Annotated in this window: 54 protein-coding genes, 2 tRNA genes, 1 rRNA gene and 1 pseudogene; 3 read left to right on the top strand and 55 right to left on the bottom strand. The window is 36.7% G+C overall.

The features are described 5' to 3' along the window. Nucleotides 1-246 precede the first annotated feature (246 nt). The 18 genes and pseudogenes from lysS to spoIIE all read right to left on the bottom strand — a co-directional run bounded on the left by lysS (nucleotide 247) and on the right by spoIIE (nucleotide 19045). Nucleotides 247-1731, bottom strand: coding sequence for a lysine--tRNA ligase (gene lysS / locus DIS06_RS18430; RefSeq protein ID WP_110114704.1), 1485 nt, complete (start codon nucleotides 1729-1731; stop codon nucleotides 247-249). Nucleotides 1732-1852: 121 nt separating this feature from the next. After that, nucleotides 1853-2854, bottom strand: a complete 1002-nt coding sequence (gene dusB, locus DIS06_RS18425) for a tRNA dihydrouridine synthase DusB (RefSeq protein ID WP_110114702.1) — start codon at nucleotides 2852-2854, stop codon at nucleotides 1853-1855. Nucleotides 2855-2880: 26 nt separating this feature from the next. After that, on the bottom strand, nucleotides 2881-3099 hold the full coding sequence (locus tag DIS06_RS18420; protein WP_110114701.1) for a helix-turn-helix domain-containing protein: 219 nt from the start codon (nucleotides 3097-3099) through the stop codon (nucleotides 2881-2883). Further along, a complete protein-coding gene (folK, locus tag DIS06_RS18415) occupies nucleotides 3051-3578 on the bottom strand; it encodes a 2-amino-4-hydroxy-6-hydroxymethyldihydropteridine diphosphokinase (protein ID WP_110114700.1) in 528 nt (175 codons plus the stop codon). Before folK ends, DIS06_RS18420 begins: the two co-directional genes overlap by 49 nt. Then, nucleotides 3579-3938, bottom strand: a complete 360-nt coding sequence (gene folB, locus DIS06_RS18410; protein WP_110114699.1) for a dihydroneopterin aldolase — start codon at nucleotides 3936-3938, stop codon at nucleotides 3579-3581. 1 nt (nucleotide 3939) lies between these two features. Continuing rightward, nucleotides 3940-4788 carry a dihydropteroate synthase gene (folP, locus tag DIS06_RS18405; RefSeq protein ID WP_110114698.1) on the bottom strand — a complete coding sequence of 283 codons (849 nt, stop codon included), beginning with the start codon at nucleotides 4786-4788 and terminating at the stop codon, nucleotides 3940-3942. 6 nt (nucleotides 4789-4794) lie between these two features. Then, nucleotides 4795-5663: pseudogene (pabC, locus tag DIS06_RS18400) on the bottom strand (aminodeoxychorismate lyase); the annotation flags it as partial. Between the two features lie 2 nt (nucleotides 5664-5665). Next, nucleotides 5666-6247, bottom strand: a complete 582-nt coding sequence (gene pabA, locus DIS06_RS18395) for an aminodeoxychorismate/anthranilate synthase component II (RefSeq protein ID WP_110114696.1) — start codon at nucleotides 6245-6247, stop codon at nucleotides 5666-5668. Further along, on the bottom strand, nucleotides 6244-7665 hold the full coding sequence (gene trpE / locus DIS06_RS18390; protein ID WP_110114695.1) for an anthranilate synthase component I: 1422 nt from the start codon (nucleotides 7663-7665) through the stop codon (nucleotides 6244-6246). The genes pabA and trpE overlap by 4 nt, the downstream gene beginning before the upstream one ends. A 142-nt stretch (nucleotides 7666-7807) precedes the next feature. Continuing rightward, nucleotides 7808-8749, bottom strand: a complete 942-nt coding sequence (cysK, locus tag DIS06_RS18385) for a cysteine synthase A (RefSeq protein WP_110114694.1) — start codon at nucleotides 8747-8749, stop codon at nucleotides 7808-7810. Between the two features lie 162 nt (nucleotides 8750-8911). Next, the gene (hslO, locus tag DIS06_RS18380; protein WP_110114693.1) at nucleotides 8912-9790 is read right to left on the bottom strand and encodes an Hsp33 family molecular chaperone HslO; all 879 of its coding nucleotides are present in this window, start codon (nucleotides 9788-9790) and stop codon (nucleotides 8912-8914) included. Between the two features lie 38 nt (nucleotides 9791-9828). Beyond that, nucleotides 9829-10602, bottom strand: coding sequence for a type III pantothenate kinase (locus DIS06_RS18375; protein ID WP_110114703.1), 774 nt, complete (start codon nucleotides 10600-10602; stop codon nucleotides 9829-9831). 136 nt (nucleotides 10603-10738) lie between these two features. Continuing rightward, nucleotides 10739-12673: an ATP-dependent zinc metalloprotease FtsH gene (ftsH, locus tag DIS06_RS18370; RefSeq protein WP_110114692.1), complete on the bottom strand. Its 1935-nt coding sequence runs from the start codon at nucleotides 12671-12673 to the stop codon at nucleotides 10739-10741. Nucleotides 12674-12763: 90 nt separating this feature from the next. After that, the gene (hpt, locus tag DIS06_RS18365; protein WP_110114691.1) at nucleotides 12764-13303 is read right to left on the bottom strand and encodes a hypoxanthine phosphoribosyltransferase; all 540 of its coding nucleotides are present in this window, start codon (nucleotides 13301-13303) and stop codon (nucleotides 12764-12766) included. A 28-nt stretch (nucleotides 13304-13331) separates the two neighbouring features. Further along, the gene (gene tilS / locus DIS06_RS18360; RefSeq protein WP_110114690.1) at nucleotides 13332-14711 is read right to left on the bottom strand and encodes a tRNA lysidine(34) synthetase TilS; all 1380 of its coding nucleotides are present in this window, start codon (nucleotides 14709-14711) and stop codon (nucleotides 13332-13334) included. 107 nt (nucleotides 14712-14818) lie between these two features. Continuing rightward, nucleotides 14819-15787 (bottom strand): protein kinase domain-containing protein, encoded by a 969-nt coding sequence (locus tag DIS06_RS18355; RefSeq protein WP_110114689.1) that lies wholly within the window; start codon nucleotides 15785-15787, stop codon nucleotides 14819-14821. Continuing rightward, a complete protein-coding gene (locus tag DIS06_RS18350; RefSeq protein WP_110114688.1) occupies nucleotides 15759-16493 on the bottom strand; it encodes a vWA domain-containing protein in 735 nt (244 codons plus the stop codon). The genes DIS06_RS18355 and DIS06_RS18350 overlap by 29 nt, the downstream gene beginning before the upstream one ends. A gap of 74 nt (nucleotides 16494-16567) precedes the next feature. Continuing rightward, nucleotides 16568-19045, bottom strand: a complete 2478-nt coding sequence (spoIIE, locus tag DIS06_RS18345) for a stage II sporulation protein E (RefSeq protein ID WP_110114687.1) — start codon at nucleotides 19043-19045, stop codon at nucleotides 16568-16570. 368 nt (nucleotides 19046-19413) lie between these two features. Between spoIIE and DIS06_RS18340 the strand changes: the two genes are divergently transcribed. Next, nucleotides 19414-19487, top strand: a tRNA-Met gene (locus DIS06_RS18340). A gap of 15 nt (nucleotides 19488-19502) precedes the next feature. Next, nucleotides 19503-19574 (top strand) — tRNA-Glu (locus tag DIS06_RS18335). 163 nt (nucleotides 19575-19737) lie between these two features. On the opposite strand, the gene DIS06_RS18330 is transcribed toward DIS06_RS18335, so the two are convergent. The 26 genes from DIS06_RS18330 to metG form a co-directional block, all read right to left on the bottom strand. Next, nucleotides 19738-20214 carry a S1 domain-containing RNA-binding protein gene (locus tag DIS06_RS18330; RefSeq protein ID WP_110114686.1) on the bottom strand — a complete coding sequence of 159 codons (477 nt, stop codon included), beginning with the start codon at nucleotides 20212-20214 and terminating at the stop codon, nucleotides 19738-19740. Nucleotides 20215-20303: 89 nt separating this feature from the next. Continuing rightward, the gene (locus DIS06_RS18325) at nucleotides 20304-20675 is read right to left on the bottom strand and encodes an FtsB family cell division protein (protein WP_110114685.1); all 372 of its coding nucleotides are present in this window, start codon (nucleotides 20673-20675) and stop codon (nucleotides 20304-20306) included. Between the two features lie 3 nt (nucleotides 20676-20678). Next, entirely contained in the window at nucleotides 20679-21302 is a 624-nt protein-coding gene (yabQ, locus tag DIS06_RS18320; protein WP_110114684.1) for a spore cortex biosynthesis protein YabQ, read from the bottom strand. Then, nucleotides 21299-21586, bottom strand: a complete 288-nt coding sequence (gene yabP, locus DIS06_RS18315) for a sporulation protein YabP (protein ID WP_481746887.1) — start codon at nucleotides 21584-21586, stop codon at nucleotides 21299-21301. Before yabP ends, yabQ begins: the two co-directional genes overlap by 4 nt. Before the next feature lie 133 nt (nucleotides 21587-21719). Continuing rightward, nucleotides 21720-21983, bottom strand: coding sequence for an RNA-binding S4 domain-containing protein (locus DIS06_RS18310; protein WP_110114682.1), 264 nt, complete (start codon nucleotides 21981-21983; stop codon nucleotides 21720-21722). A gap of 22 nt (nucleotides 21984-22005) precedes the next feature. After that, on the bottom strand, nucleotides 22006-23466 hold the full coding sequence (gene yabN / locus DIS06_RS18305; protein ID WP_110114681.1) for a bifunctional methyltransferase/pyrophosphohydrolase YabN: 1461 nt from the start codon (nucleotides 23464-23466) through the stop codon (nucleotides 22006-22008). Between the two features lie 12 nt (nucleotides 23467-23478). Further along, nucleotides 23479-25092 (bottom strand): putative polysaccharide biosynthesis protein, encoded by a 1614-nt coding sequence (locus tag DIS06_RS18300; protein ID WP_110114680.1) that lies wholly within the window; start codon nucleotides 25090-25092, stop codon nucleotides 23479-23481. Between the two features lie 193 nt (nucleotides 25093-25285). After that, on the bottom strand, nucleotides 25286-25822 hold the full coding sequence (spoVT, locus tag DIS06_RS18295; protein WP_110114679.1) for a stage V sporulation protein T: 537 nt from the start codon (nucleotides 25820-25822) through the stop codon (nucleotides 25286-25288). A gap of 352 nt (nucleotides 25823-26174) precedes the next feature. Continuing rightward, a complete protein-coding gene (gene mfd / locus DIS06_RS18290; protein WP_481746886.1) occupies nucleotides 26175-29723 on the bottom strand; it encodes a transcription-repair coupling factor in 3549 nt (1182 codons plus the stop codon). Between the two features lie 57 nt (nucleotides 29724-29780). Then, nucleotides 29781-30011 (bottom strand): anti-sigma-F factor Fin, encoded by a 231-nt coding sequence (gene fin, locus DIS06_RS18285; RefSeq protein ID WP_110114677.1) that lies wholly within the window; start codon nucleotides 30009-30011, stop codon nucleotides 29781-29783. 63 nt (nucleotides 30012-30074) lie between these two features. Further along, nucleotides 30075-30632, bottom strand: a complete 558-nt coding sequence (pth, locus tag DIS06_RS18280) for an aminoacyl-tRNA hydrolase (protein WP_110114676.1) — start codon at nucleotides 30630-30632, stop codon at nucleotides 30075-30077. Between the two features lie 98 nt (nucleotides 30633-30730). Beyond that, nucleotides 30731-31366: a 50S ribosomal protein L25/general stress protein Ctc gene (locus DIS06_RS18275; protein WP_110114675.1), complete on the bottom strand. Its 636-nt coding sequence runs from the start codon at nucleotides 31364-31366 to the stop codon at nucleotides 30731-30733. A gap of 316 nt (nucleotides 31367-31682) precedes the next feature. Continuing rightward, the gene (locus DIS06_RS18270) at nucleotides 31683-32636 is read right to left on the bottom strand and encodes a ribose-phosphate diphosphokinase (protein WP_110114674.1); all 954 of its coding nucleotides are present in this window, start codon (nucleotides 32634-32636) and stop codon (nucleotides 31683-31685) included. An 18-nt stretch (nucleotides 32637-32654) separates the two neighbouring features. Continuing rightward, a complete protein-coding gene (gene glmU / locus DIS06_RS18265; RefSeq protein ID WP_110114673.1) occupies nucleotides 32655-34034 on the bottom strand; it encodes a bifunctional UDP-N-acetylglucosamine diphosphorylase/glucosamine-1-phosphate N-acetyltransferase GlmU in 1380 nt (459 codons plus the stop codon). A gap of 212 nt (nucleotides 34035-34246) precedes the next feature. Beyond that, nucleotides 34247-34537 carry a septation regulator SpoVG gene (spoVG, locus tag DIS06_RS18260; protein WP_110114672.1) on the bottom strand — a complete coding sequence of 97 codons (291 nt, stop codon included), beginning with the start codon at nucleotides 34535-34537 and terminating at the stop codon, nucleotides 34247-34249. A gap of 163 nt (nucleotides 34538-34700) precedes the next feature. Next, nucleotides 34701-35081: a RidA family protein gene (locus DIS06_RS18255; protein WP_110114671.1), complete on the bottom strand. Its 381-nt coding sequence runs from the start codon at nucleotides 35079-35081 to the stop codon at nucleotides 34701-34703. 49 nt (nucleotides 35082-35130) lie between these two features. After that, nucleotides 35131-35952: a pur operon repressor gene (gene purR / locus DIS06_RS18250; protein WP_110114670.1), complete on the bottom strand. Its 822-nt coding sequence runs from the start codon at nucleotides 35950-35952 to the stop codon at nucleotides 35131-35133. A gap of 55 nt (nucleotides 35953-36007) precedes the next feature. Continuing rightward, the gene (ispE, locus tag DIS06_RS18245) at nucleotides 36008-36877 is read right to left on the bottom strand and encodes a 4-(cytidine 5'-diphospho)-2-C-methyl-D-erythritol kinase (RefSeq protein ID WP_110114669.1); all 870 of its coding nucleotides are present in this window, start codon (nucleotides 36875-36877) and stop codon (nucleotides 36008-36010) included. 337 nt (nucleotides 36878-37214) lie between these two features. Continuing rightward, complete coding sequence (locus DIS06_RS18240; protein ID WP_110114668.1) at nucleotides 37215-37385, bottom strand: small, acid-soluble spore protein, alpha/beta type; 171 nt, start codon at nucleotides 37383-37385, stop codon at nucleotides 37215-37217. A 131-nt stretch (nucleotides 37386-37516) separates the two neighbouring features. Then, complete coding sequence (veg, locus tag DIS06_RS18235; protein WP_110114667.1) at nucleotides 37517-37774, bottom strand: biofilm formation stimulator Veg; 258 nt, start codon at nucleotides 37772-37774, stop codon at nucleotides 37517-37519. 219 nt (nucleotides 37775-37993) lie between these two features. Next, on the bottom strand, nucleotides 37994-38881 hold the full coding sequence (gene yabG, locus DIS06_RS18230; protein ID WP_110114666.1) for a sporulation peptidase YabG: 888 nt from the start codon (nucleotides 38879-38881) through the stop codon (nucleotides 37994-37996). Between the two features lie 88 nt (nucleotides 38882-38969). Then, nucleotides 38970-39848 carry a 16S rRNA (adenine(1518)-N(6)/adenine(1519)-N(6))-dimethyltransferase RsmA gene (gene rsmA / locus DIS06_RS18225; protein ID WP_110114665.1) on the bottom strand — a complete coding sequence of 293 codons (879 nt, stop codon included), beginning with the start codon at nucleotides 39846-39848 and terminating at the stop codon, nucleotides 38970-38972. After that, nucleotides 39842-40405 (bottom strand): ribonuclease M5, encoded by a 564-nt coding sequence (rnmV, locus tag DIS06_RS18220; RefSeq protein ID WP_110114664.1) that lies wholly within the window; start codon nucleotides 40403-40405, stop codon nucleotides 39842-39844. The genes rsmA and rnmV overlap by 7 nt, the downstream gene beginning before the upstream one ends. Nucleotides 40406-40524: 119 nt before the next feature. Beyond that, nucleotides 40525-41751 carry a ubiquitin-like domain-containing protein gene (locus DIS06_RS18215; RefSeq protein ID WP_343287511.1) on the bottom strand — a complete coding sequence of 409 codons (1227 nt, stop codon included), beginning with the start codon at nucleotides 41749-41751 and terminating at the stop codon, nucleotides 40525-40527. 224 nt (nucleotides 41752-41975) lie between these two features. Next, nucleotides 41976-42746 (bottom strand): TatD family hydrolase, encoded by a 771-nt coding sequence (locus tag DIS06_RS18210; protein ID WP_110114662.1) that lies wholly within the window; start codon nucleotides 42744-42746, stop codon nucleotides 41976-41978. Nucleotides 42747-42896: 150 nt separating this feature from the next. Then, the gene (metG, locus tag DIS06_RS18205; protein WP_110114661.1) at nucleotides 42897-44876 is read right to left on the bottom strand and encodes a methionine--tRNA ligase; all 1980 of its coding nucleotides are present in this window, start codon (nucleotides 44874-44876) and stop codon (nucleotides 42897-42899) included. Nucleotides 44877-45523: 647 nt separating this feature from the next. Between metG and DIS06_RS18200 the strand changes: the two genes are divergently transcribed. After that, nucleotides 45524-45808 (top strand): transition state genes transcriptional regulator AbrB, encoded by a 285-nt coding sequence (locus DIS06_RS18200; protein ID WP_110114660.1) that lies wholly within the window; start codon nucleotides 45524-45526, stop codon nucleotides 45806-45808. A 31-nt stretch (nucleotides 45809-45839) separates the two neighbouring features. On the opposite strand, the gene rsmI is transcribed toward DIS06_RS18200, so the two are convergent. From rsmI to rrf, 11 genes are all read right to left on the bottom strand, one after another. Beyond that, nucleotides 45840-46712 (bottom strand): 16S rRNA (cytidine(1402)-2'-O)-methyltransferase, encoded by an 873-nt coding sequence (gene rsmI, locus DIS06_RS18195; RefSeq protein WP_110114659.1) that lies wholly within the window; start codon nucleotides 46710-46712, stop codon nucleotides 45840-45842. Further along, nucleotides 46690-46977 (bottom strand): GIY-YIG nuclease family protein, encoded by a 288-nt coding sequence (locus DIS06_RS18190; RefSeq protein ID WP_110114658.1) that lies wholly within the window; start codon nucleotides 46975-46977, stop codon nucleotides 46690-46692. Before DIS06_RS18190 ends, rsmI begins: the two co-directional genes overlap by 23 nt. Next, on the bottom strand, nucleotides 46964-47710 hold the full coding sequence (locus tag DIS06_RS18185) for a tRNA1(Val) (adenine(37)-N6)-methyltransferase (protein ID WP_110114657.1): 747 nt from the start codon (nucleotides 47708-47710) through the stop codon (nucleotides 46964-46966). The genes DIS06_RS18190 and DIS06_RS18185 overlap by 14 nt, the downstream gene beginning before the upstream one ends. 65 nt (nucleotides 47711-47775) lie before the next feature. Continuing rightward, nucleotides 47776-48144, bottom strand: coding sequence for a DNA replication initiation control protein YabA (gene yabA / locus DIS06_RS18180; RefSeq protein ID WP_110114656.1), 369 nt, complete (start codon nucleotides 48142-48144; stop codon nucleotides 47776-47778). A 14-nt stretch (nucleotides 48145-48158) separates the two neighbouring features. After that, the gene (locus DIS06_RS18175) at nucleotides 48159-48986 is read right to left on the bottom strand and encodes a PSP1 domain-containing protein (protein WP_110114655.1); all 828 of its coding nucleotides are present in this window, start codon (nucleotides 48984-48986) and stop codon (nucleotides 48159-48161) included. 4 nt (nucleotides 48987-48990) lie between these two features. After that, on the bottom strand, nucleotides 48991-49983 hold the full coding sequence (gene holB, locus DIS06_RS18170; protein ID WP_110114654.1) for a DNA polymerase III subunit delta': 993 nt from the start codon (nucleotides 49981-49983) through the stop codon (nucleotides 48991-48993). A gap of 37 nt (nucleotides 49984-50020) precedes the next feature. Next, nucleotides 50021-50350 carry a cyclic-di-AMP receptor gene (locus DIS06_RS18165; RefSeq protein ID WP_110114653.1) on the bottom strand — a complete coding sequence of 110 codons (330 nt, stop codon included), beginning with the start codon at nucleotides 50348-50350 and terminating at the stop codon, nucleotides 50021-50023. Between the two features lie 82 nt (nucleotides 50351-50432). Further along, nucleotides 50433-51062 (bottom strand): dTMP kinase, encoded by a 630-nt coding sequence (gene tmk / locus DIS06_RS18160; protein WP_110114652.1) that lies wholly within the window; start codon nucleotides 51060-51062, stop codon nucleotides 50433-50435. 13 nt (nucleotides 51063-51075) lie between these two features. Then, a complete protein-coding gene (locus DIS06_RS18155) occupies nucleotides 51076-52509 on the bottom strand; it encodes an aminotransferase class I/II-fold pyridoxal phosphate-dependent enzyme (protein ID WP_162596021.1) in 1434 nt (477 codons plus the stop codon). A gap of 172 nt (nucleotides 52510-52681) precedes the next feature. Further along, nucleotides 52682-52876, bottom strand: a complete 195-nt coding sequence (locus DIS06_RS18150) for a sigma factor G inhibitor Gin (RefSeq protein ID WP_110114650.1) — start codon at nucleotides 52874-52876, stop codon at nucleotides 52682-52684. Nucleotides 52877-53049: 173 nt separating this feature from the next. After that, nucleotides 53050-53165, bottom strand: a 5S ribosomal RNA gene (gene rrf, locus DIS06_RS18145). Nucleotides 53166-53266: the final 101 nt, after the last annotated feature.

Genomic DNA, 53266 nt, shown 5'->3' with positions numbered 1-53266 from the left:
GCTCAGAAGCGACTTTACTATCATACCAAGTTATCAACTTCATGTCAACAACTTTTTAAAACTTATTTTTCGTTGTCATTTTGTTTTCCTGACAACGAATATTAATATATCAAATGTTTTTATCAAAGGCAAGCAATTTAGAAAATGTTGTAATATTCTAATTTCCCCTCTTTATAATAACATTTATAGCTTCTTAATCTGTTGTCTATAAATATAAAAAGAAGAGCTGATAAACAGCTCTTCTTTTTAACGGTGACGCATTTGCGGGAATAATAACACGTCGCGAATTGACGGTGAATTTGTTAGTAACATCACTAGACGGTCAATACCAATACCTAAACCACCTGTTGGAGGCATACCGTATTCAAGTGCTTCAATAAAGTCATCGTCCATTTCATGCGCTTCATCGTTACCTTGTTCTTTCTCTTTTAATTGTGCTTCAAATCGTTCACGCTGATCAATGGGATCATTTAATTCTGTGAATGCATTAGCATGTTCACGAGCTACAATAAATAATTCAAAGCGATCTGTAAAACGAGGATCCTCTGCATTCTTTTTGGCTAAAGGTGAAATCTCAACTGGATGTCCATAGATGAATGTAGGTTGAATAAGTTTCTCTTCAACTTTTTGTTCAAAGAATTCATTTACAATATGACCATATTGCATGTGCTCATTAATTTCTACATTATGCTCCTTAGCTAACGCTCTAGCTTCTTCTACAGATGTTTCTTTCCAGAAATCTACACCTGTATATTCTTTAATTGCATCAACCATGTGAAGTCTTGTCCACTCTGGAGATAAATCAATTTCCTGATCACCATATTGAACTTTTGTTGTACCTAATACTTCTTGGGCAATATGAGCAATCAAGTTTTCAGTTAAACTCATAATATCTTTATAGTCTGCATACGCTTCGTAAAGTTCAATCATTGTAAATTCAGGATTATGGCGTGTTGAAACACCTTCGTTACGGAAGACACGACCAATTTCATATACTTTTTCTAAACCACCAACGATAAGACGTTTTAAGTGTAGTTCAATCGCAATACGCATGTATAACGTCATATCTAAGGCATTGTGATGAGTAATAAACGGACGAGCAGATGCCCCACCAGCAATTGAGTGCATCATTGGTGTTTCTACTTCTAAATACCCGTTGTTATCTAAGTAACGACGCATCGATTGAATGATTTTACTTCTTAAGATAAATGTTTGCTTGCTTTCTGGGTTTGTAATTAAGTCTAAGTAACGTTGGCGATAACGCTGTTCTACATCTTTTAAACCATGATACTTATCTGGTAACGGTCTAAGAGCTTTTGTAAGTAACGTAAATTCTTGTACCTTAATTGAAAGCTCTCCTACTTTTGTTTTAAAAAGAACACCTTGAACCCCTACAAGATCTCCAATATCAGCCGTATTGAAAATATCATAAGCGTCTTCACCGATAGCATCTTTTCTTACATATAACTGAATTTGTCCTGTTAAATCTTGAACATGTGCAAATCCAGCTTTCCCTTTACCACGCTTTGTCATAATACGACCTGCTAATGATACAGGAATTTCTTGTCCATCTAGTTCTTCTTTTTCAATTTCATTGTATTGATCAAATAATTCTTGTGATGTATGTGTGCGTTCAAATCTTGTACCAAAAGGGTCCATACCGCTTTCTCGAAGTTTGTTCATCTTTTCTCTACGCACGAGAAGTTGGTCATTTAATTCTTCGTGATTCATCATCTACTCATCTCCATGAATTTATAATAAAGTGGCTTTCCAAACAGAAAAAAATGCCAGTTTATCACTGGCAATGTATCCTCTTCTTTAGAGGTATTATAAAATTACTCGTTTCTTTATGTCAAATCGCTTGAACGTCATTTGCTTCTTTTGCTTCTACTTCTTCTACCAGATTATCAAGTAGAACGGCTAAATCTTGACGCGTATTGCATTCGTTAACGGCGTTGCGAGCTTTTGCGTTTCCACGCACACCTTTTAGATACCAGGCTGCGTGCTTTCTCATTTCACGCACCGCTACGTTTTCACCTTTTAATTCAATTAAGCGATCTAAGTGTAGCTTACATACATCCATCTTTTCGCGAACCGAAGGCTCACCTATTAACTCACCTGTTTCAAGGTATTTAACTGTTCGGTAAATCATCCAAGGGTTTCCTAATGCTGCACGACCAATCATAACACCATCAGCACCCGTTTCTTCGAGCATGCGTTTAGCATCTTGTGGCGTTTGCACGTCACCATTACCAATAACGGGAATAGATACAGATTGTTTTACTTGTTTAATAATATCCCAATCTGCGTGCCCTTCATACATTTGCACACGAGTTCGACCGTGAAGAGCTACAGCTTTTCCACCAGCACGTTCAACAGCTTGAGCATTCTCAATTGCAAAGATATGATCTTCGTCCCAACCAGTACGCATTTTAACGGTTACAGGCTTATCTACAACGTCAACAACCGCTGAAACCATTTCATAAATTTTATTTGGATCCAATAACCATTTAGCACCGGCATCACACTTTGTTATTTTCGGTACCGGACACCCCATATTAATATCAATAATATCAGCCGTGGTATTTTTATCTACAAACTTAGCCGCTTCGACGAGTGTTTCTTTTTTTCCACCGAAGATTTGTAAGCTAAGCGGCTTTTCTCGTTCATCAATATAGAGCATCCCCATTGTTTTAGCATTATTATATAAAATAGCTTTATCACTAACCATTTCAGCACACACTAAACCAGCACCAAATTCTTTTACCGTTAAACGAAAAGCAGAGTTACATACCCCTGCCATCGGCGCTAAAACAACGGGATTTTTCATTGTAATATCTCCAATTTTCAACAATGTAAAATTCTCCTTTGTTTAGTAACTTATCTATTTTGCACCTCTTTAGGTGTTAATTCTTGAACACTAATTTGTAATGAATCCGCAACTTGTTGCAGCAAATTTTCATCAGGAACTCGATTACCACGTTCAATCTCTCCCAAAAGCGATACAGAAACCCCTAAAGTTTTCGCGAAATTTTCTTGTGTATATCCTTTCAACTTTCGAAAAGCGCGAATACGTCTTCCCCATTTTTCCGCTTCCATACAGTTACCCCTTCTCGATCTTCTAATTTATCTATTAAAGTCCGTACTTTTTGAGGAGAGTTAGGAATAGAAAGCGCTGGATTTAATTCACAGAGCGGAACCATCACAAAAGCTCTCTCTAACATTCTAGGATGTGGAACTTTTAGTCTTTCTGTTTCAATATTTTCTTGGTTATACAACAAAATGTCAAGGTCTAAAGTTCGAGGTCCCCACTTTATTTCCCTTTTCCTTCCAGAATCTAACTCAATTTGTTGCAAAACTGAAAGTAAATCTAAAGGAGATAATGACGTTTTTACTTCAATAGCCATATTTAAGAAACTTTCTTGGTCAGTATAACCGATAGGCTCTGTTTCATAGATAGAGGATACGTTTGTTACGTTTATAGTGGGGTGTTTTGCTAACGATTCAACCCCAAACTTTAAATGTTGTAGGCGATTTTCAATGTTTGAACCCAACGCCACATATGAGATGTTTTTCATTTAACGACTCCTTGTTATCTCGACTGCAACCGAGTCATAATGTCCTCGAATGGGTGGATCGGGTTTATAAACCTTTACTGTACAAGACTGGATAAGCAAATAACCCGAAAGGACTTCTTTTGCGATACATTCTGCAATGGATTCCACTAACTTGAATGTTTTACCTTCTACAATCGTTTGACAGATGTTATATAAGTCTGCATAACTAACGGTTTGGGTAAGGTCGTCTGTTTCACCAGCTTTTTGTAGATCTAGCTTTACTGTTAGATCAACATTAAAACGCTGACCTAGCTTATTTTCTTCTGCAAATACACCATGATAACCATAGAACTTCATATTATGAACAAAAATTTTATCGATATTAAGCCTCTCCCTTCCCTACAAGCACATCCATCATTTTAGCAAATCGAGCAATTCCTAATACATCATGAACCCGCGTAATATGAATACCTTTTGAAATCCCCATACCCACAGTCGCAGCCGTTCCTTCCATACGTTCACTAGGAGGTAGGTCGAGTACTTTTCCAATCATTGACTTTCTAGATGTACCTAGTAAAAGGGGGTAACCTAGTGTTGAGAATTGCTCTAAGTTTCTCATCACTTCCAAGTTTTCACGCATCCCCTTGGCAAAGCCAATGCCTGGATCAAGAATAATTTGGCGATCTTCAACGCCTGCTCGCTTTACAATATCAATGCTTTCGTATAAATCACTAATCATATCAGGAATTAAATCATGATAATCACGTTGTTCTCTATTATGCATCAAAATAATGGGAACACCATAAGTAGCAGCAACTTCTGCCATCTCAGGGTCAGCTTTTGCCCCCCATACATCATTAATGATATGAGCCCCAGCTTCAATGGACTGCTTTGCAACTTCCGCTTTATACGTATCAACCGAAATAGGTACCTCTACATGCTGGGATAACGCACGAACGACAGGAATGACCCTTGCTAACTCTTCCTCTTTCGAAACTTTTTCAGCACCGGGTCTCGTGGACTCTCCTCCCACATCAATGATATGAGCTCCGTGTTCAACCATTTGATGTGCATGAGCAACTGCTTGATCCACTTGATTGTATTTCCCACCGTCTGAAAATGAATCTGGCGTCGTGTTTAAAATCCCCATAATTAACGTTTGATTTTTATAATCTAATGTGTACTTCCCACACTCAATAATTTGATGATTTACTAAAGACTTTACTGTCATAGATGCCAAGTCTCCTCTTCTAACTGTTCTCGACTCCATAAAGATTGCGTAGCTCGCTTATAGAGTTGTTGTAATGTATAGGTTAACGTTCCTGTCCCTGTTTTAAACGATACTTCTCCAATATTCTTGATAGCAAAAATTTCTTGAATAGAATTTGTCATAAACATTTCATCACTCGTTAACAAGTCTTTCACCGAAAACAACCCTTCTTCTACTTCCATGTGCTGTTTTTCTAACATACGTAAAATGAATTGACGTGTAATTCCATTTAAAATACCTGTCTCTGTAGAAGGCGTATAGACTTTATTTCCCTTTACAAAAAAGAGATTAGACACCACACCTTCTGCAACATATCCTTCTTTTGTGAGAAAGATTCCTTCTTTCCCCATATCACTGCCAACTTCTCGTTTGGCAATCACGTTGTTTAAATAATGGTGAGACTTTAATCGTTCATTTCCTTCAGGCGAATTTCTTCTTGTTTCAAGAAGAACCCCCTCTTTTATAAAAAGGGGGGGCGTAGAAGGCATAGGCTTTAGATAAAAAATAGTCGATGGCTGCTCATAATGTTCTACTTGTAAACCAATTTCACCGACACCTGCAGAAACGTTTAAGCGTACATATGCATTTTTTAACTCGTTTTTTTTCAACAGTTTTTTGATAATATCTAAAACCTCTTCTTTAGAGTAGGACCAGTGAATACACAAAGCTTCTAAACCTTTGCGTAATCGCTCTAAATGGTCATCTAATAGAAACGGGTGACCATTGTATATACGAAATGTTTCAAAAAGCCCTAGTCCATACATATATCCATGGTCAAAAGGTGAGATAACGGCTTCTGTCTGTAAGACGACCTCACCATTGATATATATATACATCCTTACACTTCTTTCTTTTGATAAGTTTCAATGAAATTCTGCAACATTTCTCTTCCAAATGAAGTCATAATAGACTCTGGATGAAATTGCACACCTTCAATTGGTAACGTTTTATGTCTAAGGGCCATAATTTCACCTTCTTCTGTCCAAGCTGAAACTTCTAAACAATCAGGTAATGACTCTTTTTCTACAATTAATGAATGATAACGTGTCGCGACAAGCGGATTCTCTAGTCCATTGAATACAGTCTTACCATCATGATGAATATCAGATGTTTTTCCATGCATAAGTCGCTCTGCACGAATGACTTTACCGCCGAACACTTGGCCAATCGATTGGTGCCCTAAACAAACACCAAAAATCGGAATCTTTCCAGCAAAGTGAGCAATAGCAGCTAAACTAATCCCCGCTTCATTTGGACTACAAGGACCTGGCGAAATCATTAATACGTCTGGATTTAACTCTTCAATTTCATCGAGCGTAATTTCATCATTTCGCTTTACAACTAACTCTTGCCCTAACTCACCTAAATATTGTACTAAATTAAATGTAAATGAATCATAATTATCAATCATTAAAATCATCTCTTCTCACCCTCACTCAGCTCTTTTTCACTCGACTCTTTTGCTTTCCATAAAGCAGCAGCTTTCTTTAGCGATTCTTTGTATTCATGCTTTGGATTCGAATCAATAACCACTCCCGCTCCAGCTTGAACATATGCGTGTCCATCTTTAACGAGCATTGTGCGAATGGCAATGTTCAACTCTAAATCTCCATTAAAGCCAATCCAACCAATTGAACCCGTATAAATTCCTCTCCTTACAGGCTCTAACTCTTCAATGATTTCCATTGTTCTAACTTTGGGTGCTCCTGTAATTGTACCACCTGGAAAGACAGCATCAACAATATCAACAAAATCTTTACCTTTTGCTAATGTACCTTTAACGTTAGATACGATATGCATAACGTGGGAGTATTTCTCAATGACCATAAACTCATCAACATGAACACTTCCATATTGAGCAACTCTCCCAAGATCATTGCGCTCTAAATCAACTAACATAACATGCTCAGCTCGTTCTTTTTCACTCTCAATTAACTCATTTGCTAATGCAAGATCTTCTTCTTCTGTTTTACCACGCGATCTCGTCCCAGCAATTGGACGTGTACTAATTTCTTCTCCTGATTTTTTAATTAGTAACTCAGGAGAACAACTTACAATGTGAAACTCATCCGTTTGCATGTAAGACATGTAAGGAGAAGGATTAATCTCTCTTAGTTTTTCATAGATATGCATAGGATGGGTCTGTAATGGCTGTGATTGTCTAACCGATAAATTCACTTGAAAAACATCACCTTGGGCAATATAGTGATGAATTTTATTTACAGCATCTGCAAAGTAGTCTTCTGACATAAATACATTAGCCGAATCCACACGTTTAGATGCAGGTTCATATTGTAATTGATCTGATTCACTACTCAGCCAGCTTTCTTTATACTGTTGAATACGCTCTTTCGCTTGTTCTTCGTGACCAACGACGTCATTTGTCATAATCCATAACTTTTCTTGAACGTGGTCATAAACAAACACATCACGAAATACAAGAAAGTAGACATCCGGTAGCTTAAGGTCATTTTCTGCACACTGAGGTAAATGTTCTACGTACCGAATATAGTCATAACTAATATAACCAATTGCTCCACCTTGGAAAGGCGGTAACTCGGAATTGCTTGATGTTTCATACTTTTTCATCCACTCTCTCATTGAGTGAAGTGGATTCCCCTTTATTATAGACACATGACCTTGTTCTACAATTTGCAGCTCTCCATTTTCACCTTTTAAAGTCGCAATAGGAGCTAAGCCCATAATATGAAACCTTCCTCCACGACCACTTTCAAGGAGAATATGATTAGGCTCTTGTACTGATAACTGCTGATATGTTTGAAACCACTTATCTTTAGGAATAAAAATGGGTTCTCCCCAAGTCATTCTTTGTTGCATTTCGTCACTCTCCTAAAAACAAATCACCTACTAGTTATTTTACATGATTTACGTTTTTTATTCACTAAAGTAAGAAAAAAACAAGCCTGCCTCAGCAGGAGTTCTAGATACTCCTGTTGAGACAGACCACAAAATGTTTAGGTTATTTTTGCGCTTGTTGCTCTTCGAATTGATAAAGTGGTGTACTTAAGTAACGCTCACCGTTACTTGGGATAATAGCAAGTACTTTTTTCCCTTTTCCTAGTTGTTTGGCTACCTTCAACGCTGCCGCAATGGCTGCACCAGAAGAAATACCGCCTAGCAATCCTTCTGTCTTCGCTACTTTTCTTGCATATTCGAATGCTTCTTCATTTTTTATTGCAACAACACCATCATAGATTTGTGTATTTAAAATATCTGGAACAAAGTTCGCTCCGATTCCTTGAATTTTATGTGGACCCGGCTGACCACCGCTTAGAATTGGAGAATCTGCTGGTTCAACTGCATAAAGCTTAATGTTAGGATACGCTTCTTTTAAAACTTCACCCGCTCCTGTAATTGTTCCACCTGTTCCTACACCTGCGACGAATGCATCTAGTTGATCACCCATTTGCTCCACAATCTCTTTACCTGTTGTGTTACGGTGAACTTTTGGGTTTGATTCATTTTGAAATTGCTGAGGCATAAAGTAACCATGTTCCTTCGATAACTCTGTTGCTTTATTTACAGCACCTTTCATCCCTTCTGGACCTGGGGTTAGTACTAACTCCGCTCCATAAGCTCTTAATAAGTTGCGGCGTTCTAAACTCATTGTCTCAGGCATTACTAGAATAGCACGATATCCTTTTGCTGCAGCTACCATCGCTAAACCAATACCTGTATTTCCACTTGTTGGTTCAATGATTGTATCTCCTGGCTTTAATGAGCCTGCTGCTTCTGCATCTTCGATCATCGCTAGCGCAATACGATCTTTCACACTACTTCCTGGGTTCATAAACTCAAGCTTTAAGTAAACATCAGCTGAACCTTCTTCTACAATGCGATTTAACTTTACAATAGGTGTTTGACCAATTAGTTCTGTAATAGAATTTGCTACACGAGCCATGATATCACTCCTAATTCCGACTATTTTTATTGAATTTGTATCAAATTTATCAATTATTTTCTAAATTGTCAATCATTTTGATTTATTATTGTTAGTTCTCTTTTACTATATGACAGGATGCCCCAAAAAATAAATAAGAGTGCGTCAATACGCACCCTTAATTTATCCTGCATTTTCTTTTAACTCTTCAAGCTCTTCTTTTGAGAATTGATATTTTTCATTACAGAAATGACATTGCGCTTCTGCTTGCTCATCTTCATCAATAATCGCTTGAATTTCGTCTTTACCTAAACTAATAAGTGCATTTGAAATTCGTTCACGTGAACATTGACAGCGAAACTCTACAGGCATTGTTTCTAACACTTTCACATTTTCCTTGCCTAAGACTTCAAATAAGACTTCTTCAGGTGTTAATCCTTTTTGAATCAATTTAGAGATTGGCTCCATCGTACTTAAGCGCTTTTCAATCGCAGAAATGGTTTCTTCACTTGCTCCAGGCATTAGCTGAATGATAAAACCACCTGCTGCTAAAATTGTATTATCAGGATTAACAAGAACACCAACCCCAACAGAAGAAGGGACTTGTTCAGATGACACAAAATAGTACGTAAAGTCTTCTCCAAGTTCTCCTGAAACAATCGGAACTTGCCCTGTAAAGTTCTCTCTCATCCCTAAATCTTTTACCACTGTTAGCATACCCGTTGTACCAACTGCTTTTGCTACATCAAGCTTTCCATGCTGATTTAAATCAAAATGAGTTTGAGGATTCGTTACGTAACCTCGTACATTCCCTTTTGCATCGCTATCTACTAAAATGGCACCAATTGGGCCGCCACCTTCGATTTTAATCGTTAGCTTATTTTCACCTTTTAGCATAGCCCCCATCATGACGCCAGCTGTCATGGCACGGCCAAGTGCGGCCGACGCTGTTGGCCACGTATAATGGCGACGCTGAGCTTCACCGACTGTACCTGTTGTTCGAACAGCATATGCTCGAACCTGACTGTCATAAGCTAAAGCTTTCACAAGATAGTCACTCATCAAAATACACACCTTTCTTACCTTCATAAATTATGTAGTTATTCTTGCTCCATATTCTTTGTGTAAATGAGCTGTAATCCTTTTAACGTTAAAAATGGATCTACGATATCAATCACATCAGATTCTTTTGCAATAAGAGTAGAAAGTCCACCTGTTGCGATAACTTTAGGTTTCACATTTGACTGCTCTTTCATTCTCGAAACAATGCCCTCTACTTGTCCTACGTAACCGTACAAAATACCAGCCTGCATTGCCGTCACTGTATTCTTCCCTACAATACTGCTTGGACGAGCAATCTCAATTCTTGGCAATTTTGAAGCTCTTGAATATAACGCCTCTGTTGAGATATTAATACCAGGAGCAATTGCACCACCCAGGTATTGCTTTTCTTCGTTAATATAACAATAAGTTGTAGCTGTACCAAAATCAACAATGATAAGAGGACTTCCATACAAATGAATCCCTGCTACGGCATTCACAATACGGTCAGCTCCCACTTCTCTAGGATTCTCATACTTAATGTTCAATCCTGTTTTGATTCCTGGTCCCACAACTAACGACTTTAAGTGAAAGTACTTTTGACACATACGCTCAAGCGAAAACATAATTGGAGGAACAACTGAAGAAATAATAATACCATGAATATCCCGAAAGGTTAGACCTACATGCTCAAGAAGCCCCTTTATAACCATTCCATACTCATCTTCTGTTTTATTTCGACTAGTTTCAATTCGCCAATGGTACTTCAATTCATCTCTATCATACACACCTAATACTGTATTCGTATTCCCGACATCCAATACAAAGATCAACATAATCACCACTCTATTTAATTTCAATAATTATACTGCCACAATCATACCACACCTATAAAGATTTCGTGCAGTTTTATAACCGTTCAATAGCGCCACAAAATAAAAAAGGTACCCTTAAACGGGTACCTTTCATTTACTCTTTATCTTTAGGTTCTTCGTTTGTTTCTTCTTTAGGTTGCTCTTCCTTTTTTGTTAAAATGTTCACTTTTACATCCTCTTCACTTGGACGTGAACGATCTGGAAGTCTACCGTAATCCACTAAATGATTAATTTGTTCTGCATCTAGTGTTTCTACTTTAAGAAGAGTTTGTGCGATGAGCTCTAATTTATCACGATTCTCTGTTAAGATCTTTGTCGCACGCTCGTAGCTTTCTTTGATAATGCGTTGAATTTCAAGATCAATTTCATGTGCAATTGCATCACTATAGTTCTGTTCGCTGTTAATATCGCGCCCTAAGAACACTTGACCTTGTTGGGCCTGACCAAATTGCATCGGTCCAAGTTTATCGCTCATACCGTATTCTGTTACCATGCGACGAGCAATACTTGTTGCACGTTGGAAGTCATTATGAGCACCTGTACTTACTTCACCAAAGATAATTTCCTCGGCAACACGGCCACCAAGTAAACCAACAATTTTATCAAGAAGCTCCGGTTTTGTCATAAAGTAGCGATCTTCTTTCGGTAACATAACCGCATAACCGCCAGCTTGACCACGTGGAACAATTGTTACCTTATGCACCATATCAGCTTCGTCTAATACAACTCCAATGATTGTGTGACCCGCTTCATGGTAAGCCACAATGTTACGCTCTTTTTGAGAGATAACACGACTTTTCTTCGCTGGACCTGCAATCACTCGATCTGTTGCTTCATCAATATCTGACATGTCTACTTTTTTCTTATTTTGACGAGCAGCTACAAGAGCAGCTTCATTCAATAAATTCTCTAAGTCAGCACCAGAGAAACCAGGTGTACGAAGAGCAATTGTGTTTAAGTTAACAGATTCATCTAATGGCTTATTGCGAGCATGCACTTTTAATACCGCTTCGCGTCCATTTACATCTGGGCGATCAACCGTAATTTGACGGTCAAAACGTCCTGGGCGTAATAACGCAGGGTCTAAAATATCTGGACGGTTTGTCGCTGCAACGATAATGATTCCTTCGTTTGCACCGAATCCATCCATCTCAACAAGTAACTGGTTTAGTGTTTGCTCACGCTCATCATGACCTCCACCAAGACCTGCTCCACGCTGACGACCTACTGCATCGATTTCATCAATAAAAATAATACAAGGTGCATTCTTTTTCGCGTTTTCAAATAAGTCACGAACACGAGATGCCCCTACACCAACAAACATCTCCACAAAGTCAGATCCACTAATTGAGAAGAATGGTACACCAGCTTCACCAGCTACCGCTCTTGCTAATAGTGTTTTACCTGTACCCGGGGGTCCTACAAGTAGAACTCCTTTTGGAATACGAGCACCTAACTCTGCAAACTTTCGAGGATCCTTTAAAAATTCCACTACTTCAACTAACTCTTGCTTTTCTTCATCAGCACCTGCTACATCCTTGAATTTCACTTTCTTCTTCTCTTCATTGTAAAGCTTTGCTTTACTCTTACCAAAGTTCATAACACGGCTACCGCCACCTTGAGCTTGGTTAAGTAAGAAGAAGAATAAGATAAAGATAATAACAAAAGGAATAATTGAAGTGAAGAACGTTACCCAACCGCTTGTTTCTTCGGCTGGTTTAATATCTACTTTTAACGCGCCACTCTCAGCAGCTGTATCAATACGCTCTAAAGCGCGATCACCATCTGCAATATAAGTAACAAACTCTTGATCTTTATCATAAGACTCTAATTTACCGCGAACTTCATATACTTGCCGCTCTGGTTTTAGTGATAAAGAAGTAATAGTACCTTTATCAAGATTTTCTACAAATGTATCGTAACTCATTGACTCTGTTTGTTGATTAGAACCACTAAAGAAGCTTACTACGCCAATGATTACTAAAAATATAAGTAAATAAAAGATGGTATTACGGAAGATCCGATTCATTCCTTACCTCCTCCCACGATAAAAACATTTTATCCAATAGTATCATAGAAAATTTATCCTATACAACAAATTGCACTTCGTACGTATTGATTAGTTACTGTATACTTCTGGCTTTAATACACCGATGTAAGGTAAATTACGATACTTCTCTTGGTAATCCAGTCCATATCCTACTACAAACGCGTCTGGAACATCGAAACCAACGTAATCTGCTTGGATAGCTGCCTTACGCCCAGATGGTTTATCTAAAAGCGTCACAATTTTGATTGATTTCGCTTTACGGTACTTAAATAGCTCTACTAAATAGCTCAGTGTTAGTCCACTATCAATGATATCTTCAATAATAAGGATGTCTCTACCTTCTACAGATGTATCTAAATCTTTAAGGATCTTTACTTCGCCTGATGAAACCATTGCGCTTCCATAGCTTGAAACATCCATAAAGTCCATCTCTAAATATGTATCAACGCGTTTTAATAGGTCAGACATAAAAGGCATAGCACCTTTTAACACACCGATAACAAGTGGAAAGCTCTCTTTGTACTCTTCTGTTAGTATTTTACCCAAATCTTTAATTTTCTCTTGTATTTCTTCTTCAGAAATCAAAATTTCTTTAATGTCTTGATTCATGTGATTACTTGCCTCCTAGAAGTTTTAGCTACTTATAGTATAAAATAACATATCTTTGATCAGAATGGTTAACCTTCTCATAAATCGATTTTTTTAAACCAGGTAACCAAATGATCTCACCAGAACTATCTTCCACAATCGGCCAAATGTCTCGTTCAGATAATGGAATTTTACAATCAATAAAAATATCCTTTACCTTTTTACGACCCTTCATGCCTTTAATTGTCATTTTATCACCTTGTCTACGTGTTCTCACAACTAAAGGACCTTGAATTTGCCCAAGTGGTAAAACAAAAGTATCGTTTTCTTGTATGTACGGCAGTTCGTTGTGTATTTCACAAATGATCTTTTTGTTAGTTGGAAGATGAACATAGCCTGGTATGTTTAATACATAGCGGTAAGGTTTTCTTTTTTCCTCTTCAAATGTGAACATACAATCATGATAGGAACGAATGACTTTTAAACCATTTGGAAAATGCAGTGTTCCTGAAGGTTGCTCACGTTCAAGCAATAACACAAGGCTATCTAAATGAGTTGAGGAAAGATTTTGAGGAATTTCTTTATAAAGATATCTTAATATTAGTTGAATCCCTCTTCTTTGTAAAGGTTTCCGCATCTCTAGAAATGCATTCCTTCGAAGAATGATTTCATTTTCTTCTTGCTTTTTCACTACTTTATTCATCGCTTCAATTGTTAATTCCTCTAAGTACTGTTGATCTTCGCTTACTTCTTCACTAAAACGCTGAATCTTCTCATGAACGGTAGGGTTTTCCTTCTTTAAAAATGGGAGCATTTCATGTCTAAATCGATTACGGGTATATCCTTTTTTAAAATTACTAGAATCAGTCCGCGGTTTCAAATCATGGTCTTTGCAATACTGCAAAATCTCTTCTTTAGTTACCGCTAAAAACGGCCGAATAATCACGCCTCTCTCAAATGGCCTTTTCGGCTTCATACCAGCATAGCCGTTCATCGTGCTTCCTCTTGTTAATCGCATTAACACCGTCTCAATTTGATCGTCTCCATGATGAGCTAGGGCCACGATGTCACTTTGATACTTTTCCATCACTTCTTCATAAAATGCATATCGACAGTGGCGTGCAGCAACTTGAGCCGATACTTGCTGTTCTCTTTGGTAGGCTCCCACATTGATTTGTTTGCCTTCAAATTGCACACCCATCTCTCTACAGTATTGTTGGACATATTCCATATCTTCCTCAGAGTCTTTCCCTCTAAACATATGGTCAACATGTGCAACAATAAGCTCTAAATCCATCTCCTCTTTCTTTTCCCACAAAAAATGAAGCAAAGCTAAAGAATCTGGACCTCCTGATACACCTATTATAATCTTTGAATGATTGGGCACGAGTTGATGCTTATGAATAAATGTATTTACTGCTTTTTCCAAAGTTAACCAATCCTTACACAGGGAGATACATTAAATGTACCATTAATTTCTCTTATACGAAAACAACTCTTATAAGTTTCACAAATTTGATGTATTTATTGAGATAATCATAAGACTTGTAAGAATAAATATAACAAATACATAAACATAACAGATACAAACAACAAGCACGTTTCTAATAAGTGCTTCTGTTTGCGCTTTACTTTTATTTTTGTTCGTGTCGAGTGTCTTTTTGTGCTGGTAGGTCTTGTTTGTTGACTAGAAGCATGTGGAGCGTTTAAACCACGAATAACTTCTTTCTTCATCTCCTCAGCAGCTGTATATTTTCCTTCCAATGCTTTTTGTATCGCTGTACGGTACGGAGATAGACATTCTTTTGATAACAATGCTTTTCTTAATTGCTCTTTTGAATGGTCTTGTTTATCAAAGCGTTTACCATGGGCTGCATGCAACATGATCATCGCGACTGCAAATAAATCATAAGACGGTTCAGCTTTACGCGCCCCCATTCCCCAGTGTGCACGATCATAAAAGTCTGTGAACTCTTTAATCGATCGACCGTGTAATGTTGTTCCACCTACATCAAGCCACCGAACGGTAATAGGATGTTCCGTTACGACTAGATTTTCTGGCTTTAGATCCCCAAATGTCCACCCCTCTTTATGCAACTCATCTAAGTTACCTAGTAGTTGAATAGCAAACACGCCAATCCATTCTGATCCTCTTTTTTTAATAAAAGATAGAAATGGTTCTCCTTTTATATACTCCATTACATAAAAGGAAACTTGGTGTTGAGATGATACTTTCCAATCATCGACATCTAATAAAGAAGGTCCAAGGACTTTTCCATGGACCTTTGAGAGGCTTTTTAATACATTTACTTCTGCACTCACAGACATACTTTGAAAGCTAAACTTTAAAGCGGCAAGGGATTGATCTTGTCTTTCGACTAAATACACAACCCCTGTTGCCCCCATACCTAGTTCTTTTAAAATTCGATATGAGTGTTGATGCCATTTACCTGTAATGGTAGTACCTGGACGAAGGTTAGAAACCAGACTCTTCAATGTATTCATCTTGTCTCAACAAACTCCTTAAAGAGCGCTTTTTATTAAAGTGGTGAACAGCTTCTTTAATGGCAGGACCTGTCGGTGTGATACCTCCTGCGGTTAACTTCGGAAAAATAGTAGATAAAGATTCTAATCTTGGATTCCAATCCATTAATTTCTCCACATCTTTCTTTTTCCCCGGAAATAAAAAGATAGAAAATAAGTTATTACCTAATCTAGCATTTAAGCTTAAAGACAAGTCTAATAATGCCTCTTTGACGGTTGGCAATTTCGTTTTCATACTTCCGCTCATATCAACTAAAATGAGAATCTCTAAATCAACAGTTTCACCTAGTTCATCAACAACCTCCATGATTTCTCCACGCTTTTCTGGTGGTAAATCATCCATCTTCACTTCTGAGCCTAAGATTTGTTGTAACTCCTTATTTATGACTCCTTGAAGCGTTTGTGTCATCGCTTGCCTTGTGACCATTTGAACTGTTTGAGAAAGCTGCTTTACATACACAACTTGGCTCACACCGCCACCAGCCATCGCAATTCCGTCAATCTCTTTCATACCCTGTTCATCTATAATATCTTCTTCCATTACTCCAATGACATTTACGGTGATACCCTGTTCTTTTGCTAGAGCAGCCATAGCTTCCGGGTCTTCACCTGTATTGGATCCACCATCTGTGATAACAAGCATTTGCTTTAACGTACCTTTTCTCACTTCAATCCCCTCCTACGTATGTTGTTAACAGCTTAGACGAGGATGTTTTAAAATATACGTAGGAAGAAGATAGACTATAAAGCTTTTTTACGCTGTCCGTATGCTGGAATAGATGACCATTTTGGTGTGTTATGCTTAATTTGCGCGACAACAATGGTCATATCATCCTCAATCATCCCTGATCTTGTTCGGATGACTTCTTCCATAATTAAATCCGCAATCTCTTGAGGGTCTGTAGTTTCAAGTTCACTTACCTTTCGTTTCATCCACATTTCATAATTCTCTACATGCTTAGGGCCTTCGAATACTCCATCGCTCATCATAATAAGCAAATCCCCAGCCTTCATCTGCTCACTCACCACATCTACATCAAAATCTTCAATAATTCCCATCGGCAGATTACTTGCCTGAACTTTAATCACTTGATTAGCTCGCTTAATAAAACTAGGAGTTGATCCAATCTTTAGAAACTTCACATTCGCATCTTGCAAATCAATCATCGCTAAATCTAAGGTAGAGAAGATTTCATCATTTGTACGTAAAGAAAGGATTGAGTTGACTGATTTAATCGCAATTCTCTCTTCAATTCCTGTTTGTAAAATTTGCTTAAGCAATTGAAGCGTCTCACTGCTTTCGTAATGAGCACGCTCACCATTCCCCATGCCATCACTAATGGCAATTGCATATTTCCCAGCATTTAATTCAATTGTTGAATAGCTATCACCAGATACAAAGCCTCCACCTTTTGCTGCATGAGCAATCCCGGTATCAACTACATACGCTTTTGTGGAACCAAACGAAACATGACAATACCCTTGAGGATACGTTGCACAATCTTCATGTTTCACCACAATAGACTCTCCTAATATATCTGTTAACATTGGCGCAATAATCTTTTCACATTCACCTCTACCATGACAATATGGAACCCACATTTCAATATCCACATTTCCTGGTTCTAAACTATATAGTTCAATTTGATTAATCTCCATTCCAAAGTTCCGTAAGGCATCAAGTATCTGTTCTTCTTGAACATGCAGGTTTTCACGCTCGCGCTTAATCTCTTTTGAAAAGTTATTCATCACCTGAGATACGCCTAACAACTGTTCAGCCACAATCCTTCTACTTTCTTGAATTTGTCTCTTTAGTTTTTGATTCACTCGAAAGTTCGTCAGTTCTTGGTCGATGACATCAATGACTTTTTTAGACTTGATACAATGCTTGTCCAATTCCCTTACTAGTCTTGTGTTGTACTGTAATGTATCTTGATCAAGCTCATGCATCACTTCTTTCATGTAGTTGTATGTCGTATCAAATTGCTGTGCCCAGCACTGATCTTTTTTAAAGCAGAACTGACATGTTCGCTCTGTCACATTGCTTAAAAAGTAGTCCATTTCTTGGTTTTCATCTCTTTCTTCTTCATAAAAGCCATTTTGTGAAAAGCTTTTAGATAACGCTTGAAACACATTAGAGAATTGCTCCACACGATTTGCTGTTACATCTCTAATCTTCCGAACGTATTGCTGCTGTTCAATCACATGCTCTGTTGTTCCTGGTATCAATTTACTAATATTTTTCGTAATGAATTTTGGAGTAATCATAAATAAACCTATTGAAACAAGAGATTCATATAAATTTAGAGAGAGGAGTTGATTGGTTTGGTTATATAAGCCAAGCAGTAATGTTCCCATCAGTAGCCCGACAGATGTGCCAATTTTTTTACCTTCTTTTAAAAGACCACCAAGTAGTCCCGAGAAAGCTAGTAAACTCATTTCGTAAAGGCTTCCTACATGTGCAAAGCTTAAAATCAGGCCTGTGACGACTCCTACAGTAGAGCCCATCGTAGCACCCGCTACAAATGCAAAGATTAAAACAAGATATCTCGATAAAATATGTTCAACTGACAACCCATAGATCGTCCATCCAATCGTTCCTGTCATCACAGAGGCTAGCAAAATAATGAGACAAATCACTTCTTCTGTCTTTAATGATTGCTTTCTCTGTCTTTGAGAGATAAGAGGTATGCTCTGAAGGAAAATCATTGTTAAAATAAAGCTTAAGCCAGCTTCAATGGCTGCAAACGTAAAGTCGTACAGCGCAACTTGTTGTGTAACAAGATAAAACATCCCTATCTTTGTCACTAACATCGTTGTAAAAACTAAAAATGGTAGTTTCTTAATAGGCTCTACACTGATCATTCCACTTAAGCGATAAATGAATAAAAAGAGAAAGCATGCACATAGTAAGAACAATCCATTTTGAATCGATACACTAAATGCTCCAGCTAAAACAGCTAAACCTGCCATCGCTGACTTTTCTCGCTTCATGACGTAAGCAGCCGCAAAAAACGGTAATGCAAACGGCATAATCTTCATAAGAATTAAAGCTCGTCCTAATAAAAATCCAACGACTAACAATAATAAACCCCATTGGAATAATACTTTTTCTGTTTTGAGTCCAAATTGTGTCATATAACGTGACAGTTCTAAACGTGTTCGGTTAAAAACGGCTTCCGTTGCTGGACTTGCATAGTTCCCCTCTGTTTTTTGCATATTTACACCACCCGCTAATTATACTTGTAGTTTATTATAACGAGCATGTCTCTCAATTTTTGTCAAAACAAGCATCTCAACAAAAGAATCGTTCGACTATTTCTTTTATATAAATCAATGAATATACAAAAAGAAACTTAATCCTACATATCTTTTTGAAAAATTTAGGGTAAATACAATGAAATGAGCGAAAAATACAAAACGATTTTACGTATACCATCTTAAGAGAGATGACATGAAAGGAGAAATGAGCGAAGAGCGTCCAATAAAAAGAGGTAATAAGAAATAAAGAGGATTTTCTTCAAAAAGCATTGACACATATAATAGATTTATGTATGATAATAAATGTCTTTTATAGTTTTGATAATGGCGGTGTAGCTCAGCTGGCTAGAGCGTACGGTTCATACCCGTGAGGTCGGGGGTTCGATCCCCTCCGCCGCTACTTTTATCTCATAATGGCCCGTTGGTCAAGCGGTTAAGACACCGCCCTTTCACGGCGGTAACACGGGTTCGAATCCCGTACGGGTCATCCTTTTAGGCACATACTTAGGTATGTGCCTTTTTTAACTCTTTTTTAACATAACTAAAACAAACCGTCAGTATAAATCCTTAGACTTGCTAAGGTTATACTGACGGTCTGCTTTATGAAGTGTAACTTAGAACTTGCTATTTATTTAAATATAAGCAACAAGTTAGCCTCTTTTTGCTCCGCGTCCACCGCGTTTAGATTCAGTATGACGCTTCAGGGAAGATAAGCGATCTTCGCTATCTTTCAGAAAACGACTCATTTTTTGTTCAAATGTTTCTTTCGGGCGATATTCGTTGCTTCTGTTACGTGATGGACGTGAATCACGTGAACGATCTGGACGTCCACCTTGACGCGCAGGGCGGTCTGGACGTTCTGGACGTTCTGAACGCTCAGGGCGTTCCGGACGATCTTTCGCTTTCTTAATTGAAAGACCAATTTTTCCGTCTTTCTCTACATTAATAACTTTGACTTCAACTTCATCTCCAACTTTAAGATGATCGTTAATATCTTTCACGTAATTATCAGCAACTTCGCTAATGTGAACTAAGCCTGTTGAGCCTTCTGGCAGCTCCACAAATGCTCCAAAATTAGTAATACCTGTTACCTTTCCCTGTAACTTGCTGCCTACTTCAATTGACATAAAAAAAATGCTCCTCCTTAAAATGATAAAAGAAATCAATTTATTATATTATACAAAAAGCAAAAATGCACTGTCAACGAGCCATGTCGTTAGTCATTTTTTATGTTGAAGATAATTTCCCCTTCTTCTGAAAGAAAATAATCCCTTCTTGCAATCTTTTTGATGTATTCTTCATCATTTAATTTAACAATTTCATCTTCTAACTGTTTTTGCTTTGTCTCTAACTTTGTTAATTGTTGTTCCAATTTCTCTTCCTCTAGCTTCTTATCTTCAATCGTCGATGCCTGTGTAATAATGGTTGAGATCATTGCGATTGAAACAACTAACGCCAAAATACCAAAAACAGTGAGACGTCTTACGAGACCGACACGTCTGCTATGCACATTTTTTTTCTTTAACTCTTGCTCTGTTATATAGTCCGAGTTCAGTTTCGTTACTTTCTCATCTTTTATGGCACTCACTTACTATTCATCCTCCTTACCTCTGAACGATTTAATCCATGTAACCACTCTTTGTTTCGTATTCTTTACTTTTCGGTAAAACCCTTCTACATATTTCCAAAAACGACGAAACAATGTTTTGACACGACTAGGCATCATTCTCCAAACAATAAAGCTTATCCACTTAAAAGGAGCCACTATAATTCGAATTGTGACGTTTAAGGTCGACAATAAAACTTTATACAAAGCAATTAGGCAAAGGATGACCACGTGAACAAACCAACGTATAGGCTTGACCAATAAAACAATAAATAAAGATACAACAAAGCGATACATCTTTACAAAGATAGATACAACTACCTTCAACGCTTTCAAGTACAACTGCTTAAATAAGCTTTGATAAGCTGCAAACCCACATAACAGAGCAAGAAAAGCATAAAAGCGCAGTTCTCCCTCGTTTACTTGAAATAAAACATAAAAGATAAATAATGATTGCAAAATCCAAAATAAAAAATCATTAATAAAGGTTAACCACCGAGCAACCTTCGAACGATTAAAGAAATATTGGTACGTATCGAGGGCAGCTCCTAAATAGCTGCCCATTACAATCATTGCAATCATTGTATAGAATTGAATGTTTAAACTCATTTGAACAACTTGCTAAAGAATCCTTTAGCTTTCTCCGATTGTTGTTCATCTAAATAAACTATATCAAAAATTTTCCCTTTAATCGACACAATCCCTTTTTCAACATCCAAATTTTTCATTTGGAGATTTTGTCCTCTAACAGAAAGAAAGCCCATCACAGTTTCTAATAAAAACTCTTCGTTATCAAAGCTTTCTACCTGCTTTACTCCTGTAATATCTAACAAGCGACGGCCTTTCATCACAAGATCATGATTTGGTGTATGGTCTTTATTTGCTGATCCCATTTCATAGTATTGACTCATTTTCATCCCCCATCTCATTAACTGAGAACGTTCAAATGGCTCTCATCTTATCTTGTTTAAACATATGAGGGAGAAAATTATTTTAGAACAAGCCTCGCTTGTATGAAACTAGGAACTATTCGGCCGTCACACGCTCCTCTTTAACAACTGAATATAACTGACTTGCTTCTTCTTTTTTTGCTGTTTCTTTTAACGTTTCAACTTTAACTGTTACGATTTTTGTTCCAAATTGAATCGCTAATTCATCACCTTCTTTTAAGATAGAACTCGCTTTTGCAACTGTTCCATTGACGGTAATCCTGCCCTGATCGGCTACTTCCTTCGCTAATGTACGACGTTTAATTAAACGAGATACCTTTAAGAATTTATCTAATCTCATGGTCTTTTTCCCCTTTACGAATTTATAAACCTTGTTCTTTTGCATCGTTCCAAAATGCATCTAACTCTTCTAACGTAAAAGATGTAAATGGCTTACCAGATTCCCTTACTTTTTCCTCAATATATTGAAAACGCCTAGTAAACTTATGATTGGTTTGAGCAAGCGCTGACTCTGGATCCACCTTATAATAGCGAGCAACATTTACGAGCGCAAATAAAATATCACCAAATTCGTTACTCAACTTATCCTCGCCTTGAAGAGACTGCACTTCCTCTTTAAATTCATTGATTTCTTCCCATACTTTTCCCCACATTGGCTCGATATGATCCCAATCAAACCCTACTTTTGCCGCTTCTTTTTGGAAGTAATACGCCTTCATTAAACTAGTAGCAGACTGAGAGACACCATGTAATAATGATGAAGGCTGTTCACCTTTTTCTGCTTGCTTGATCTCATTCCAATTTTTCACCACTTCTTCCTCATTCTCTACATGTACATGACTAAACACGTGCGGATGCCTTCTCACCATTTTATCAGAAAGCCCTTGAATAACGTCATCGATGGAGAACATGCCTTCATCTTCTCCAATTTGCGCATGCAGCATGACTTGAAGTAAGACATCTCCTAGCTCTTCTATGATATGATCATCATCTTCATTATCAATGGCCTCTAGTAATTCATATGCTTCTTCAAGTAAATATTTCTTTAACGAAGTGTGGGTTTGCTTTTGATCCCAAGGACAACCATTTGGACCTCTTAACGTAGCAATAATGTGACGTAACGACTCAAATTGATGGTACAGTGTGGATTCTTCCGTCACTGGTGGGACGTAAATGGTGGTGAGATTATTCAGTTCTACTTCTCGATCTAATTCGTAAAGCTTTACTTTTCGTATCGTTTCAAGTTCACTTCCAGCTGCTGTTACAATATAAACCGGATACTCATCAGGTAAATCATCCATCAATGTTAGTTTCACATCCGACGCCACAAATTGATCATATACTTGTCCAATCAAAACATGTTGGGTAAACTGTAATTCACCTCTTTTTAGAGCCGTACCGTCAAGGAGCTGAAACCCCTCAATTGGGTCAATTTTCAACGCAGAGAAAATAGGGTCTAAAAAGCTTTGACCACCTTTGATTTCAACGTGAAGATCATCCATTTCTTTTTCTTTTTCTATCAATAACTGAACCGTTCTTTCAGCTACAAGAGGATGCCCTGGCACTGCATAGACAATTTCACCACTTTGCTCACATAGATTGTCAACAATATGCTGATAAACTGCTTCAAACGAATCATGTTGTTCATAGACATCATCAAATGAATGAAACTCAATGTTTTCTTTTGCGAAATGAGAAACTACTGGGTGTTCTTTTGTGCGTAAAAATAGTTGATTTGAACTCTTTAATATACGAAATATCCCGAGTGGAAGTTGATTTAAATCGCCTGCCCCTAATCCAATGACTGTAATTGTTTTGTTCATTTTTATCACCTTTCATGTGCGTTTTTTCACGATATACTTCCCCAACTTCTCTCCGAGAGGAATGAATGTTAGTTCTCCTAATGTAAATACTCTATTCTTTACGATAAGATAAATATACAACGCTCCTCCAAGACATACACCACTTAAAGATTGAATGATATAGAAAGAAGAATGGCGATTACTTAATTCTATAAGAGCATATAAGCTTAATTCATATACTTTCAAGAAACTTAACATACTAATTGCTGAAATAAAGGTAATGATTATACTTCTTTTGCTTATTACATTCACTTTTAGCTTTACACGTAAATAAAGAGTATTTATACACCCGATAACAGCAAAACTTAAAACAGATGCAATAGCTGCTCCTACTGTTTCATAAATAGGTATCAATATTATATTAAGAACATATTTCAGTACTAATCCACTGATTACCGATAAGGCAGGAACATACATATGTCCCATGCCGTGTAAAATAGCGGCAGTTGTAGCCGATAAAGTCGTAAACATAATTAATAAGCTTAAGGTTTGTAATGTCGTAGTCCCTACTGCATCTCCGTATAGCATCATGTTTGTCGACTTCATAATCCCTACTAGCCCTATCGATGCTCCTATTCCAACGACCAATGACAGTTTTAATGATAACTGAGCCTTTTCATGAAGTAGTTCATGATCTCTTTTAGAAACAGCAGATGAAATAATAGGAACTAACGCTAAGGAAAAGGCGGTACCCACAACTGTGCCAAGTTGTATGAGCGGTAATCCTCGGTCATAAACGCCTTTCATAATCTTCGCCTTTAATTCATCGGTTCCTTCTATTACTAATTGAGAAAAAAGAGTAAATGCATCTACAAGTTGAATAAATAATAGACCCATACCACTTAAACAAATTAAGCTCCCATACAAACCTACGTTCTTTATAATTTGTTTTACCTCATCCGTTACTTGATACTGTCCTCTTAAAGGTAACTTTTTTTTATGCTTCAATAGGAAAGCACCTAAAACAAATAGACCTGTTGCTGCACCTGTAATGGAACCAAAGAGTGCACCTGCTCCTACTACATAAAGGTTATAACCTTTATGTAGTAGCAAAAACGATAACACCAAAATAGTTCCTACTCTGACAAGTTGCTCGGCTACTTGTGAAAGAGCCGTTGGAATCATGTTATTCATTCCTTGATAATACCCACGAATAACCGCTAAAAACGGAATAAACAAAAAGGATAGTGAAATCATTTTGATAAGGGAGGTTAACTGTTTATCTCCCATCCAATGGGCAATTTGCTCAGCAAACCCATATTGAAGAGCAAAAAATAAAGCGTTCATTAAAAACAAAAAGCCAAACGAGGTACGCAAAATCATTGCAATGACTCGGTGATCATGAGCGTTTTCTGCTATTAATTTAGAGATAATAACAGGAAATCCATATGTACCTAACAATAAAGCGATACCGTAAAAAGGGTATACCTGCTGATAAATATAAAAACCTATATCACCAGCAATATAATGATAAGGAATTCGATAACTAGCACTTAATACCTTTGTCAGTAAACCAGCAAGCGTTAAAATAAACGCCCCGTTTAAAATTGATTGAACATGATTGCTCTTACTAGCTGCTTTCTTCATACATAAACACCTTTCAACATCAAAAACACTTTCTCATTATCATTCACATTCTTTCTATCGTGACCATTAACAATGCTTACATCGCCGATAAAAGGATTACATGTATTATAGCACGACAGAACTTTTATAATTCTTAACAACACGCAAAAAAGGCAGCGAACCTGCTGCCTTTTTTAGTACTGCATAGTATCTATTATTGCTCCATCTGGCGAGATAAAAAACCTGCAGCTGTCTCAACAGCTTTATGCTCAACTTCTGTAACAGATTTGTCTTTCGAGAAGATTACCACTGCACCAATAGGGTCGCCGTTTGCAACGATTGGGCCAATTGTATACGACGCGACGGTTTCATCTTGTCCATCAATAAACTCAATCTTCTTTTCGTCTTTCACTAAAACAGAGCTACGACTCTCCATCGTTGTTTCAACGAGTTGACTAATGTTTTTATTTAAGTATTCCTTTTTAGAACTTCCTGCTACTGAGATATATACATCTCGATCACAAATCAAAACAGGATGTCCTAGGCTGTCATATAACGCTTCTGCATATTCTTTAGCAAAGTCACTAAGTTCACTAATTGGAGAATACTTTTTTAAGATAACTTCTCCATCGCGATCTACGAAGATTTCTAGTGGGTCTCCTTCACGAATCCTTAAAGTTCTGCGGATTTCTTTTGGAATAACAACCCGCCCTAAATCATCAATTCGACGAACAATACCTGTTGCTTTCATTCATTGAAGCCTCTCTTTCATCTGATGATTAAATGTATTTGGTGACTCAGGAACTTGTCCTGTTTTAAAAGCTGTCACCACTGTTGAAATTAGTATCCTTCACAAAAAAACTTCTATACACCAACCATATCATTTTTTGTTAAAAAGTACCCAATATCATAATGTTCTTATTGTTTTAAAAGTAAACCTGTTTAATTTGTGGTTAATTATGGTTAATTATTGCTCTTTTACCCTCTCTTCTTTTTTTAAAACCTTTTAAATAAAAGAAAAGCGTAAATGCTCTTTCTCAATGAAGACTAGTTGAAAATAAACCTTCATTGAAGTAAGAGATTCACGCTTTCATTACATATTTTTAACTTTTCACTTCTTCTCGCTTTACACTGGCTAACCCTTTTATAATTTCATAGGTAGCATCGAGCCAATCATTTTGAGAGACATCTTTGATGTTTGCCACAATCTTTACCTTCTTGCCTTCCATACCTAAACTAATCATTCGGCCAAATTGATTACCGAGTTGGAATAGTTTTTGACCGTCAACATTCGAACTAGCTTGTTCGGATAACAAGATTGTTACTTGCTGTTTTGCTTGAATAATGGATTCCACTAGTTGAACTTTTGCATGTACTTTTGTTCGTGCTACTTGGAATAAGTAATCGACCTCTTGAGGATATTCACCAAAACGGTCAATCATTTCATCCTGTAAATCTTGAACATCTTCTAATGTTTCAATTCCTCTAAATCGTTTATAAAGCTCAATCTTCAAACGTCCATCTGAAACATATTGATCTGGAATGTAAGCATCGAGGTCGAGGTTTACCTCTACATCAATAGATGGCTTTTGATCATCGCTTCCTCTTCTCTCTTCAATTGCTTCTTTTAACATTTGAGAGTATAAATCAAATCCAACAGAATCAATAAAGCCATGCTGCTGTGCACCAAGCAGGTTTCCTGCTCCACGAATGGATAAATCTCGCATCGCAATCTTAAATCCAGAACCTAGTTCTGTAAACTCTTTAATTGCTTGTAATCGTCTTTCTGCTACTTCTGTTAGAACTTTATCTTTTCGATACGTAAAGTACGCATAAGCAACACGGTTTGAACGGCCTACACGACCACGAAGCTGATACAATTGTGATAATCCCATTTTATCTGCATCATGAACGATAAGCGTATTCACGTTTGGAATATCTACACCTGTTTCAATAATGGTCGTACTGACCAATACATCATATTCACCTTCTAAGAAACTTAAAATAACTGCTTCAAGCTCTGCCTCATTCATCTTCCCATGAGCATATGTCACACGCGCATCAGGTACAAGCATTGAGATTTCTTCTGCTTTTCGTTCAATATCTTCTACTCGATTATACAAGAAATAAACTTGCCCATCTCGCGCTAATTCTCGTTCAATTGCTTCTCGAACCAATACACCGTTGTATTCAACAACATATGTTTGAACAGGAAAACGATTCTCTGGTGGCGTTTCAATAACAGAAAGATCTCGCACTCCAAGCATGGACATATGTAACGTTCGAGGAATCGGTGTTGCCGTTAATGTAAGCACATCAATGTTTGCTTTAAACTGCTTAATTTTTTCTTTATGTGTGACACCAAATCGTTGCTCTTCATCGATAATTAAAAGGCCCAACTCTTTATAAACAATATCTTTTGATAAAAGTCGATGTGTTCCAATGACAATATCAACTGTACCGTTTTTAAGCCCTTTAATTGTTTCTTGCTGTTGCTTTCTTGTACGGAAACGACTTAATAAGCCGATATTAATTGGATAATCTTGAAAGCGCTCACGAATTGTCTCAAAGTGTTGCTGCGCTAAAATAGTTGTTGGAACAAGAAAAGCTACTTGTTTACCATCTGCAATTGCTTTAAATGCCGCACGAATGGCTACTTCTGTTTTACCATAGCCTACATCGCCACATAATAATCGATCCATTGGACGCTCTTTTTCCATGTCTTGTTTAATCTCATGAATGGAGCGAAGTTGATCTTCTGTTTCTTGATAAGGGAAGGAAGTCTCAAATTGACGCTGCATGTCACCATCAGGAGAAAAAGCATACCCTTTACTTGCTTCACGCTCGGCGTATAGCTTAATTAAGTCGTCTGCAATATCTTGAACAGAAGACTCCACTTTCCGCTTAACTTTCTTCCAGTCACTTCCACCTAATTTATAGACTTTTGGTTCTTTACCTTCTGACCCTACGTATTTTTGAACTTGGTCAATTTGTTCGACTGGTACATAAAGTTTATCTGTGCCTTCATACTTAATATGAATATAATCTTTATGATTACCATTAATCTCTAAGGTTTCAATTCCTAAATAACGGCCAATTCCGTGATTAATATGAACAACATAATCGCCAACGTTTAACTCAGAGTAGCTTTTAATTCGCTCTGCATTTGATAATTTTTGACGACGCTTTGTCTTTTTTACTCTCTTTTTAAATAGTTCCTCTTCTGTTAAAATCGCTAATTTTTGCATAGGCAATTCAAATCCAACATGAAGATCACCTTCAATGATTTGAACTTTACCAGGAACGAGTTCACTGTCTGGTGATAGCACAGATGACTCAATGTCATAATCCGCTAACACTTTTTCTAACTTACTTACTCGTTCTTCATTTGCTCCTAACACAACAATGGCGTATTGACTTTTCACCCATCGATCAATTTCATTCTTCAATAAGTTCATTTGCCCATAAAACTGCTGCATTTGCTTATATGAAACATTAATAATGTTTTGCGGGTTTGTATAGGAAACATGCTTTAAAAATAGTGATAAATAAATAATTGGTTGAGATGCCCCAGCAATTAATGACGATACTTTATGAGAAGGAACAACATCTCTTACAATTTGACCGCTGGCTAGTAAGTCTGTAACCCATTCAACTTCTTCTTGATCTAACTGCTCAGATGTTTCTTGAATACGTGTCATTTCGTCAAAGATAATTAAACCATTTTCCGGTAAATAGTCTAGTAAACTAGTAGGCACCTCATAGAAGATAGACAAGTATTTGAACATGTTATCTAACACATGACCTTGTTTTAACTGTTCAATTTCTCCTTGTATATTTTCCACTAATAACTCTTTTACAGCTTCATCTCTCATACTTTTGAGCGTTGAAGCAAGGTGCTTTTCAAGGTGTTGCACTCCTTGTTCAATTTCTTTATCTGTAAATAGCATTTCCGTCGCAGGACTGATGTTAATTTTGTTTAACTGTTTTTGCGAACGTTGGTCTTCGATCGTAAACGTACGAATGGAGTCTACTTCTGTATCAAATAATTCAACACGAACAGGATGTTCCTCTGTCAGCGGATAGACATCAATAATGCCACCTCTAATACTAAATTCACCAGGTGCACCCACCATAGATGTACGTTCATATCCTAATAACACTAATTGATTTAGATAAGTATCAACATCTATGTCGTCTCCTACTTTAAAAGACAACTGACTCTGTTTCCAGCGCTGTTTTGGAGGCAGCAGCTTACGCAAGCCTGCAACAGGTGTAATGACAATTCCTTTTTGTTGGTGACTCCAATGATTTAATGCTTCAATTCTTTGTGCTTTTAACTCTGGACTTGCAATCCCTACCTCTGTCGCGATTAAATCATTAACAGGATATAAATACACATGATTGTTTGGTAACAAATTGACTAAATCATCGTAAATTTTCTGTGCTTGGTATAGATTGTGTGTGACCACTAAAAGCGGTCGCTCCTGCTCTTCATTTAATGTTGCCATTAAAACAGAACGAGCTGACCCAGATATCCCTGCTACAAGTTGTTCTTTTAATCGTTCTTCCACGCTTTGCATAATTGTTTTTATCTCTACATTTTCGCGAAAATGTTTTTTAATCCCTAGCAAAGGATTCCCTCCTCTCATGCACACCTCGTACAACTATAAACAGAAAAACGCTTTGGCTCGTTACACCAAAGCTCTTTACTGTATAAAAGTCTCGTATTGATGATAATCAGGGTTTCGTTCTAACGCTTCCTGACAATCTTCACAAATGGTTTGAATGGACATCTCTCCATTGCTGTTATAATGAATAAATTGTTTGCGTTCGGTCGCTGTTAAGTGATCGAACCCAAGTTCTTTACTATCAATGGTGGCTACATTAAGTATACCAATACTCGTTCCACAATGTCTGCAAACATAACGGATAGACATAATGATCCTCCCAAGCAAGTGTTTTTATTGCTAGTATCGACACTTACAAGGCAGGTTATTCATTTAATTATATCGGTTCATCACTTCTAAAAAAGGTGTATGGATCCAATCTTCGCTTGCATTAATTGATTTATCAATCGCTTCTTTCATCTCAGCCATTTCTTCATTTGTAAATTTACCTAACACGTAATCACTTATTTTCATCCCATTCGTCGGGCGATCAATCCCAAAACGAATACGATTAAATTCTTGTGTTTTCAAGTGTTGAACAAGTGATTTAATACCATTATGTCCACCAGCACTTCCTTTTGTGCGCAAGCGAATCTTGCCTAAAGGAAGATCAAGGTCATCATAAATCACAAGGATATCTTTTGAAGAAACATCGTAGTATTCCATGAGAGGCTTTAAGCTTTCACCTGATAAATTCATATATGTTAACGGTTTTAATAATATGACTTTCTCACCTTTTACTGTACCCATACCATAGAGGCCGTTAAATTTTGTTTTATCTAATGGAATCATCAAATGTTCTGCTAGCTCATCAATAATCATAAATCCAATATTATGTCTTGTACGGTCATAATCTCGACCAGGATTCCCTAATCCTACAATTACTTTCAAGGAATGCGCTCCTTTCTTAAACACAAATCTAGTTCTTCTCTTTCTTATTATAATCAAATCATTCGAAAAGACGTAACCTTTTGGTTACGTCTTTTTTATTATTCTTCGTTATTTTTTTCAGAAATGACTTCTACATCTTCCTCATCAGGACTATCTTGTTGTTCACCACTATCGATATCTTCTTCTTGACGAGGTGGTAAAACGGATGCAACCGCTTCTGTTAAGTCATGTGTGATTTCAATGTTTTTCGCTACCGATGCTTCTTCTAGTGTAATCGTGTCATTTACACCTAAGTTGGTTACATCGATTTCAATTTGAGACGGGATATCTTGTGGCAATCCTTTTACTGTTACTTCGTGTAATGATTGCTGAAGAACACCACCTTCTTTTGTTCCTGCTGCTTCGCCGACTAGAACAATATTCACCGTTGTTTCAAGTTCTTTTGACATGTCTACAACTTGGAAGTCTGCGTGCACAATCTCATTTTTTAATGGATCTGTTTGAATATCATGCAACATAACTGAATATTTGTCACTGTTCACTTGTAGCGTCAACACACCATTGCGTCCTGTTTCACGAATTGTTTTAATAAAATCTGCGCTATTTAAATAAATTGATGTAGAATCTACTTTATTTCCATATACAACCGCTGGGAAATTTCCTGCCTCACGGATTCTTCTTCTCGCTGAATTTTTAAACTCTTTTCGCTCATTAGCTTGTAAAAGTGTACTCATTTATATCACCTTCCATGTTTTTTCTCTGAGTCATATTATAAACGTACCCCAAATGAAATAGAGTTAAACATAAATCGGCAAAAGAATAAAAATTTCACTTAGAATGAAGCAATCGAGATCCGTGTAAAACACCGTCATTAACAACATTAGAAAGCACTACCATTTCATACTTTTAACAAAATAATGTCATGTGTGCTCCGCAAGTAAAAAAGACGCTACTACTAGCTGACTAGATTCCTCCCGTAAAAGTGTGACAAATCCTTAAATGCAAAAAGACCCTAACCGTTCTTCCGTTAGGATCTTTTTTGCATTTATATTAATCGAATAATGTACTTACAGATTGCTCTTCATGTACACGGATGATTGCTTCACCCATTAATGGAGCAACTGATAGTTCTGTTACTTTATCAATTTTCTTCTCTTCTGGTAACGCGATTGAGTTTGTGACAACTAATTCTTTAATGTTAGAATTTTGAATACGCTCAATAGCTGGGCCTGATAAGACAGGGTGTGTACAACACGCATACACTGATTTTGCACCACTTTCGATTAACGCGTTAGCCGCTAACGTAATTGTGCCTGCTGTATCAATCATATCGTCAATCAAAATAGCTGTTTTTCCATCTACTTGACCTACAATGTTCATAACTTCCGCTACGTTAGGACGAGGGCGACGTTTATCAATAATTGCAATTGGTGCTTTTAGACGTTCTGCTAACTTACGAGCTCTCGTCACACCACCGTGGTCTGGAGAAACAATAACAACATCATCTAGGCTTTTACTCTTGAAGTACTCACCTAAAATTGGAACACCCACTAAGTGATCAATTGGAATATCAAAGAAACCTTGAATTTGTGGTGCATGTAAGTCAAGCGTAATAATACGAGTAGCACCTGCTGTTTCAAGTAGGTTTGCCACTAACTTCGATGTAATCGGCTCACGAGCACGGGCTTTACGATCTTGACGAGCATATCCATAATAAGGCATAACGATGTTAATTGTTTTTGCTGACGCTCTCTTTAATGCATCAATCATAATTAACAGTTCCATGATATGCTCGTTTACTGGTGCACTTGTTGATTGAATGATGAACACATCGCAACCACGAATACTTTCTTCGATATTGATTTGAACTTCCCCATCACTGAAGCGAGCAACAGAACACTTTCCAAGCTCCACTCCAATTACCTTTGCAATTTCTTCTGCTAAAGCAGGGTTAGAATTCAGGGTAAAAACCTTTAGATTTTCATCAGCATATACTTTTGACATTGTATTGTGAAACCTCCGTTAGGATTTTTTATTCATATTTAAATTTTCTACATAGTTCTCTTTATTCACTTGTCGAGCTCGTGCAATTGATAATGCTTTTCCTGGAACATCTTCTGTAACAGTCGATCCTGCTGCTACATACGCACCTTCACCAATTGTAACAGGTGCAACTAAATTCGAATTGCAACCAACAAAAACACCGTCTTCAATTTTTGTTAAATATTTATTTTTCCCATCATAATTAACGGTAATAGAGCCGCAGCCTAAATTAACGTCTGCCCCTACTTCAGCATCACCAATATAGCTTAGATGAGACGCCTTGCTACCTTTGCCAAATGTCGACTTTTTAATTTCTACAAAGTTCCCTACACGTACTTCATCACCAATTGCTGATTGCGGACGAATATGCGCAAACGGACCAATGGTCACTTTCGCGCCAATCTCGCTATCATGTGCAACAGAATGACGAATAGAGGTTTCGTTCCCAACTTTACAGTCCTTAATCTCTGTATTTGGGCCTACTTCACAATTTTCACCAATCACAACTTCACCCATAATGACTGTACCTGGATAAATAACGGTGTCACGACCAATGACTGCGTCCGCTGAAATATACGTATTAGAAGGGTCAATAAGTGTAACTCCATTTAGCATATGACGCTTATTAATACGCTTTTTCATTGTCTCTTCTGCTTGAGACAGTGCGAAGCGATCATTTACACCTAGTGTTTCTGAGAAATCACTTGTTTGGTAAGCTGAAACAACTTCACCTTGGTTCTTTAAGATTTCAACAACATCTGGTAAATAATACTCACCTTGTACGTTGTCATTCGATACTTTAGAAAGTGTTTCAAATAGCTGCTTATTATCAAAACAATACGTTCCTGTATTAATTTCTTTCACAGCTCTTTCTTGTTCAGATGCATCTTTATGCTCAACAATTTTTTCAACTAACCCTTCTTCGTTACGAATGATTCGACCGTAACCTGTTGGATCTTCTGCGTATGCAGTTAAAATTGTTGCCTTCGCACCCATTTGCTCATGTTGATTTAACAAAGCTTCAATAGTTTCCGCTGTAATAAGTGGTGTATCTCCACAAATAACAATTGTCGTACCTTCTTCATTTGCTAACAACTCTTCTGCTTGTATCACAGCGTGAGCCGTTCCTAGTTGTTCTTCTTGTAACACAAAAGAACTTTTATCCCCAATGTGTGCTTTTACTTTTTCAGCACCATGACCAACAACCGTGATTAGTTTAGCCAACTCTAAAGAAGAAAGCTGATCGATAACATGTTGTACCATCGGCTTTCCACAAACAGGATGTAGCACTTTATATAAAGATGACTTCATACGTGTACCCTGCCCAGCTGCCAATATGACTGCATATCTTTTTGACATAACAGGCCTCCAATTTTACCTTTTTATCCATTAAGAATATTATCCTAAAAACTCATCTATTTCAAGAAATGATGAAAAAGTACATAGATTTGTCAGTGAATTGTCATAGATTTGAAAGAAACAGAATAACTTGAAGATTAGATTGAGGAACAACAAGTGAATTTATACAAAAAAGAGCCTATTTTAAAATAGACTCTTTGTTCATTCATATTTTATGAAGCACCCGCTTCTTCAAATTCAACTTCTAATTCACCTAAGCGATGATATTCTGCTAAAACAGCATCTTGAATTTTCCCGCGAGTACCAGAGTTAATCGGATGTGCAATATCACGGAACTCACCATCTGGCGTACGCTTGCTTGGCATTGCCACAAACAAACCGTTATTCCCATCAATTACACGAATATCATGAACAACGAACTCATTGTCAAGTGTAATTGAAGCGATTGCTCTCATACGTCCTTCTGTATTTACGCGGCGTAATCTCACGTCAGTTACTTCCATTCTGTTCACCACCTTTTTTCTAAATGAAGCTTTAACTAGTAATTCCACAGATTTTTAACTTTTCCTGCAATTCTAAAAAATTTTTTAGTAAAAAATCGTAAAATAAGTGAATGAATGGAATTTATATCCTTTTTACACAGAAGGAACTTGTATGGAACAACGATTAACGGCTTTTTACAAGCGCGACAACTTCAATTTCAATTAATGCATCCTTTGGTAGCCTTGCGACTTCAACACATGACCTTGCCGGTTTATGATTGCCAAAGTACTTTGCATATACTTCGTTAATTTGATCAAAGTCATTTATGTCTTTAATAAAGACCGTTGCTTTCACAACCGTTTCAAAAGATGCACCTGCTGCTTTTAACACTGCATCTAAATTTTGAAATACCTGTTCTGTTTGTTCAACAATATCTCCATTCACCATTTCACCTTCTGGCGTTAACGGAATTTGACCTGAACTATAAAACATATTGTTCACAACGATTCCTTGCGAATATGGACCAATCGCTTGTGGTGCTTTATTGGTTTGAACTTGTAACATGTTTCTCCCTCTCCTTTTATCTTTAAACTTAAAGAGAAAAGAACCTCATTCAGATATGATTGAGGTAATTTCCTTCTTGTACACGAATTTGTTTTTCTTTTACATTAACATCTTTTAATTGAACAAGAGAAATATACTCGTCAACTAGTCTCTCTTCAATGTCTTCTGACTCTACTAGCACGCCAATACCCGCTACATTTGCTTCAAATTCTTCTAATAAGCTAATCATACCATTCACTGTGCCACCAGCTTTCATGAAATCATCAATGATCAAAACATTCGAGCCTACAGCTAAACTACGCTTTGCTAATAACATAGTTTGAATTCGCTTTGAAGAACCTGACACATAGTTAATACTAACCGTTGAGCCTTCTGTTACCTTGCTATCGCGCCTAACAATGACAACAGGTACATTTAAAAACTGTGCCACAGCATATGCTAATGGAATTCCTTTTGTTGCTACTGTCATTACAACGTCAATTGTTCTGTCAGCAAACATAGAAGCAAACAAGCGTCCTATTTTATTTACAACCCGAGGATTTCCTAGTATATCAGTTAGATATAAATAACCACCCGGCAACAGACGCTCTGGCTTTGCAACCATTTCACACAGCTCCGCTACAAACTGTGTTGCTTCTTCTGTTGGTACTTTTGGAATAAATTTGACACCACCTGCTGCACCTGGAAGTGTCACTAGTGTACCAATCCCTTGTTGTTCAAACGTCTGCTTAATAATTGCCATATCTTCACTTATGGATGATTTTGCTGAGTCATACTTGTCAGCAAAATGCGTGAGAGGAATCAGACGTTGAGGATTTTGGATAAAGTAATTTGTCATGTCAATTAATCTGCCACTCCGTCGGAATTTCATAACGCCCTCCTAAAATCCGAATATTTTAAATTGAATATAACATTAATGTACGGATTTAATCAAGAGGTAATCGCTCTCCTAATAATCTGACTGCATAAACTTTGTCACAAAAACCTCTTAAACCATTATAAATACGATGCATTCTTGAATCATATTGAACTAACCCAAACACTGTAGGGCCACTTCCGCTCATTAAAACGGCATCTGCACCAAAACGTCTCATTTGCTCTTTAATCAAAGCGACTTCTGGATGCATCTTTAATGTAACACTTTCTAGGACATTTCCGACAAGTCCACACATCTGTGTATAATCTTTTGCTTCGATTGCTTGAACCATTCCATCTACGTTCGGATGATCAATACTGTTTAACTGTAAGTTTCGATAAACATCAGCTGTCGAAACACCTATTTCCGGCTTCGCTAACACTACCCAACAGTTTGGTGGTGCCTCAATATGCTGAACAATTTCTCCCCTGCCGGTTGCTAGCGCAGTCCCACCATACACACAAAAAGAAACATCTGAACCGATTTCTCCTCCAATTTCTGCTAGTGTATCTACGGATAAGTTAAGCTTCCAAAGCTGGTTTAATCCTCTTAACGTAGCAGCGGCATCACTACTACCACCTGCTAACCCTGCTGCAACAGGAATCATTTTATCAATTGAGATGGTAACTCCTTGTTTCACTTTATATCTCTTTTGCAACAATTGAGCAGCTTGATATGCTAAGTTACGTTGATCATCCGGAACAAAGCGATTTTGTGAGTGAATCACAATCTTTCCATCTTCTCGTTCAGAAAGTTCAATTCGATCCGCTAAGTCAATTGTTGTCATTACCATTTTCACTTCATGATATCCATCAAGACGCTTATGTAAAACATCTAGTGATAAATTTATTTTAGCGGGCGCCTTCACCATTAATTTCAACTTACTCCACCTACTTCACCTAATAAAGTTTACCGTTATTTTATCATAAAATAGGCAAGATACCTCTTTTCTATTTGACATCTTTATAAAAATAGGGCTGAGTCGAAAGGAGTAAGATTGCCCCTTCTACTCAACCCACAACATCCTTTACGTGTAACGTCCAGTAATATTCATACATGGATGAGTAAAGAATGTTGCATATAGACCATATTCTCGTCATGTTATCAACTCAATAATACAGCATCACACGTGCTTTCTTTAAGCTGGTTATTAAAAAAAGAAACATTACCTATTCTTTAATCATCAATAAAATAGTCTTTGTTTATACAAAACAAATTTATTTAGAAAGTTGTTGCTGAGCTATCTCAATTGCTCTCTTCACCATATTTCCAGCGTCTTTAGCACGAATTGCTCCCCAACCTTCTGTTTTTACAACATCGTAAAAACCTAACTCTTTTGCTAATTCTTCTTTAAACTGGTTTGACATCATTCCTTTGCGTCTTCCCAACTGCCACAACTCCTTTCATGAAATCACGACAGTTATAGTATATAACACAGCGAATGTAGTATGTTCACTAGTTTATGTAAAATGGCATAAAAAAAGCAGTAAACACGTGTCCACTGCTCGCTGCCAACTTTCTATATCATGCTGCCTGCACTTTCATCAAAAAACTGTAACTGCACTGTTTCAGTTAAAACATCTGCATAACTGTATGACACACGTTCTAACGAATTTTCTGCCTGATCTAATTCAACGATAAAAACTGATGGATACGTTTCTGCTAATACACCTGATCGCTCAATTGTCTTTCTACGACCACCGTTTGCTTTCAAAGTCAGACGTTGTCCTAGATGTAAATCAAGCGTTTCTTTAATGTCAGATAATGTTTTCGCCATATTTGTCCACCTCACTCTAGGTAGTATAACACAATTATAAAAATTAGTCAAAAACATAAAATTATAACAACCATAATCCATTCATGTCAACTTAAAATTTCCAACATAAATCTACATTTATTTTGTATTGTTTACCAAATAAAAGAAAATATGTACAACATGCAAGCATTTGTATGAAATAAAAAAACAGAACCTACAAACATAGACTGTTTGTAGGTTCTACTCTTCGTCCTCATCATGTGATTGGTAAGGCATACCCGTTCGCAAAAGTCCTTTTGTTTCAATACCACCTAGCCCTTTTGCACCAGTTAATGTGTTTCGTAACACATCCCATACATTGATACGATCTGTAAAGGGAGTAAAGCTAATCTTTGAAACGATATATACAGGATCTAACGCATGAATATTTACTCGTGATGGGGAACTTGCAAAGTTAGCTCCCGCTTGAATTAACGACTCAAAATGAGATTGACAAGCTCCTGCGAAAATTACAAGCTGATCTAAATTCGGCATTTGATTGCGGATTTCTTGAACTGTTTTAACAAAATACCTAGAATGACGATAAGCGACCAAGTCTGTCTTCTTTCCTTTAGACTTTGAATACGCATCATGACCAGTCAATACCAAAATATCTGGGCGCACTTCTTTCAATAACTGCGGCACTTTTTGAGGCATTTCTTTTTCAAGACAGTGTACACCGTACACAGGGATTCCGATTTTCTCATACAGCATTAAACATTTGTTTAAATAATTTGGATCTCCATCAATATGCAAGACTTTCCCTGGCAACTGAAATAACTCATGGGAATGATTATAGCCATTTGTTGTTTCGTATTCGCTTTTTTGTCTACTTAAATTATAGTCTTGTTTAATCAAGGCTAAAGAGCGTTGTAACAATTGATCTTCTTCTTGTTGACGTTTCTTCTTCTCTTGTTCGCTCACGACTTCTAAATCTGAAAATGGGGCATCAGCTATTAACCGCACATCTTCTCCAAAGAGCGTTGCATAAATAGCTCCCGTTTCATCTTGATTAATGGATATAACACGAAAAAGTAAATCTCGCTGATAGGAAGGGCGAGTTACTACATCACCAACTTTAATATTCATCCTCTTCACTCCGTCTCAACCGCCTAAAGAACTATTCTTTTTTTCTTTCTTCATAGCCTATGACTGAGTTTTGAAAAGGTGATTCGTTCTAACAGAACGTTTTAAAAAGGTGATCACTTAACAAGCCAAATTCCTGAATTGACAAGGTTTCTCCTCTTCTTTTTGGGTCAATGCCCGCTAAAGATAAAGCTTGTTCAATTTGTTCTTTGCGTTCTTTTCCTTTTGGCAAGTTATTTGTTAAGTTATTTAAAATGGTCTTTCTTCTTTGTCCAAAGCTAGCACGAACCACCTGGAAGAAGAAGCCCTCATTTAACACTTGTACAGCAGGTTCTTTTCTTTTAATCAAACGAATAACGGCTGAATCTACATTCGGCTGCGGATTAAATACTGTTTTAGGTACAATCATTACCGTTTCTGCTTCTGTATAGTATTGAATTGCAATAGAGAGTGATCCGTATTCTTTCGTACTTGGTTTAGCAGCAATGCGATCTGCTACTTCTTTTTGAAGCATAACTACCATGCCTCGCACAGGAATTTTTTCTTCTAATAGCTTCATCAAAATCGGTGTTGTAACATAGTAAGGTAAATTAGCCACTACCATGAGGTCTTCTAGCCCTTCAAATTCTTTACTAATTACTTCATTTACATCTGCTTTTAATACATCTTGATGAATAACATTCACATGTGGATAAGGTTCCATAGTTTCCTTTAAAATCGGTAATAATCGCTGATCAATCTCAAAAGCAACAACTTTCTTTGCGCGCTTCGCAATTTGTTCTGTTAAAGCTCCAATCCCTGGTCCGATCTCAATTGCACCTGTCTCAGGCGTTAACTCTGCATAATCAACAATTCGATTTAAAACATTTGTATCGATAAGAAAGTTTTGACCTAAACTTTTCTTAAACGTAAATCCGTGCTTTTTTAAAATTTCTTTTGTACGATTCGGTGTTGCAATCTCTTTTACCAATTGTTTACGTCCTCCTTATTTATACGTTCAATCGCTTCTATAAATACTGCCCTTGGAATTTGAAACATTGTTAAGCGTTTATGTAACTGTTTTCCATTAGCATATCCAATCTTTAATACAATCCCAAGCTTTTCACGCCTTTCCTTTGCTTGAGTACCTCCAATTAATCCAACGTCAAGAAGGTCTTGCTTTGAGATCTCTTCCTCTACATTGATCCATTCTTGCTGTGCAGCCTTCAATGCTTCGCGAATTGATTCTAACGAAGCATGCTCCACCCCAATACCTTTTCCACTCTTTGGTCTTGCCTCATCTTTCGATAAAAAGGCATGTTTACACCCTGATACTCGCTCTGTTATTATATTTCGAATTCGCTGTCCAGGATAGTCAGGGTCTGTAAAAATAATGACGCCTCTCTTTTTTTGAGCCAATCGGATTTTTTCAATGGTTTCATCGCTTACCGCTGAACCGTTTGTTTCGATTGTATCTGCATTCACCGCTCTTTGGATGGCTACAGTATCATCTTTCCCTTCGACCACAATAATTTCTTTTATTTTCATTTTTACCTCCAAAACATGAAACTTTTCATGCTACCTTTACGTCTATATAAACGAAAGATCATATTTTCTTATTGTAACTGAAAAAGGCAGAGGATAAAATTATCCTCTGCACTTTAAAATTAATTTAACACTTTAATTTTAACAGTACGGCGTCCCCATCGGTAAGCCTTTGACTTATCTGGGAAGAATACATCAATTTTATGTCCTTTAATGGCACCACCTGTATCAGCTGCGACTGCATAGCCATAGCCTTCTACATACACTTTACTACCTAAAGGAATGACATTTGGATCAACTGCAATGACTTTTGCATTTGGATTTGCGCGCAAGTCAAAGCCTGTTCTTGTTTTACCAGAACAGCCGTTGCAATATGCAGTATATGCCGTTGAATTTACCGTGAATTCTTTAGACACACTACCACCATTACTACGAGATACTTGTGTATCAACCTTTGCCGCTGTTTGAGTGACTGGTTTTACAACTTTTGAACCTACTGCTAACACTTTGTCTTTACTTTCTTTTTGTTCTTCCGTTTTGACTAATTTACGCGAGGTTTCTTTCCCATTTTCAAGCGTAACTTCATAATGCTTGGTTACACGACCTTTTTGACCCTCTTGAATAATTTTTTCTTTCCCTTTTTCAAGATTTGGATCATTTTTTGTTACAGTCGCATAATCAACTGGTTCTTCCACTACATCGGTGACTTTTTTTACTCTGATAACATTTACAACACTACCTGGTGTAACTTGGCTAGATAAACTAGGGTCTACACGGTCTGGATCATTCAAGTTAATTTCCTGTTGCTCTAAAAAGTCAGCGACCGTAGTCGAAGTGGACCAAACTTGCTGCTGGTTCTCGCCTTCATTGAGTGTCACTTGGAATGCTTTGTCTATTTCAATAGCTAAATCTTGTTTAATTGCTGTATCTAAACTAGGTTGAATTTGGTCATGCTTCGATAGTTCCATCTCTTGCTCTTTTAGAACTTCATTTACTGTATCTGCTGTAGTCCAAATATGTTGCTTTTGTTCATCTACTACGAGTTGAACAGATTTTGCAGGTTTCCATACCACGTTCATGTTCTCTGTTACTGGAGCCGATAGTGAATGCGACAAGTAATCGCGCTTACTCAATTCAATATCTTCACGCCTCAGTAGGTCTCCAACAGTTTTAGCATGGGTGTCTATATCAACTTTCTGTCCATCCACTGTTAATGAGACCGAGGCTTGTGTGCTCTTATAAGCAACAAATCCAATCACGGTAGAAAAGGCTACAAAACTAGTTACAAAGATTACTAGTCTTTTTCCACTCATAGATTTGGATAACAGCTTTTTCACGTTTTTTAACACGATGAAAAACGCCTCCTTCTCTCGAACAAGGATTATATAGAGTAGTTGTCAACTTGTCAACCCTCCTGCTTTTTGTGTTGACTATAGTCTATTATGTCTAAGTTATCAAAAAAAAGGAAGAGAGACTTGTCGACAAGTTCATCCTATGAGTGAAAAAAGAAAAGTAGAACTTTTTTTAAAACGTTGTCACGTAAACCACTATCAATAATTGACAATTTAAAATTTTATCGATTTATGCCGAATAATTTTTTCGCGTTTGCTGTTGTTTTTTGTGCTAATTCCTCATAAGTTATCCCTTTTAACTTAGCAATTTGTTCAGCTACATATGTGACATACCCTGGCTCATTGCGCTTTCCACGGTATGGATGAGGAGTCAAGTATGGACAATCTGTCTCAATTAAAAGTCGATCAAGAGGCAATTCTGTCGCTACTTCTTTCGGTTTTTTCGCATTTTTAAATGTCACTGGACCCCCAAACGAGATGTACATATTCATGTCGATACACTGTTTAGCAATCTCTAAGCTACCTGTAAAACAGTGCATAATCCCTCCTACTTCTTCTACGTTCTCTTCTCTTAAAATCTCAACAACGTCTTCTGTCGCATCACGATTATGAATAATAATTGGCAACTTTACTTTTCTTGCGAGACGAACTTGCTTACGAAACACGTCCTTCTGCACATCCTTTGGAGATTTATCCCAATGATAATCTAGACCCATTTCTCCGATTGCAACGACTTTAGGATGTGCAGCTAATTCTTCAATCCACTCTAAGTCTTCTTCTGTCATATCGATCGCATCTACTGGGTGCCACCCTACCGCTGCATAGATAAAGTCATATTGTTCAACAATTTCCATCGCACGATGAATGGTTTTGCGGTCAAATCCAACCACTACCATGTTTTCGACACCTGCTTCTTTCGCACGTTCAATGACTTCTTCTAAATCACTTTCATATTGATCAGCATTTAAATGTACATGTGTATCAAATAACATATTCTTTTTCCTCCTCTTACATTCGAGTTTCTACTGTTATCATTTCTAAAAATTATGTTGTTATAACAAAAAGAAAAAGGTTTCACGTATGTTACACGTGAAACACCCTTTCTCTTTCTTACATATAAAACGGAATAATATTTTATACTATTATTTGATTTTCGTTCCATTTGCTAAATTTTGGTCGACCGCCGCGAGTGATAATCCATTTTCATCTTCTCCCGCTAAGATCATCCCTTGTGATAATTCTCCGCGAAGTTTAACGGGCTTTAAGTTCGTAACACAAATGACTTTTCGACCCACTAACTCTTCTGGTTTATAAAATTTCGCAATACCTGAAACGACTTGTCTCTTTTCGTAACCTAAATCTAATTGAAGCTTCAAAAGCTTATCTGCTTTTTTAACAGGATCCACTTGTGTCACTTGTGCAACACGTAAGTCCACTTTCATAAAGTCATCGATTGAAATTTCATCGACTTTAGGCACTTCTACTTTTTCCTCTTCTTTTGGCGCTGAACCTTGCATCTGCTCTTTAATATACTCTACTTCTTCACTTACATCTAAACGCGGGAATAAAGGTTCACCTTTAGCTACGTTTGTTCCTTCTGGGATTAAGCCAAATGATGCTGTGCTTTCCCATGACATAAGTGATTTATCTGTTACACCAATTTGTGAGAAGATTTTTTGTGGCGTACGTGTTAAGAACGGCTGTAATAAAACAGCGATATGACGAATCGATTCTGCTAAATGTGTCATGACCGATGCAAGCTCATTTCGACGCTCTTCATCTTTTGCTAAGGCCCATGGTTGTGTTTCATCAATATATTTATTCGTACGGCTCACTAACTTCCATACAGACGACAATGCAACAGAGAATTCCATTTGCTCCATTGATTCTTCATATTTAGTTGTTACTTCTTTTTGAACTTGTACAAGTGTATCATCAAATTCTGTGATTGAACCTTGATACGTTGGAATTACACCATCGAAGTATTTATGAATCATTGCTACTGTACGATTTACTAAGTTTCCTAAGTCATTCGCTAAATCGAAGTTCACACGCTCTACAAACCCTTCAGGTGTAAATACACCATCAGAACCGAATGGCACTTCACGCAATAAGTAATAACGTAACGCATCTAAGCCATAACGATCAATTAATGTCACAGGGTCAACAACATTTCCTTTTGACTTTGACATTTTTCCATCTTTCATTAATAGCCAACCATGTGCAAAGACCTTTTTTGGTAGTGGCAAATCTAATGCCATTAACATAATTGGCCAATAAATAGTATGGAAACGCACAATTTCTTTTCCAACTAAATGAACATCAGCTGGCCAATAATTCTTGTATTTAGAATCGTCTTTTGTACCATACCCTAGTGCTGTAATGTAGTTTGATAGCGCATCAATCCACACATAAATTACATGCTTTGGATCCCCTGGTACTTTTACGCCCCAATCGAAGGTTGTACGAGATACAGCTAAATCTTCTAGTCCTGGTTTAATAAAGTTATTAATCATTTCATTTTTTCGAGACTCTGGTTGAATAAACCCTGGATTCTCTTCGTAAAATGCCAACAAACGATCAACATATTTACTCATTTTAAAAAAGTATGATTCTTCTCTTACCAACTCAACAGGGTGTCCGCTATCAGGGCTCTTTCCTCCAACAACTTTCCCGTCTTTCATAATAGGATCTACTAGTTGATGTTCAGTATAGAACGTTTCGTCTGGAACTGAATACCAACCTTCATACTCATCTAAATAAATATCTCCTTGTTCAACTAGTTTAGCAAAGATCTTTTCTACTACTTCTTTATGGCGATTTTCAGTTGTGCGAATAAAATCGTTGTAGGAAATATCCATCTTTCCCCAAAGGTCTTTAATTCCCTCAACAATCTCATCTACATATTGTTGAGGCGTAATTCCTTTTTCTTCTGCTTTACGCTGAATTTTTTGTCCATGCTCATCTGTACCCGTTAAGTAGTACACATCAAAACCTCTTAGACGCTTATATCTAGCCATCGCATCCCCTGCAACAGTTGTATACGCATGACCAATATGTAAATTACCACTTGGATAATAAATAGGCGTCGTAATATAATATGTATTCTTGCTTTCTACCATAAAAATTCCCTCCACTGTTTTACTGAAAAATAAGTACTTTTTCCTTCTATATAAAATGTAACGGCAACAACTTTTATTTGTAAATCCATTTCCACACTATATACTGGATGATTTTACTTCAAGTCACATTTATTATTTTACATGATAACCTCTAAAAACCGCAAAACCCTTCCGAATAATTCTTATAGAAAATATGAAAGATGAAAGAATATTACCATCATCGCCTATTTTCTTATAAGAATATACATTTAGTTACGACTTTATCACGTCTATTCTTGTTCGTTAAGTGAAATCTATCCGTACATATGTAAACCGATTAAAAAGAAAAAATAACAAAAATAGAATTTTGTCGAATTGTCGACATATTTTCCAACATTTACTTTCTCTGTTTTTTGATAATTATTATGAGTATAATAGTTTTAAATGTTATTTTTTTCAAAAATATACCTTTTTCATACTGACTATTGGTCAAAAAACCTTGATATATCAACAAACAAAGTTTTAATTTTTTCCAACTACAGTTTTTTACATATAAAATTATTGACTAGTTTTGGAAACACTGTTATGATTAGATTACATTGAAATTTGTCGAATAATGACGAAAATAATATAGAAAAAGTACTAGAATACGAGAGGAGAAATTTATTATGAAGTCTACAGGTATTGTACGTAAAGTTGATGAGTTAGGACGTGTAGTAATTCCAATTGAATTACGCCGCACATTAGGTATCGCTGAAAAGGATGCATTAGAAATTTATGTTGATGAGGAGCGTATTATCTTAAAGAAATACAAACCAAACATGACATGCCAAATCACAGGTGAAGTTTCTGATGAGAACATTCAACTTGCGGGTGGAAAATTAATCTTAAGCCGCGAAGGTGCAGAACAAATCATTAAAGAACTTCAAGACTCTTTAGCAACTGCTAAGTAATAAAAAAGCTGTCCAGACGACAGCTTTTTTATTATTTAATATGATACGTGTTATAAACATCTCTCTTTGGCATCTCTCGTTCAACAGCCACTTGTTTAATTGCTTCTTTTGAGGAATATGCTTTTTCATTTATATAATAGTCCACATGTTCAATGATTGTTTTATCTTCCCACCATTTTGTTGGAACCACTTCTTCTTCCTGACTACCTTCAACAATCACACAAAATTCGCCTCTTACTTCTTCTGTTGACGCCCAATCTAGCGCATCTGAAATGGAACCACGTAGAAATTCTTCATAACGCTTCGTTAATTCACGTGATAACACAATATAACGATCTCCCCATACATCATTCATTAGTTTTAATGTTTCCTTTAATCGATGAGGAGCTTCATAAAAAATCATGGTTTCTTTTCGGTACATTAAATCTTGTAATTGCTCGATCTTTTGCTTTTTTTGACGATGTAAAAATCCATAGAAATAAAAGTGATCGGTTGGCAAGCCTGATGCCATTAAAGCAGTTAGTGCGGCGTTAGCTCCTGGTAAAGGAACAATAACTTGATTCTCTTGCACGGCTAATGCCACTAACTCATAACCAGGATCAGAAATACACGGCATGCCTGCATCACTTACTAAAGCAATTGATTGACCACTTTTTAAATCTGCAACCATTTGCTGTCCCTTGCTCTCTTTATTATGTTCATGGTAACTTTTAATAGGCGTTGACACTTCAAAATGATTGCATAACTTTTTTGTTTGTCTCGTATCCTCCGCTGCGATATAGTCTACTTCTTTTAAAATACGAATTGCACGAAATGTCATGTCTTCTAAGTTTCCAATAGGTGTTGGCACAAGATATAGCGTTCCACCTTCTTGCTCTCCGCTATAGCTTTTTTGCTGTTTCATATTTGTTTTCTCGCTCCTTTAAAATATACTTCTCTTTTTGCAAGCGACTCAATTGTTTGAATTGATACTCCATCTGCATTGCTTCTCGCTTTGTTGTATATTCTTTCACTATCACTAACGAAACAGGTGTTCTACCTCTTGTATATTTAGCACCTTTTCCTTCATTATGTGTACGTATTCTTTTTTCAATATTAACTGTATAACCTGCGTAAAGACTACCATCACTGCATTCTAAGACGTAAAAGTAATGACTATTCTTTTCCATATAAAATGCTCTCTAACTCCTCCGTATACTCATTATTTTCTTGATAAACAAACAATGGAGGTAATATTTTTAGGTCAGGATTTCCGTTCTTAATTCCTTCAATTAAAATGGTATTTGCCTCTTTTCCTGCTTTTGGATAGACGAACTGTAATCGCTTTGGCTCTACTTTATATTTTCGCATAAGTGTTACAATATCTAAAAGCCGACCTGGTCGATGGACAAGTGCTATTTTCCCTCCTTGACGTACCAGTTGACTACTCACTCGAATCACATCTTCTAATGTACAATGAATTTCATGCCTTGCGATAGCGAAGTGTTCATTAATATTTTGCTCCTCTTTTTTCGGAGTAGGAAAATAAGGAGGATTACACGTGACTACATCGAACTTTCCGTATCCTATCTTTTGTGGCATATCCTTTAAATCACCATGAATGACTTCAATTTGACCTCCAAGTTCATTATAAGAAATGCTTCTTTCAGCCATGCTATGTAGTCGATTTTGAATTTCAACACCGATAATGGAGGCTTTTGTTCGTTTAGATAACAATAACGGAATAACAGCGTTTCCTGTACATAAATCAATGATGTTTCCTTTTTGAATTGGAACATACGCAAATCTTGCTAATAAAACTGCATCTAATGAAAAAGCAAAGACAGAAGGGCTTTGTATAATTCGTAAATTCTCTTCTGCCAACAAATAATCCAATCGCTCATCTTCATGTAATTGCACCATTGTGTTCTTCTCCTTTAAACTTTTACCTTATATAAAAAATAGCCTCTCCAAACGGAAAGGCTTTTTTACTTCTTATTCAAAAATGACAAACAAAACAAACAGTCTCCATCTTTTCGGATGCTTCCATAGTGTACGTTACAAATATGAAAACCTTCTTGATAAAGACGAGCCAAGTTATCATACCCTTCTCCGATATCTACTTGTTTTTGTTCTCTTGTTTGTTTATTCACTTTTTGATTCCGATGCTTTCGTTGCACTTCTTCACTATTCGTTTGGTCAAGGCGGCGGCGCAAATGGTCATTTTCTAGCTTTATATTGTGATTTTCTTCAATGAGCTCAGCAAGATGCTCTTTCAATTCACCTAATTGCTTGTATAAATGCCCAATCTGCTCCTCCATATTAGTAACCGAATCAAAAATCTCTTTTTTATCCACCTTTGCCCACCTCGTTACTCTGTGGCTTGAAATGAAACAGCCCCTTCTTTCACAATTTCATCCAGTGTAAACTCAACAATTTGTTGCTGCTCCGATAGCTCTACTTGAATAATTCTTTCTAGTATATTAAGACCTACAACACGTCCAGAGCCATTTGGTGTTTTAATGACTGCTCCTAAATCGGGCAATTGTTCTTTGGCTGTTTCATATTCATCGTTTTCATATTTTAAACAACACATTAATCGACCGCATAATCCAGATATTTTGGTTGGATTTAGTGATAGATTTTGATCTTTCGCCATTTTAATGGATACAGGTTCAAAATCTCCTAAAAATGTAGAGCAACATAACATTCTTCCACAAGGTCCAATGCCACCTAAAAGCTTCGCCTCGTCACGCACACCAATCTGACGTAGTTCAATGCGTGTACGGAAAATGGCAGCTAAGTCTTTTACTAACTCTCGGAAATCAATACGTCCGTCAGCAGTAAAATAAAAAATCACCTTATTCCGATCGAATGTATATTCTACATCTACTAATTTCATATCTAAACTGTGCTCTTGAATTTTTTGCATACACACATCGTATGCTTCTTGAGCAGCATTTTTATTCTCATCTACAATAAGTCGATCCTTTTGTTCAGCAATGCGAATCACTTTTTTCAAAGGAAGAACAATATCATGTTCGCTTACTTGCTTTTTATTAATGACTACTTTGCCGAATTCCACACCGCGAACTGTCTCTACAATTACAAATTCGCCATCAGGAATATTTAGCTCTCCAGGATCAAAGTAATAAATCTTCCCCGCTTTCTTAAAGCGTACTCCTACTACATCATACAAGCTTTTATCCCTCCTGCAAATCCAACACCAGCTGTTCCATCAATAACTGTATATTCATATTAGAATTTAATTTATTTTTAGCCTTCATAATCACTTCAAGCTGATAAATAGCTTTATTTTGAGTCATTTGAAGAGCTTGCATTTTTAATTCTTCTTGCTTATGACGATACACAATTCTTGCTTCTTGTCCTACTTGTATCGTCAATACATCTCGATAAAGAAGCATTAATAAGTTCAATCCAACTTGCACTTGTTCTTTTTCTATAAAATGAGACATCCACTGTTCATGAATAAAAAGAAGGGCTTGTTGAGGTCTAGTTGTTAATACTTCATATAATTGTATCACTAACTTTCTTGCAAGTCCAAACCATTCGTCCTCACTTAACTGGAACGCTTCATCTAAACTATTTGTTAAATGAGAAAGGATTGAAGCCGTTGACTCTGGAACATCATTATCTATTAATTTTTGTTCCAAACTTTCTGGAGTTAACGCTTGAAAAGAGATAACTTGGCATCTCGAGATAATCGTGTCTAATAATTTATGAATTTGTTCTGTTAGAAGAATTGCATATGTGCCATCTCCTGGTTCTTCTAAGAACTTTAATAAACTATTTGCAGCGCTTACTGTCATTTTATCAATATGCTCGACGATATATAATTTCTGATTAGACTCAACACCCGTTTTTGTAAACTCTGATTGTAAATATTGAACTTGCTCTTTCTTTATAGATAATCCAGAAGGTTCAATAAAATGAACATCAGGATGATTAGAAGAGTCAATCCTACGGCAATTAATACATCTATTACAAGGCTTATAGTCGTCAAGTTGTTGACAGAATAATGCTTTTGCAAATAACAAGCTTGTCTCTTTTTTACCCGTACCTTTACTTCCTTCTAATATATAGGCATGAGCTACTCGATTTTTCACAAGACTGTTCTTAATAATTTTCAAAGCATTCGGCTGAATCGCTTCAAGATCATCCCATGTTTTTGTCATTTATTTATCACTCACTTATGCATTGCATTTGTATTTCTTAAAATTGGTGAAACTGATCTACAGGTAGAACAAACACAGTAGCTCCCCCTACTTCCACTTCCACTGGATAGGGAATATATGAGTCTGCGTTCCCACCCATTGGTGAAACAGGAGAAATTAATTGACGACGATTTTTACATTCATTTTTAATGATGTCTAAAACTGTATCTACCTTATCATCCTCTGTTCCAATCATGATTGTTGTATTACCAGATTTTAAAAACCCACCCGTACTCGCTAATTTTGTAGATCGGAAACCGTTTTCCACTAAAGCATTTAATAACTTCGCACCATCAGAATCTTGAATGACAGCTACAACTAATTTCATCGATTTACACCTCTACTTTTTTCTTTACTTTTAATACTGTTATATCTATTATAACAAGATTCTATAACCGTTGAAGATAGAATTATTTATTTAAAAGTACCATCAGTTTCTTATAAGATTCTTGATATACTTCTTCTATTGTTCTACTAGCATCAATAGAGTGCATACGGTTTGGGAATTTCTCAATCACTTTTAAATATCCGTTACGTACGTGCTGGTGAAACTCAATTTTTTCTAGATCTAAACGATTCACTTCTCGCTCTTTATTACGGTTAATTCGCTCTAGTCCTACTTCCGGTTTAATATCAAAAAACAGTGTAGCTTTTGGCATTAAACCATCTATTGCGAATTGATTGATTTGATATATTTCATCAATCCCTAGTCCTCTAGCAAAACCTTGATATGCAAGTGAACTATCAACGAACCGATCGCATAAAATAATCTTTCCTTCCTCTAAGGCTGGAACGACTTTTTCAACGAGATGTTGCCTTCTTGCAGCAGCATATAACAATGCTTCTGTTCGTGCATCCATAGCAGTATTAGCAGGGTTTAAAATAATTTCTCTAATCTGCTCTGCAATTTGAATTCCTCCCGGTTCTCTCGTGAGGATAACATCATATCCTTCTTCTTTTAATTGGTTATAAATCATATGAATAATTGTCGTTTTTCCAGCCCCCTCAGGACCTTCAAACGTAATAAACATGCCTGACATTTTTTATTCTCCTTTATATTAAAAATACCTCTAAGTACCCATCATAAATCGAATGACCACCTTGAACCTTAGCTCCTGCCTCTTTTAGTTGTAAAATGTAATTAATATGGTCACGATTAACTTGTTCCCCTTCTAATAAAATTGGAATACCTGGTGGATAAGGGATAACAGATTTACAAACAAAAAGACCTTCTGAATGTTCAATGGCTACGGTTGTTTTTTCTAACGATTTCATCTGTTTATAGCTTAATACAGAGGATACACTTGGGAAAACAAATGAGAATCTTGCTTCGTTACGTAGCGTCTGATTTTCTTGATTTGAAAAAGATTGTATCGCTTTTTTCATTCTTTCTATCGTTTCTTCAATTTCGAGCTTCTCACTCAAAGGTAAAACAAATAGCACGCGAGAAGAATCAGCTAACTCTGAATAAATTCCTTTTTGTTCAAACATACGCTGTAAATCATACCCTGTACAAAAAGAAGCTTCTATTAGTACTTTTAATGGATCTTGAGAGTTGAGAGGGACCACCTTTAAACCAGATATAGAATTAATCTCTTCACAAAACATTTCTATATTTTTTATTAACTTTCTCACATGAGAAGAACGAAAGTGAGCTACGTAATACCGAGCTATATCTAAAGAAGCCATCAGGACGTATGATGGGCTACTTGATTGTAAAATACTCAAGTATGAAGACAACTTTACTTGGTCTACAAAATGACCTTGTACATGTAAATACGAAGCCATAGTCATTGCGGGTAATGTTTTATGCGCAGAATGAATTACGATATCAGCACCAGCTTGTACAGCTGACCTTGGAAAAGGAGGACCCACTATAAAATGAGCTCCATGTGCTTCATCCACAATAACAGGAACACAATACGAATGTGCCAACTGTACAACTTTATCAATATCGATAGAAGCTCCGTAATACGTTGGGTTTGTTACAATTAATGCTTTCACATTTGGATAGGCTTTTAGGGCTTCCTCAATGGTTTCAATAGATAACCCTATGCTAATATTAGTCTCTTCATCAACAGTAGGTGCAAGATAAACAGGTCTCACCTTAGAAAGCTTTACAGCATTTAAAATAGATTTATGTGAATCTCTTTGAACAAGAACCATGTCGTCTTCGTCACAAAGGGATAAAACAGAAGCTAAATTTCCAACAGTTGATCCATTCACTAAAAAATAAGTAGCGTCAACTCCATATATATCTGCTGCTAACCTTTGAGCTTCATCAATTACTTCTTCAGGATCATGTAAATCGTCTAATCCATTAATCTCTGTCATATCAATCTTTAAAATAGAAGAGAAGATATTATCACTAAGAAGGGGAAACACACTTCCACTTTTATGACCCGGTACATGATACGAAATTGGCTGAGTAGATGCGTGCTTTAAGAGAGCATCATATAGAGGTAATTTAGTTTGATCAAGATTCATAGAACTCTTCCTTTGTTCGTACTTTAAATTATATTTTCTGCACATTCATTATATCAATTAATGAAACATCAATCTATTTACTCTAGAAATATTGAATGTATACAGAATAAAAGTAAAAAGTTCGCTATAACCCCCCCTGTGTAAATGGAATTTATAACGAACTATCTTTCTTTTATACAGAAGATTTAAACGTGGTTAACCTTTTTAATTTCTGAACAAAATAACGATATCTTCGAGTATTTGTCTCAGTCCTTACAATTTCAGACTCACATTCTCGACATAGAAATTCTGAAAAAATATGAATTCCTTCATTAATTGATTTCTCCTCTTCACACACACAACAAACAACTTCTTTTGCATACTTCATATTTCCCCACCTCCACTAATAGCTTTAACGGATAAGGAACAAATTATACAACTCTACTCTATAAAATTAGTAATATATGAATACATTTAGTAAATAACACTTTTATGATAGCTCTTGTTTTTTACTATTTAAAAACAAAAAAACACTAGCGCTATCGCTAGTGTTTTATCATTGCCTGGCAACGTCCTACTCTCACAGGGACAAAGTCCCAACTACCATTGGCGCTAGAGAACTTAACTTCCGTGTTCGGCATGGGAACGGGTGTGACCTCTCTGCTATCGCCACCAGACATGTATTCAATTAAGAGATTGTTCTCTCAAAACTAGATAACAGTTTGCTGAGGAAAAGCTCTAATGTCTCTCAAAGGTGAACAGTCGCCTTCGCTTTTCT

The sequence above is a fragment of the Bacillus sp. CGMCC 1.16541 genome, from assembly GCF_003184905.1.
In the GTDB taxonomy this organism is placed as follows: domain Bacteria; phylum Bacillota; class Bacilli; order Bacillales; family Bacillaceae_H; genus Priestia.
This window is presented reverse-complemented; position numbering and strand designations above follow the sequence as displayed.

Bases quoted from the DNA above. Each gene is read 5' to 3' on its own strand.
- lysS (WP_110114704.1), bottom strand. From the start codon at position 1,731: ATGAATCACGAAGAATTAAATGACCAACTTCTCGTGCGTAGAGAAAAG.
- DIS06_RS18420 (WP_110114701.1), bottom strand. From the start codon at position 3,099: ATGGAAGCGGAAAAATGGGGAAGACGTATTCGCGCTTTTCGAAAGTTG.
- folK (WP_110114700.1), bottom strand. From the start codon at position 3,578: ATGAAAAACATCTCATATGTGGCGTTGGGTTCAAACATTGAAAATCGC.
- folP (WP_110114698.1), bottom strand. From the start codon at position 4,788: ATGACAGTAAAGTCTTTAGTAAATCATCAAATTATTGAGTGTGGGAAG.
- pabA (WP_110114696.1), bottom strand. From the start codon at position 6,247: ATGATTTTAATGATTGATAATTATGATTCATTTACATTTAATTTAGTA.
- trpE (WP_110114695.1), bottom strand. From the start codon at position 7,665: ATGCAACAAAGAATGACTTGGGGAGAACCCATTTTTATTCCTAAAGAT.
- cysK (WP_110114694.1), bottom strand. From the start codon at position 8,749: ATGGCTCGTGTAGCAAATTCTATTACAGAACTAATTGGTCAAACACCT.
- hslO (WP_110114693.1), bottom strand. From the start codon at position 9,790: ATGAGTGACTATCTTGTGAAAGCTTTAGCTTATGACAGTCAGGTTCGA.
- ftsH (WP_110114692.1), bottom strand. From the start codon at position 12,673: ATGAATCGGATCTTCCGTAATACCATCTTTTATTTACTTATATTTTTA.
- hpt (WP_110114691.1), bottom strand. From the start codon at position 13,303: ATGAATCAAGACATTAAAGAAATTTTGATTTCTGAAGAAGAAATACAA.
- DIS06_RS18355 (WP_110114689.1), bottom strand. From the start codon at position 15,787: ATGAATACATTGAAGAGTCTGGTTTCTAACCTTCGTCCAGGTACTACC.
- spoIIE (WP_110114687.1), bottom strand. From the start codon at position 19,045: ATGCAAAAAACAGAGGGGAACTATGCAAGTCCAGCAACGGAAGCCGTT.
- DIS06_RS18330 (WP_110114686.1), bottom strand. From the start codon at position 20,214: ATGTCAATTGAAGTAGGCAGCAAGTTACAGGGAAAGGTAACAGGTATT.
- yabQ (WP_110114684.1), bottom strand. From the start codon at position 21,302: ATGAGTTTAAACATTCAATTCTATACAATGATTGCAATGATTGTAATG.
- yabP (WP_481746887.1), bottom strand. From the start codon at position 21,586: ATGGGATCAGCAAATAAAGACCATACACCAAATCATGATCTTGTGATG.
- DIS06_RS18310 (WP_110114682.1), bottom strand. From the start codon at position 21,983: ATGAGATTAGATAAATTCTTAAAGGTATCTCGTTTAATTAAACGTCGT.
- yabN (WP_110114681.1), bottom strand. From the start codon at position 23,466: ATGAACAAAACAATTACAGTCATTGGATTAGGGGCAGGCGATTTAAAT.
- DIS06_RS18300 (WP_110114680.1), bottom strand. From the start codon at position 25,092: ATGAAGAAAGCAGCTAGTAAGAGCAATCATGTTCAATCAATTTTAAAC.
- spoVT (WP_110114679.1), bottom strand. From the start codon at position 25,822: ATGAAAGCAACAGGTATTGTTCGTCGAATTGATGATTTAGGGCGGGTT.
- mfd (WP_481746886.1), bottom strand. From the start codon at position 29,723: ATGAGAGGAGGGAATCCTTTGCTAGGGATTAAAAAACATTTTCGCGAA.
- fin (WP_110114677.1), bottom strand. From the start codon at position 30,011: ATGTCTATCCGTTATGTTTGCAGACATTGTGGAACGAGTATTGGTATA.
- DIS06_RS18275 (WP_110114675.1), bottom strand. From the start codon at position 31,366: ATGAGTACACTTTTACAAGCTAATGAGCGAAAAGAGTTTAAAAATTCA.
- DIS06_RS18270 (WP_110114674.1), bottom strand. From the start codon at position 32,636: ATGTCAAAAGTATATGCTGATGAAAATCTAAAGGTTTTTACCCTGAAT.
- glmU (WP_110114673.1), bottom strand. From the start codon at position 34,034: ATGTCAAAAAGATATGCAGTCATATTGGCAGCTGGGCAGGGTACACGT.
- spoVG (WP_110114672.1), bottom strand. From the start codon at position 34,537: ATGGAAGTAACTGACGTGAGATTACGCCGCGTAAATACAGAAGGACGT.
- DIS06_RS18255 (WP_110114671.1), bottom strand. From the start codon at position 35,081: ATGTTACAAGTTCAAACCAATAAAGCACCACAAGCGATTGGTCCATAT.
- purR (WP_110114670.1), bottom strand. From the start codon at position 35,952: ATGAAATTCCGACGGAGTGGCAGATTAATTGACATGACAAATTACTTT.
- veg (WP_110114667.1), bottom strand. From the start codon at position 37,774: ATGGCGAAAACATTATCTGACATTAAAGAAACGCTTGATTTACATCTA.
- yabG (WP_110114666.1), bottom strand. From the start codon at position 38,881: ATGAATATTAAAGTTGGTGATGTAGTAACTCGCCCTTCCTATCAGCGA.
- rnmV (WP_110114664.1), bottom strand. From the start codon at position 40,405: ATGAAAATAAAAGAAATTATTGTGGTCGAAGGGAAAGATGATACTGTA.
- DIS06_RS18210 (WP_110114662.1), bottom strand. From the start codon at position 42,746: ATGTTATTTGATACACATGTACATTTAAATGCTGATCAATATGAAAGT.
- metG (WP_110114661.1), bottom strand. From the start codon at position 44,876: ATGGTAGAAAGCAAGAATACATATTATATTACGACGCCTATTTATTAT.
- DIS06_RS18200 (WP_110114660.1), top strand. From the start codon at position 45,524: ATGAAGTCTACAGGTATTGTACGTAAAGTTGATGAGTTAGGACGTGTA.
- rsmI (WP_110114659.1), bottom strand. From the start codon at position 46,712: ATGAAACAGCAAAAAAGCTATAGCGGAGAGCAAGAAGGTGGAACGCTA.
- DIS06_RS18190 (WP_110114658.1), bottom strand. From the start codon at position 46,977: ATGGAAAAGAATAGTCATTACTTTTACGTCTTAGAATGCAGTGATGGT.
- DIS06_RS18185 (WP_110114657.1), bottom strand. From the start codon at position 47,710: ATGGTGCAATTACATGAAGATGAGCGATTGGATTATTTGTTGGCAGAA.
- holB (WP_110114654.1), bottom strand. From the start codon at position 49,983: ATGACAAAAACATGGGATGATCTTGAAGCGATTCAGCCGAATGCTTTG.
- DIS06_RS18165 (WP_110114653.1), bottom strand. From the start codon at position 50,350: ATGAAATTAGTTGTAGCTGTCATTCAAGATTCTGATGGTGCGAAGTTA.
- tmk (WP_110114652.1), bottom strand. From the start codon at position 51,062: ATGTCAGGCATGTTTATTACGTTTGAAGGTCCTGAGGGGGCTGGAAAA.
- DIS06_RS18155 (WP_162596021.1), bottom strand. From the start codon at position 52,509: ATGAATCTTGATCAAACTAAATTACCTCTATATGATGCTCTCTTAAAG.
- DIS06_RS18150 (WP_110114650.1), bottom strand. From the start codon at position 52,876: ATGAAGTATGCAAAAGAAGTTGTTTGTTGTGTGTGTGAAGAGGAGAAA.